This is a genomic window from Pantoea sp. UBA4549, from assembly GCF_002387285.1.
Classification (GTDB): Bacteria; Pseudomonadota; Gammaproteobacteria; order Enterobacterales; family Enterobacteriaceae; genus Pantoea; species Pantoea borealis.
In genome coordinates, this window is sequence record NZ_DGLH01000009.1 from 459874 (window position 1) to 517544 (window position 57671).

The 57671-nt window shown below is 61.3% G+C and carries 45 protein-coding genes (2 of these 45 only partly in view); 17 read left to right on the plus strand and 28 right to left on the minus strand.

Annotated features, from left to right (window positions below; genetic code table 11):
- On the plus strand, positions 1-1314 hold the 3' portion of the coding sequence (locus tag B3041_RS08880) for a glycoside hydrolase family 2 protein (RefSeq protein ID WP_292971503.1). Its footprint begins 891 nt before the window's first position; the window shows 1314 of its 2205 coding nt (coding positions 892-2205); the start codon falls outside the window, past its left edge; the stop codon is at positions 1312-1314.
- Positions 1315-1347: 33 nt separating this feature from the next.
- Here B3041_RS08880 and B3041_RS08885 read toward each other — a convergent pair whose 3' ends face one another.
- The gene (locus B3041_RS08885; RefSeq protein ID WP_065649382.1) at positions 1348-1899 is read right to left on the minus strand and encodes a YbhB/YbcL family Raf kinase inhibitor-like protein; all 552 of its coding nucleotides are present in this window, start codon (positions 1897-1899) and stop codon (positions 1348-1350) included.
- 106 nt (positions 1900-2005) lie between these two features.
- Between B3041_RS08885 and B3041_RS08890 the strand changes: the two genes are divergently transcribed.
- Positions 2006-6415 (plus strand): ATP-dependent helicase, encoded by a 4410-nt coding sequence (locus B3041_RS08890; protein ID WP_292971506.1) that lies wholly within the window; start codon positions 2006-2008, stop codon positions 6413-6415.
- On the opposite strand, the gene B3041_RS08895 is transcribed toward B3041_RS08890, so the two are convergent.
- Together B3041_RS08895 and B3041_RS08900 are read right to left on the minus strand one after the other, a co-directional pair.
- Entirely contained in the window at positions 6397-8508 is a 2112-nt protein-coding gene (locus B3041_RS08895) for an FUSC family protein (protein ID WP_292972441.1), read from the minus strand. The two genes, B3041_RS08890 and B3041_RS08895, sit on opposite strands and share 19 nt — an antisense overlap.
- Before the next feature lie 302 nt (positions 8509-8810).
- Positions 8811-9923, minus strand: a complete 1113-nt coding sequence (locus tag B3041_RS08900; protein ID WP_292971509.1) for a lactonase family protein — start codon at positions 9921-9923, stop codon at positions 8811-8813.
- Between the two features lie 201 nt (positions 9924-10124).
- On the opposite strand from B3041_RS08900, the gene B3041_RS08905 reads away from it, so the two are divergent.
- Together B3041_RS08905 and B3041_RS08910 are read left to right on the plus strand one after the other, a co-directional pair.
- A complete protein-coding gene (locus B3041_RS08905; protein ID WP_292971512.1) occupies positions 10125-11150 on the plus strand; it encodes an NADP-dependent oxidoreductase in 1026 nt (341 codons plus the stop codon).
- Positions 11151-11276: 126 nt separating this feature from the next.
- Positions 11277-12017, plus strand: coding sequence for a nitroreductase family protein (locus B3041_RS08910; protein WP_065649387.1), 741 nt, complete (start codon positions 11277-11279; stop codon positions 12015-12017).
- 40 nt (positions 12018-12057) lie between these two features.
- Here the strand turns inward: B3041_RS08910 and rluF are convergent, their stop codons facing one another.
- Positions 12058-12939: a 23S rRNA pseudouridine(2604) synthase RluF gene (gene rluF, locus B3041_RS08915; protein ID WP_292971517.1), complete on the minus strand. Its 882-nt coding sequence runs from the start codon at positions 12937-12939 to the stop codon at positions 12058-12060.
- Positions 12940-13104: 165 nt separating this feature from the next.
- Here rluF and B3041_RS08920 point away from each other — a divergent pair, with 165 nt between their 5' ends.
- Positions 13105-13830, plus strand: a complete 726-nt coding sequence (locus B3041_RS08920; protein ID WP_292971520.1) for an HPP family protein — start codon at positions 13105-13107, stop codon at positions 13828-13830.
- Positions 13831-13838: 8 nt separating this feature from the next.
- Here B3041_RS08920 and B3041_RS08925 read toward each other — a convergent pair whose 3' ends face one another.
- Positions 13839-14810 (minus strand): sugar-binding transcriptional regulator, encoded by a 972-nt coding sequence (locus B3041_RS08925; protein WP_039384324.1) that lies wholly within the window; start codon positions 14808-14810, stop codon positions 13839-13841.
- A gap of 74 nt (positions 14811-14884) precedes the next feature.
- Positions 14885-15652, minus strand: coding sequence for a triose-phosphate isomerase family protein (locus tag B3041_RS08930; RefSeq protein WP_292971526.1), 768 nt, complete (start codon positions 15650-15652; stop codon positions 14885-14887).
- A gap of 282 nt (positions 15653-15934) precedes the next feature.
- Between B3041_RS08930 and B3041_RS08935 the strand changes: the two genes are divergently transcribed.
- Both B3041_RS08935 and B3041_RS08940 read left to right on the plus strand, forming a co-directional pair.
- Positions 15935-16390 (plus strand): RpiB/LacA/LacB family sugar-phosphate isomerase, encoded by a 456-nt coding sequence (locus B3041_RS08935; RefSeq protein WP_065649391.1) that lies wholly within the window; start codon positions 15935-15937, stop codon positions 16388-16390.
- 139 nt (positions 16391-16529) lie between these two features.
- Positions 16530-17996 (plus strand): catalase, encoded by a 1467-nt coding sequence (locus B3041_RS08940; protein ID WP_065649392.1) that lies wholly within the window; start codon positions 16530-16532, stop codon positions 17994-17996.
- A gap of 64 nt (positions 17997-18060) precedes the next feature.
- On the opposite strand, the gene B3041_RS08945 is transcribed toward B3041_RS08940, so the two are convergent.
- The gene (locus B3041_RS08945; RefSeq protein ID WP_292971531.1) at positions 18061-20415 is read right to left on the minus strand and encodes a membrane-bound PQQ-dependent dehydrogenase, glucose/quinate/shikimate family; all 2355 of its coding nucleotides are present in this window, start codon (positions 20413-20415) and stop codon (positions 18061-18063) included.
- Between the two features lie 615 nt (positions 20416-21030).
- Between B3041_RS08945 and B3041_RS08950 the strand changes: the two genes are divergently transcribed.
- Positions 21031-21999: a GT-D fold domain-containing glycosyltransferase gene (locus B3041_RS08950; protein WP_292971534.1), complete on the plus strand. Its 969-nt coding sequence runs from the start codon at positions 21031-21033 to the stop codon at positions 21997-21999.
- A 186-nt stretch (positions 22000-22185) separates the two neighbouring features.
- Positions 22186-23514, plus strand: coding sequence for an MFS transporter (locus B3041_RS08955; RefSeq protein WP_292971536.1), 1329 nt, complete (start codon positions 22186-22188; stop codon positions 23512-23514).
- 716 nt (positions 23515-24230) lie between these two features.
- On the opposite strand, the gene B3041_RS08960 is transcribed toward B3041_RS08955, so the two are convergent.
- The 14 genes from B3041_RS08960 to B3041_RS09025 all read right to left on the minus strand — a co-directional run bounded on the left by B3041_RS08960 (position 24231) and on the right by B3041_RS09025 (position 37589).
- Positions 24231-25526, minus strand: coding sequence for a PQQ-dependent sugar dehydrogenase (locus tag B3041_RS08960; RefSeq protein ID WP_065649396.1), 1296 nt, complete (start codon positions 25524-25526; stop codon positions 24231-24233).
- On the minus strand, positions 25523-25945 hold the full coding sequence (locus B3041_RS08965; protein ID WP_292971551.1) for a DUF2231 domain-containing protein: 423 nt from the start codon (positions 25943-25945) through the stop codon (positions 25523-25525). Before B3041_RS08965 ends, B3041_RS08960 begins: the two co-directional genes overlap by 4 nt.
- Before the next feature lie 111 nt (positions 25946-26056).
- Positions 26057-26893: an MBL fold metallo-hydrolase gene (locus tag B3041_RS08970; protein ID WP_065649398.1), complete on the minus strand. Its 837-nt coding sequence runs from the start codon at positions 26891-26893 to the stop codon at positions 26057-26059.
- Positions 26894-27149: 256 nt separating this feature from the next.
- Positions 27150-27656: a protein disulfide oxidoreductase gene (locus B3041_RS08975; RefSeq protein ID WP_065649399.1), complete on the minus strand. Its 507-nt coding sequence runs from the start codon at positions 27654-27656 to the stop codon at positions 27150-27152.
- Complete coding sequence (locus B3041_RS08980; RefSeq protein WP_414692380.1) at positions 27653-28372, minus strand: DsbA family protein; 720 nt, start codon at positions 28370-28372, stop codon at positions 27653-27655. Before B3041_RS08980 ends, B3041_RS08975 begins: the two co-directional genes overlap by 4 nt.
- Positions 28372-30375: a protein-disulfide reductase DsbD family protein gene (locus B3041_RS08985; RefSeq protein ID WP_292971557.1), complete on the minus strand. Its 2004-nt coding sequence runs from the start codon at positions 30373-30375 to the stop codon at positions 28372-28374. Before B3041_RS08985 ends, B3041_RS08980 begins: the two co-directional genes overlap by 1 nt.
- 49 nt (positions 30376-30424) lie before the next feature.
- Positions 30425-30784, minus strand: coding sequence for a hypothetical protein (locus B3041_RS08990; RefSeq protein WP_292971559.1), 360 nt, complete (start codon positions 30782-30784; stop codon positions 30425-30427).
- A 110-nt stretch (positions 30785-30894) separates the two neighbouring features.
- Positions 30895-33213 carry a pyrroloquinoline quinone biosynthesis protein PqqF gene (gene pqqF, locus B3041_RS08995; RefSeq protein WP_292971561.1) on the minus strand — a complete coding sequence of 773 codons (2319 nt, stop codon included), beginning with the start codon at positions 33211-33213 and terminating at the stop codon, positions 30895-30897.
- Positions 33213-34352, minus strand: coding sequence for a pyrroloquinoline quinone biosynthesis protein PqqE (gene pqqE, locus B3041_RS09000; protein WP_065649403.1), 1140 nt, complete (start codon positions 34350-34352; stop codon positions 33213-33215). Before pqqE ends, pqqF begins: the two co-directional genes overlap by 1 nt.
- Positions 34339-34617 (minus strand): pyrroloquinoline quinone biosynthesis peptide chaperone PqqD, encoded by a 279-nt coding sequence (gene pqqD, locus B3041_RS09005; RefSeq protein WP_065649404.1) that lies wholly within the window; start codon positions 34615-34617, stop codon positions 34339-34341. The genes pqqE and pqqD overlap by 14 nt, the downstream gene beginning before the upstream one ends.
- 4 nt (positions 34618-34621) lie before the next feature.
- Positions 34622-35377, minus strand: a complete 756-nt coding sequence (gene pqqC / locus B3041_RS09010; protein WP_292972444.1) for a pyrroloquinoline-quinone synthase PqqC — start codon at positions 35375-35377, stop codon at positions 34622-34624.
- Positions 35371-36297 (minus strand): pyrroloquinoline quinone biosynthesis protein PqqB, encoded by a 927-nt coding sequence (gene pqqB, locus B3041_RS09015; protein ID WP_065649406.1) that lies wholly within the window; start codon positions 36295-36297, stop codon positions 35371-35373. The genes pqqC and pqqB overlap by 7 nt, the downstream gene beginning before the upstream one ends.
- A 55-nt stretch (positions 36298-36352) precedes the next feature.
- Positions 36353-36424 (minus strand): pyrroloquinoline quinone precursor peptide PqqA, encoded by a 72-nt coding sequence (gene pqqA, locus B3041_RS09020; RefSeq protein WP_010617686.1) that lies wholly within the window; start codon positions 36422-36424, stop codon positions 36353-36355.
- 139 nt (positions 36425-36563) lie between these two features.
- Positions 36564-37589 carry a dipeptidase gene (locus tag B3041_RS09025; protein ID WP_065649407.1) on the minus strand — a complete coding sequence of 342 codons (1026 nt, stop codon included), beginning with the start codon at positions 37587-37589 and terminating at the stop codon, positions 36564-36566.
- Positions 37590-37739: 150 nt separating this feature from the next.
- On the opposite strand from B3041_RS09025, the gene leuA reads away from it, so the two are divergent.
- Entirely contained in the window at positions 37740-39452 is a 1713-nt protein-coding gene (gene leuA, locus B3041_RS09030; RefSeq protein ID WP_065649408.1) for a 2-isopropylmalate synthase, read from the plus strand.
- Here the strand turns inward: leuA and B3041_RS09035 are convergent.
- Together B3041_RS09035 and B3041_RS09040 are read right to left on the minus strand one after the other, a co-directional pair.
- Positions 39373-40155 carry an AraC family transcriptional regulator gene (locus tag B3041_RS09035; protein ID WP_065649409.1) on the minus strand — a complete coding sequence of 261 codons (783 nt, stop codon included), beginning with the start codon at positions 40153-40155 and terminating at the stop codon, positions 39373-39375. The genes leuA and B3041_RS09035 overlap by 80 nt on opposite strands.
- Positions 40148-41020, minus strand: a complete 873-nt coding sequence (locus B3041_RS09040; protein ID WP_292971565.1) for an NAD(P)-dependent oxidoreductase — start codon at positions 41018-41020, stop codon at positions 40148-40150. Before B3041_RS09040 ends, B3041_RS09035 begins: the two co-directional genes overlap by 8 nt.
- 205 nt (positions 41021-41225) lie before the next feature.
- Between B3041_RS09040 and pqqU the strand changes: the two genes are divergently transcribed.
- Complete coding sequence (gene pqqU, locus B3041_RS09045) at positions 41226-43334, plus strand: TonB-dependent receptor PqqU (protein WP_292971567.1); 2109 nt, start codon at positions 41226-41228, stop codon at positions 43332-43334.
- A gap of 37 nt (positions 43335-43371) precedes the next feature.
- On the opposite strand, the gene B3041_RS09050 is transcribed toward pqqU, so the two are convergent.
- The gene (locus tag B3041_RS09050) at positions 43372-43929 is read right to left on the minus strand and encodes an isochorismatase family protein (RefSeq protein ID WP_065649411.1); all 558 of its coding nucleotides are present in this window, start codon (positions 43927-43929) and stop codon (positions 43372-43374) included.
- Positions 43910-44491 carry a helix-turn-helix domain-containing protein gene (locus B3041_RS09055; protein ID WP_065649412.1) on the minus strand — a complete coding sequence of 194 codons (582 nt, stop codon included), beginning with the start codon at positions 44489-44491 and terminating at the stop codon, positions 43910-43912. Before B3041_RS09055 ends, B3041_RS09050 begins: the two co-directional genes overlap by 20 nt.
- A 95-nt stretch (positions 44492-44586) precedes the next feature.
- On the opposite strand from B3041_RS09055, the gene B3041_RS09060 reads away from it, so the two are divergent.
- From B3041_RS09060 to B3041_RS09075, 4 genes are all read left to right on the plus strand, one after another.
- Complete coding sequence (locus B3041_RS09060) at positions 44587-45765, plus strand: benzoate/H(+) symporter BenE family transporter (RefSeq protein WP_065649413.1); 1179 nt, start codon at positions 44587-44589, stop codon at positions 45763-45765.
- Positions 45766-45915: 150 nt separating this feature from the next.
- Positions 45916-47253 (plus strand): SrfA family protein, encoded by a 1338-nt coding sequence (locus B3041_RS09065; protein WP_292971571.1) that lies wholly within the window; start codon positions 45916-45918, stop codon positions 47251-47253.
- A 2-nt stretch (positions 47254-47255) separates the two neighbouring features.
- A complete protein-coding gene (locus B3041_RS09070; RefSeq protein ID WP_292971574.1) occupies positions 47256-50201 on the plus strand; it encodes a virulence factor SrfB in 2946 nt (981 codons plus the stop codon).
- Entirely contained in the window at positions 50198-52561 is a 2364-nt protein-coding gene (locus tag B3041_RS09075; RefSeq protein ID WP_292971577.1) for a virulence factor SrfC family protein, read from the plus strand. Before B3041_RS09070 ends, B3041_RS09075 begins: the two co-directional genes overlap by 4 nt.
- Here B3041_RS09075 and B3041_RS09080 read toward each other — a convergent pair whose 3' ends face one another.
- The 3 genes from B3041_RS09080 to B3041_RS09090 all read right to left on the minus strand — a co-directional run bounded on the left by B3041_RS09080 (position 52562) and on the right by B3041_RS09090 (position 53731).
- Positions 52562-52831, minus strand: coding sequence for a barstar family protein (locus tag B3041_RS09080; RefSeq protein WP_412159110.1), 270 nt, complete (start codon positions 52829-52831; stop codon positions 52562-52564).
- A 2-nt stretch (positions 52832-52833) separates the two neighbouring features.
- A complete protein-coding gene (locus tag B3041_RS09085; RefSeq protein ID WP_065649417.1) occupies positions 52834-53295 on the minus strand; it encodes a ribonuclease domain-containing protein in 462 nt (153 codons plus the stop codon).
- Positions 53296-53383: 88 nt separating this feature from the next.
- The gene (locus B3041_RS09090) at positions 53384-53731 is read right to left on the minus strand and encodes a helix-turn-helix domain-containing protein (RefSeq protein WP_039384236.1); all 348 of its coding nucleotides are present in this window, start codon (positions 53729-53731) and stop codon (positions 53384-53386) included.
- A 289-nt stretch (positions 53732-54020) separates the two neighbouring features.
- Here B3041_RS09090 and B3041_RS09095 point away from each other — a divergent pair, with 289 nt between their 5' ends.
- Both B3041_RS09095 and B3041_RS09100 read left to right on the plus strand, forming a co-directional pair.
- Positions 54021-55175, plus strand: coding sequence for an efflux RND transporter periplasmic adaptor subunit (locus tag B3041_RS09095; protein ID WP_292971587.1), 1155 nt, complete (start codon positions 54021-54023; stop codon positions 55173-55175).
- 15 nt (positions 55176-55190) lie between these two features.
- Positions 55191-57671 carry the 5' portion of an efflux RND transporter permease subunit gene (locus B3041_RS09100; protein ID WP_292971590.1) on the plus strand. It continues 672 nt past the right edge of the window, so the window shows 2481 of its 3153 coding nt (coding positions 1-2481); its start codon is at positions 55191-55193; its stop codon lies beyond the right edge, outside the window.

Here is a 57671-nt window from a genome sequence, read left to right on the forward strand (position 1 = left end):
GACCGGCGCAGCAGCCGCACCGGTCTGCGCAAGGTGGAGGCGCTGGAAAATAATCAGGGCTGGCGCATCAACGATCGGCGCATCTTTGTTCGCGGTACAAATTACATCGGCTCGCCGTGGCTCAGCAGCATGAATAAAGCGCGCTATCTGCGCGATTTTGCGCTGGTGGAGAAGATGAACGCCAACGCTATCCGCGTGCATGGCCACGTTGCGGGCCGTGCGCTTTATGAGGCGGCTGACGAGCGCGGCCTGCTGATCTGGCAGGATGTGCCGCTGCAGTGGGGCTATAACGACTCTGCCGGATTTGCGGATAACGCGGTGGCGCAGACCCGCGCGATGATCGGGCAGTTTGGCAACTCACCGGCTATCGTGGTCTGGGGCGGCCAGAACGAGCCGCCGTTTAACTCGCCGTGGATGGAAAAGCGTTTTCCCGACTGGCATAAAGATCTCAATCGTACCCTGACCCGGCGGGTAGCCGACGCGCTGGCGGAAGATCGCAGCCGCATCGTGCATCCTTATTCAGCTGTGGAGGAGCACTACTGGGCAGGCTGGTATTTTGGCACGCTGAATAATCTGCTTGAACCGGCAAAAACGGCCACCGTCACGGAGTTTGGTGCACAGGCGCTGCCAGACCTGGCGACGCTGAAAACGATCATTCCGCGCCGCGAATGGTGGCCTGCCTCAACCGAACCTGGTGATCCGCTCTGGACCCGCTGGAAATATCATAATTTCCAGCCGATCCAGACGTTTAAAAATGCAGGCATCAGCCGGGGCAAGAACATTCAGGACTTCATCAAAAACACCCAGCGCTATCAGGCGCAGCTGGTCGCCGTTGCCGCTGAAAGCTACCGGCGTCAGCGCTTTCAGCCGGTGACCGCGCTGTTTCAGTTTATGTTTGTTGAGACCTGGCCTTCAATCAACTGGGGCGTGGTGGATTATCGGCGTCAGCCGAAAGCGGGCTATTACGCGCTGCAGCGCGCCTATCAGCCGCTGCTGCCCTCTATCGATCCCCATACGATGAACTGGCAGGCTGCCCGGCCCGGCGCGCTGTCGCTCTGGGTCATCAACGACCTGCCGCAGACGTTTCCGGCGCTGACGCTGCGCTGGCGGGCCGGCCAGCAGAGTCACCTGCTCGCCAGCGGCGAACGGCAGGTCACGGCAGCCGCTGACACCGGCCTTAAGGTGCTCGATGTCCCGCTCACCCCCATCAGCGCCGCCCCGCTGCGGGTGCAGACCTGGCTTATCGACGCACAGGGAAAAACGCTGGCAGAAAACCAGCTGGAGCTGGAGGTGGCGCCCGCGGACGCCAGGTAACGACCCGCCCGGCAAGGTCGCGGGCGTGGCGGTTTACTCGTCGTTGGTAAAACGGCCGACGCGGGTGGCACCAGCCAGCGCATGGCCTTTAAGCTGAGCGATCAGCGCATCATGCGTCAGCCCGGCAGGCAGCGCGTCTGCCGGCAGATCGGTGGCGATAATCACAAAATTGTAGTGATGCATGCCGCTGCCTGCAGGCGGACAGGGTCCATAGTAGCGCGCCGTGCCGGGGCTGTTGGTGCCGCCGGTATAACCGGCCCCTCTGCTCAGTTCGCCGCGCGCAAACTGCTGCCGTCCGGCCGGAATGTTATACGCCACCATATGCACCACGCCGAGCCCTTTTGCCCCCACCGGATCGGTCATCAGCAGCGCAAAGCTGCGCGTGCCAGGCGGTGCATCATGCCAGCTGAACGCGGGCGACAGGTTCTCGCCGCTGCATGCCGGATTGCCCGGTTTATTACCGGCAAACGCTTTCTGCAGCATACCTCCATCCTGAAAATCAGGCGACTGCAGGGTGAATACCGGTGCGGCCAGCGCGCTGACCGGCAACGCCAGCGCCAGTAACGCCATTTTTACGCTGTTCATCAAAAGCTCCCGTAATAAATCGCTGAGCATCAAGTATATAACCTGTTCAGCCGCGCGCGGACGACTACACTGCTAATCGCGCCCTTTTACCCGCAAGGAGTCCGGGATGTCCGTCCCCCCGCTGTCGCATTTTTTACCCGCCACGCGCAGATGGTTTGCGCAGACGTTCGATCAGGCGACGCCGGTTCAGCAGGCCGCCTGGGACGCCATCGCCCGCGGCAGCCATACGCTGGTGGTGGCGCCGACCGGCTCCGGCAAAACGCTGGCGGCGTTTCTGCACGCCATTGATGCGCTGTTTCGCGAGCGCAGTCGGGAGGCCACCGTCGCGCCCGGTGAAACCACGCGCGTGCTCTATATTTCGCCGGTTAAAGCGCTGGCCGCCGACGTGGCGCGCAACCTGCAGCTGCCGCTGGCGGGCGTCAGTGCCTGTCATCAGCAGCAGGGTGAACCGGCCATCGCGCTCCGCTGCGGGATCCGCAGCGGCGATACGCCGGCGCGCGAGCGTGCAGCGCTGCGACGCCATCCGCCCGATATTTTAATCACGACGCCGGAGTCGCTCTATCTGCTGCTGACCTCGCAGGGGCGCGACACGCTGCGCGGGGTCACCAGCGTCATCGTTGATGAAATTCACGCGCTGGCGGGTAACAAACGCGGCGCGCATCTGGCGCTGTCGCTGGAGCGGCTCGATGCGCTGCTGGCCCGGCCGGCGCAGCGTATCGGATTATCTGCAACGGTCAACCCGCCGGAGACCGTGGCGCGGTTTCTGGCCGGTCGCCGGCAGGTCACTATCGTTAATCCGCCTATGCCGCGTCCGCTGCAGCTCCGCGTGACGGTCCCGGTACCGGATCTGACGGCTCCCCCGCCGCTGCCGGGAAGCGAAAGCGAAGCCGGCACGCTCTGGCCGCATCTGGAGACAGGAATACTGGCTGCGGTGCTGCGCCATCACACCACGCTGGTGTTTACCAATTCGCGCGCGCTGGCAGAAAAGCTGACGGCGCGCCTTAACGCCCGCTGGCAGCAGCAGCAGCGCGACGCCTCCGCAGAGATTGCTCGGGCGCACCACGGCTCCGTTGCCCGGGAGCAGCGCCTGCTGATCGAAAGCGCGCTGAAAAGCGGTGCGCTGCGCTGCGTGGTGGCCACCTCCAGCCTGGAGCTGGGGATCGATATGGGCAGCGTCGGACAGGTGATTCAGGTCGGTGCGCCGCCGTCGGTTGCCAGCGCCCTGCAGCGCACCGGACGCGCCGGACACCGGCCGGGCAGTACGCCGCAGGGCGAGTTCTGGCCCCGTTCGCGCAGCGAGCTGCTGCAGACGGCGGTGATCGTCACGGCCATGCAGACGGGAGAGACGGAGCCGCTGATTGTGCCGGAAAACCCGCTGGATATTCTCGCCCAGCAGACCATCGCCGCCGCCGCCATGGCGCCGCTGGACGCCGGCGGCTGGTTTGAGCAGGTCACGCGCAGCGCGCCCTTTCTGACGCTGTCACGGCACGATTACGATGCGGTGCTGGCGATGCTGACGGGACGTGACCACACTGACGCGTTCGCCCTGCTGCGCCCGCGGCTGATCCATGACCTGCAGACGGATAGCATCACGGCCCGGCCCGGCGCAAAGCTGCTGGCGGTTATGCACGCCGGTGCCATCCCCGATCGCGGCAGCGTCAGCGTCATGCTGCCGGAAGGTGAGGCGCAGGCCGGCGCCCGCCGCGTGGGAGAGCTGGATGAGGAGATGGTTTACGGCTCACGCGTCAATGACATCGTGACGCTGGGGGCCACCACCTGGCGTATTCAGCAGATTACGCGCGACCGGGTGATTGTCACACCGGCGCCGGGACGCACCGCACGGCTGCCCTTCTGGCAGGCAGATACGCCCGGACGTGCCGCAGCGTCTGGCGCAGCACGCGGTCGCTATCTGCGTGACGCCGCGACCGGCACGGTAAACGATCCGGCGCTGGACGCCGGCGCACAGAATAATCTTCAGGCGCTGCTGCGCGAGCAGCAGGCGGCGACCGGGCAGCTGCCGGATGACCGCACGCTGCTGATTGAGCGCTGTGCGGATGAAAACGGCGACTGGCGCCTGATCCTGCACTCGCCGTGGGGCAGACGCGTACACGCGCCCTGGGCGCTGGCGCTGGCCGATCGGCTCGCTGAACAGTACGGCATTACGGCCGATGTGGTCGCCAGTGACGACGGCATTATGACGCGGCTGCCATCGCCGCTTACCTTTACACCCGCTGACTGGCTGCAGTTTGCGGCAGATGACTTACAGCAGCGGGTAAGCCGTGCCGTCAGCGGATCGCCGCTGTTTACCGCGCGCTTTCGCGAATGCGCCGCCCGCGCCCTGCTGCTGCCGGGCCAGCGTGCCGGACAGCGCGCGCCCCTCTGGCAGCAGCGGCTGCGTGCCGCAGAGCTGCTTGACGCCGTGCGTCCGTATCCGGACTTTCCGCTGCTGCGGGAAACCGCGCGTGAATGCCTGCAGGATGTATACGATCTGCCCGCGCTGCAGCAGCTGATGGCGCAGATCCGCCGCGGTGAGGTGCAGCTGCGCGAGGTAACAACTGACGTCCCCTCGCCCTTCGCCGCCGCGCTGCTGACCGGCCATCTGGCTGACGCCGATCGCCGGACGGTGCCGCAGGCCGAGCAGCGGGCCGCACTGCTGACGCTGGATGCATCGCTGCTCAGCGAGCTGCTCGGGCCACTGCCGGCAGCGCAACTGCTGGACGCGAACGTCATTGCGCAGACGGAACAGCTGCTGCAGCGCCTGACGCCTGACCGTCAGGCTGATAGCCAGGAAGCGGTAGCGGATCTGCTGCGCGAACTGGGGCCGCTCAGCGCCGGAGAGATAGCAGAACGCTACCGGGGAACCCCGCCGCTGACCGGGGTGCTGGAAACCCTGCAGCAGGCAGGCCGCATCATACCGGTTACGTCCGGTGCGCAGGCCTGTTTTGCGGTGGCGGAAGATGCCGCCCGCCTGCAGGCGCTCTCCGGTGGCGGCAGCGCAGTCCCGGAGAGCGCGGTTCGTCCGCTGCAGGCGCTGATTGGCCGCTATCTGCGCACGCATACGCTGGTGACAGCCGATGAGGTTGCCCGGCGCTTTGACCTTGACGCCGGCATTGCCGGGAAGCTGCTGGCGGAAACGCCGGGTATTATCAGAAGCGAAGCGGCCTCCGGCGTGGTGCAGTGGATCGCCGCGCCGGTATTCCGCCGCCTGCGGCTGGCATCGCTGCAGGCGGCGCGTGAGGCGACCCGGCCTGCCGAGCCGGCGGCCTGGGTGCAGGCGCTGATGGATCATCATGGTCTCACCGCGCCGCTCAGCGGCGCAGAGGGTCTGCGCCGGGTGATCGCGCAGCTGGCCGGGGTTGCCCTGCCTGCCGGACTGTGGGAGAGCCAGATTTTTCCGGCGCGTGTCGCGGATTATCATCCTGCGCTGCTGGACGGGCTGCTGACGCGTGGCGACGTGCTCTGGCGCGGCAGCCGCGCGCCCGGCACGCGCCAGGAGCGGGTTGAATTCTGCCCGGCTGACGCCGCTGCCGCACTCCTGACACCCCCTGCTGACGCGCAAATCGTGACGTTGTCACCTGTACAGCAGCGGATCGTGGCGTTCCTGCAGCAGCACAGCAGCGCAACGTTCAGGCAGCTGCAGCAGGCAACAGAAAGCGACGCAGACGACAGCACATCGCAGGATACCGCCACGGCGCTGTGGGATCTGGTGTGGCGCGGACGGGTGACGTCCGGCAGCTGGCAGCCGCTGCGGATGCCGCCGCTGCGCAGCAAACCGCGTCCGGCACGCCGTCGCCGCCTGACCGCCCGGTATGCTGGCATGGCACCCGGCGGTGCCGGGCGTCCGGCACTGGCTGCCAGCGCCCAGCTGTCCGGCAGCTGGACGCTGCTGAACATCAGACCGGCAGCTGATACGGTACGCGCGCTGGCGCTGACCCGCGCCCTGCTGGATCGGACCGGCGTGGTGACGCACGGCGCTGCCCGGAGCAGCGCCGTGCCCGGTGGTTTTCCGGCACTGCAGCCGGTGCTGCGCGCGATGGAGGATGCGGGACGCCTGCTGCGCGGGCGGTTTGTCAGCGGCATGGGTGCCGCGCAGTTCGCTGAACCGGCAATGATTGAGCGTATCCGCCAGCTGCAGCGCGCGCCGTCTGCCGTACCGCTGGCACTGGCCACGCTGGATCCGGCCAACCCGTTCGGCACGCTGCTGCCGTGGCCGCTGACCACATCCGGGACGAAACCGCTGCGCCGCAGCGGCAGCTGGGTGGTGCTGTTCCAGGGCTGGCCGCTGCTCTGGCTGCCGCCCGGCGGCAAACAGCTGCATACGTTTACGGCCGGCGCGTCACCGGACACCCTGCAGCAGGCGCTGGGCACGCTGGTCACCGCCCTCCGGCGCGAGCCGCGCCTGCGCTTTACGCTGGAACAGATTGATGGCTGTCCGGCCAGCCAGTCGCCGCTTACCGCCCTGCTGAAGCCGGCAGGCTTTTCGCGCGCGCCGGGTGGCTACAGCTGGGATGGCTGAGCGCGCAGGCGCAGAGCGTGCTGCTGCAGGGCGGCGCGCTGGCCCGCCGTCGCCTCCGGCCACGCCAGCTGCGGGAACAGATAGAGCCGGACGCTGAACAGATGAAACAGCGGTGTAAATAAACGCTCATCGTCCAGCGCCAGCGCTTCCAGCTGCAGCAGCAGCAGATCGAGCGCCTGCTGCAGCTCAGCGTGCGGAACGCTCTGCAGCGATCTCAGCCGCTGTTTCAGAAACCGTCCCAGCTCAAAGAAAAATGTCCCGCTGTCGAGCAGATAATTACCCAGCAGCACCCGATGCCGCGCGTAGTAATCAAAGCTGTTTACGCCAAGCCACACCTCGTTAAGCAGCATACCGGCGCTGCTCATATCTGACTGCGGATCGAGACGCAGGCGCGGCAACACCATGTTGACCTTATCCAGCATCAGGCTGATAAAGCGCTGCCGGGCCGGCAGCGACGATCCGTTGCGCTCTATCTCCTTAATAAAGCGCAGCAGCTCACGCAGGCCGCGTCGTACCGCGCGCCGGGCGCTCCAGGAGGGGCGCTTGTTACGCATAATGGCCGTGGCGATCACCGCAAACAGCACGCCCGTGACCGAGGCGATCGCGTTATTGACCAGCAGCACCAGATCCGGCTTCAGATGGTGACCGAAGCCAATAAACCCCGGGATTTGAATCGCCACGCTCAAGCCAGTCAGGTTGGTTGCCGGCCGGGCGATTGTCAGCGCCAGCGCCACAAGACCCGGCGCCATGCAGATCATCAGCGCCTCAAACGAGGTCGCCTGCGGCAGCAGCAGCGCGACATACACCAGGCTGATGCCAATCGCAATCAGCACGCCGCGCACAAACAGCTTCATTGATGTAAGCGGCGTATCGAGGCTGGCAAAGAATGAGCTCAGGATCGCCGCCATAACCGGAGCAGACGCGCCGTCGCGCCATCCGCTTGCCATCCACAGCAGGCAGCTGCCAAAGGTGGCGCAAAACGCGGTCAGCGCCGAAAGACGGATAAGCCCCCGATCAAAGAAACGGTGGGTACGTTTGCCGCGCGCCAGCGTGGTGTCACCGGACAGATCGCTGACCATGCCGCTGACGCTCTGATACGCCCCGGCAATGCGCACAAAGTCAATCATGCGTTCCAGCAACCCGCTCAGCAGCAGGCAGTGTTCAGTCGGCAGATCGCCGGCGCGCCACGCCGCGTTGACCTGCGCCTGACGATGAGTCAGCTCCAGCTGGATGCCGATCACATCGCCCGGGGCCTCACCGTCGCTGAGCCACTGCAGAAACTGCTGAAATCCCTGCGCCACGTAGTCAGGCAGCAGGATATTGCGCGCGGCCAGACGCTGCAGGCGCAGCTCAATCGCGGTCAGCGTCGGGATAAGATAGGAGAGGTGCTGATACTGTGCGCTGACCAGGCGGATCAGCCGGCGGGCAGCATCTCCCTCATAGACGCAGTGGGTGATCAGAATTTCCACCTGCTGCGGTGCGGTGGCCATCTGCGTCAGAATCGCTTCGCGCTCGGGCGAGACGGCGGTAACCGGCCCGGAGAGCAGATCGTGACAGAGCCGGCGGCCGGTGAGATACCACTGCGTAACGCTCTGCTCCAGCAGGCTGCGCATAGAGACCGGGAACAGCAGACCGTGTATCAGGCTGCTGCAGACAATGCCTAAGGTGATCTCTTCAATACGCGACAGCACCGTGCTGGTGATACCCCACGGCGTATAAACCTCCGGGAAACCCATAATCGCCGCGCTGTAGCCCGCCAGCATAAACACATAGCTTTTTGGCGTCCGGTCATGCAGTGACAGCCAGAGGCAGCCGCTGACCCAGAGCGAAATCACCAGGCTGAACAGCAGCGGATGCGCCACCGTTAGCGGAAAAATCAGAAAGATAAACAGGCCGCCCAGCAGCGTGCCGAGCAGACGAAACAGCGATTTTGAGATGGTGGAAGCGGAATAGAGCTGCGAGGCAACAAATACCGTCGTCAGTGCCCAGGCGGGGCGATCCAGGTTAATTTCCAGCGCCAGCCAGAGCGCCAGAAACGCAGCCAGCGTGGTTTTCACAGCAAAGAACAGAGCGGGTCGGGTAAGCCACGGCATGTTACAGGGACCAGAAGGCACTAAGTGCGGCGTATCCTGCCAGATTGCCGCCTGCGCTCACGCAGATAACTACGACAAATTGTTTCGTCATCAAAATTTATGCTGGATAAGCGGCGCGGTCCGCAGGGTTATTCGTTAACGCAGCTTATCAAAGCTGCCGGTATCGCAGCGGCCAGCGTAGTAACGGTACGGCACCGGAGAGACGGGTCCGGTTAACAGATAAAATGTGTCGGCGATCACATCTCGCTGTTGTGCGGCGGCTCCATAAAATTATTTTGTGCAGACCGCCGCCTGCCATGCCGTCAGTAGTGCACGATCGTCACCCAGTTGGCATCGTTGCCCACCGCCGCTTCACCGGCGCGCGTCAGCGCCCCGCTTTGCGGATCGATCCGGTAACTGCCAATCACCGCGCTCTTCTCGCCGCTGACCACCAGCCCGCGTCCGTCCGGGGTAATGGCAAACCCGCGCGGCTGCTTCTCCACCGGCCAGCTGCCCGCTAACGTCAGCGCCCCGCTCTCTGCGTCTACCCGGTAGCCGCTCAGCGTGCTGCTGGTGCGTTCGCTGACGTAAAGAAAGTGGCCATCCGGCGTGAGATGGATATCGGCGGCCCAGATACGCGGTGTGGGATCGCTGTATCCCGGCGGCCGCTCGCGCCCCTCTGCCAGATGCCAGGAGGCGGCAACGGCGCTGGGGAACTCAGCAACCTTTACCAGCGCCCCGTTCGCTTCGCGCCGGAACTGCGTGATGATCCCGCCCATTTCGCCGATGTTATACAGAAACCGTCCGTCAGCGGACATCACCGAGTGGCGCGGGCCATTGTTTTTTGCGGTAGCGACATAACCGCTGCCGAGCGCGGCCAGAGCGCCGCTGTCGCTCAGCGTCAGCTGCAGCACGCGATCGGTGCCGAGATTGCCGACATATACCGTTTTGCCGGCAGGATCCGCAATCGCCGAATGGGCGGCAGGTCCGGTGGCGTAACGGCTCACCGGCGGTGCATTCAGCTTCCCTCCCGCTGTCAGCCGGTACACGTCAACCACATTGCCATCATAGGAGGCCGCCAGCAGAAAACGCCCCTGCGGCTCGGCGACGATCCAGGGATAGCTGGCGGCGGCGGGCACATGCTGCTTCTGCGTCAGGTCGCCGCTGTGGCGGTCAATGACCCAGCTCGCCAGCTGCAGCGGCTTGCTGCGGATCGCCGCATAAAGATGGGTTTTATCTGTGCTGAGCGCCAGCGGCATCACTTTGCCGTCCGCCGGGGTGTGCCCCAGCAGATGCAGTGCACCGTGCTGATCCAGACTGTAGCGCGCAATGGTGCCGTCGCCGGCTTCTGAAACATAGACGTAGGTCTGCGCCAGCAGCGGCGTGCTGCCTGTCAGCGTTGCCAGCAGCAGCGCGGCGCGTAACGGGTTTATCATAACGATCTCCGGGGTCAGGAAGCGGCGCATGCGGGGCTGCACGGCCAGGGTTAATTCTGACGATGAGTGACTGTTATATAACACCCTTCAGCGGATCACTGACAAAATGTTACAGCAGGCCGTTAACGCAATATGCGTTAACAGCGCCTCTCTTATCCTCAGCTACACTTGCCTCACCCGTTTGTCATAAGAGAGGTAACTATGTCGCAACATGCTGTATCAAACCAGGCCTGGCTGCTGGCGTCCCGTCCTGAGGGCGAACCGGTAAAAGAGAACTTCCGGCTGGTGGAACAACCGGTGCCGGAGATCAAAGAGGGTGAGATGCTGCTGCGCACGGTGTGGCTGTCACTGGATCCCTATATGCGCGGCCGCATGGATGACGGTAAGTCTTATGCTCCTCCGGCGGAACTCGATCAGCCGATGGTCGGCGGCACGGTGTGTCAGGTTGAGGCATCAAAGCACAGCGATTTTAACGCGGGCGACTGGGTGCTGGCCCAGAGCGGCTGGCAGACCTATGCGGTTTCTGATGGCGAAGGTGTGGCAAAGCTCGGCGATCTGGCTCACCCCTCCTGGGCACTGGGTATTCTCGGTATGCCCGGTTTTACCGCCTATATGGGGCTGATGGATATTGGTCAGCCTAAAGCGGGCGAGACGCTGGTCGTGGCGGCGGCAACCGGTCCGGTCGGTGCGACCGTTGGCCAGTTAGGCAAGCTCAAAGGCTGCCGCGTCGTGGGCGTCGCCGGGGGTGAAGAGAAGTGTCGCTACGCGATTGAAAAGCTCGGTTTCTCTGCCTGCATTAACCACCACAGTGATGACTTTGCCGACCAGCTGGCTGCCGCCTGCCCGGACGGTATCGATATCTATTACGAGAACGTAGGCGGTAAAGTGTTTGATGCGGTGTTCCCGCTGCTGAACACCGCTGCCCGCATTCCGGTCTGCGGCCTTGTCTCTGGCTACAGCAGCCGCGACCTGCCGCCGGGGCCCGACCGCACGCCGCTGATCATGGCGGGGATCCTGAAACGCCGCATCCGCATGCAGGGCTTTATTATTTTCCAGGATTACGGCGACCGCTATCCTGAGTTTCTGAAAGCCATGACGCCGCTGGTCGAGCAGGAGAAAGTGCACTACCGCGAGCATGTGATCGAGGGACTGGAGAATGCGCCGCAGGCATTCTTCGATATGCTGAACGGTAAAAACTTCGGTAAAACCGTGGTGAAAGTCAGCTGATAAGCCCCGTCCGGGTGCCGCCACGGCACCCGGTTTTACTTCCATTTTCCTCTGCCTCACGGCAATAACGGTAAAACGTGCCGGTCATCTGCCTGCTACGCTCTCTCTCCCATAACAGGAGGCAGCATGAGTTCCATTATCGATCTTTTCGCTCAGCATAAAAGTGAGCGCAGCTATACCGATCAGCCCGTAGAGGATGCGGTACTTGAGCGAATTATTTCGGCCGCGTACTACGCGCCTACCTCGGTAAACTCCCAGCAGGTATCTGTCGTCGTCACCCGCGACGCCGCGCAGCGCCAGCAGATTGCCACCATCGCCGGCGGCCAGCCGTGGATCGCGAAAGCGCCCGTATTCCTGACTTTTGTGCTGGATATGCATAAGTCGCGGCTGGCGATCGAAGCCAGCGGTCGTGAGCAGATTGCGCAGCAGAGCATTGAAAGCGTGGTATCCGGCGCTACCGATGTGGGCATTGCGCTCGGCTCAGTAATGGCCGCCGCGCGGGCTGAGGGACTGGGTATTGTGCCGATTGGCGGGATCCGCCGCGATCCGGAAGCGATGATCGCCCTGCTGGATCTGCCTGACTATACCTTCCCGGTCGCGGGCGTGGTTATCGGCCATGTCGATCAGCCTGCGCACCAGAAGCCGCGTCTGCCGCTGCCGACTTTCCGCCATGAAGAGCGTTATCAGCAGGCGGATCTGCCGCAGCATATTGCTGATTACAACGCACAGCTGGTACAGCACTGGCAGAACACCGGTCGCAGCGATGGCGAAAGCTGGAGTGACAGCGTCAGCGGCTACTACCAGCACATCTACTTCCCGCATGTGCTGGCGGCGCTGAACAAACAGGGATTTGGTACCGATAAATAGGTCCCAATCCGCCTGCGCGCCGGGCAGATAATACAGGGGCTTAACGCCCCTTTTTTTTGCGGCCAGGCTGGGTAAAGCGTTTGCGGTTCGCGCCCTGCCCCCCCGCTTTGTCACCCTGCTTTGCTCCCGCAGCCGGCGCTTTTTTCGCCGGTGACGCCGTTTTTTTCTTCGCCTGCGCCTGCCGGGTTTTGTTATCTTCTGAGGACGAATCCTCAATCAGCTTAAACAGGTCGATCAGTTCATCATCCGTCAGATCGCGCCACTCGCCGAGCGGAATACCCTTCAGGCTGACATTCATGATGCGCGTACGCTCCAGCTTCGTCACCTCATAGCCAAAGTGTTTGGTCATGCGGCGGATCTGGCGATTGAGTCCCTGTACCAGAATAATGCGGAATACAAACGTTGACTCTTTTTTAACTTTGCACTTCTTCGTTACCGTGCCCAGCATCGGCACGCCGCCCGCCATGCCCGCGATAAATTCATCGGTGATCGGTTTATCAACCGTTACCACATACTCTTTTTCGTGGTTATTACCGGCGCGCAGAATTTTGTTAACCAGGTCACCGTGGTTGGTGAGAAAAATCAGCCCCTGTGAATCCTTGTCCAGCCGGCCGATAGGAAACACGCGCTTGCTGTGGTTAACAAAGTCGCCAATATTGTCGCGCTCACCCTCTTCCATGGTGGTGACAATGCCGGTGGGCTTGTTAAGCGCAATCAGAACCAGATCGTCGGCGTCACGCGGCTCAATCAGCTGACCATTCACCCTGACCTCATCCCCGGCATAAACCTGGGCCCCGACGGCAGCGCGTTTACCGTTAATAAACACGTTGCCCTGTTCGATATAGCGATCGGCATCGCGGCGCGAGCAGATTCCGCTCTCGCTGATGTATTTGTTCAGGCGGGTAGATAAGTCAGGCAGCATGGTTCCTCCGAAAAAAAACGGACTATACCTTAACTGCCGCCGTTGCGTAAGGCTGTCGCCGCGTCAGCGTGCCGCTTCTAATCCCCTGCAGACTGTCGGGTTGTTTAGCATCAGACGCCAGGCGACAATCCGCAGCCACTGTTTCTGGCTTTTCACGGATTTTTTATGACGCAACCACAACCGGCGAGCCGACTGGCCTCGCTGCGCCTGTTTCTGGCCCGCTTCTGGCCACATCCCCTGCCTGTCGCGCGCAGACAGCGCCTGCTGGCCAGCCTCGGAGCCGGGCTGGGTCTGATGCTGACCAGCCTGATCAGCCACTGGATGCTGGGGGCGGTAAACCTGTGGTTTGTGGCGCCGATGGGCGCGTCTGCGGTACTGCTGTTTGGCCTGCCTAATAGCCCGCTGGCACAGCCGTGGTCGATTATTGGCGGTAACCTCGTCGCCGGGGTGATTGGCGTGACCACGGCGCTGCTGATCCCGCAGCCGGCACTGGCATGCGGGGTGGCCGCCTGCCTCGCCATTGCGGTGATGTTTCAGCTGCGCTGTCTGCATCCGCCCAGCGGTGCAGTGGCGCTGACGGCGATTCTCGGCGGCGGCAGCGTGGCGCAGCTCGGCTACCACTTTGTGCTGACGCCGGTGATGCTTAACTCTGTCTGTCTCGCACTGCTGGCGATCGTGTTTAATAACCTCGCCGGCCGCCGCTATCCTCATCCGCTGGCCGCCGCCGAGGCGAAACCACAGCCGGTGGCGATGCCGGTTCCGCTCACGCGCGACGATCTGCATCAGGCGCTGGAGAGCGGACCCCTGCTGGATATTGATGAGGATGATCTGCAGCTGCTGCTGCAGCGCGCCGAAGAGATTGCGATCCGGCGCACCGGTCAGGCGCGCTGAAGCGCGCCTCAGCGCGCCTGCACCAGGCTCAGCACCGTGCGGATATTCTGCGCCGAGGTCGCGATGATATCGATGGCCCCGGTGCGCAGCGCCCCGAGTATCGCCATCGCTTTGGTGTTCTCTGCAGCGATCGCTATTACGCACGGGATCCGGCGCAGCTCATCAATGCTCAGCCCGATTACGCGCTCATTCATGACCGTTTCCACCGCTTCGCCACGGGCGTTGAAAAAGTCATAGCCGGCAATATCACCGGTCACGCCCTGATTAACGCTGGCATCGATAATTTCACGCGGGGTGAACCAGCCCAGCTTTACCATGTAGCTGTTCTCATTCATATCCCCGATCCCCACCAGCGCCACATCCGCTTTACGCGCACGATCCAGCGTCTCTTTTACCGTGCCGTTCTGCATAAAGCTGTCGCGCAGCGCGCGGTTTTCCACGTAGGCGGGGGCATAGAGCGTTTCGCTGCTGCCGCCAAACTTTTTTGCCAGCCGGCGGCTGATGTGATCGGCGTTGATGGCGTCTCCCGGGCGGTGCGTGCCGCCAATACCGCTGATAAACAGGCAGTTTCGATCGGGCACCTGACCCGGATGGTCAGCTACTGCCGCCACGTTCCGTCCCTGTCCGACCGCGACGATGGCGTTATCTTTCAGCGTCTGCGCCAGATGGGCAGACACCAGCGCGGCCACCTGGCGGCGTTGTTCATCACTGTCAGCTGAATCAAGCGCAATCAGCGCCCGCTGCAGACGCGGGAAAGAGCGCTGCAGCTGCTGCTCCAGCCGGGTACTGAAAACCGGATGGTAGCGCACGCTGATTTCAACAATACCCTCTTCACGCGCGCGTTTGAGCAGCCGCCCGACTTTGATACGCGAGATACCAAATTTACGGGCGATCTCCTCCTGCGTGATGGCATCCTGATAGTAGGCGACGGCAATCTCGGTCAGCAGCTCAGCATCCTGACCCGGCGTGGTATTCTCCATCTGTTATCTGTCCTGTGTAACGCGGTCGTAAGCAGCAGCAAGTTATAGCACTGAACGCGCCCGCCCCGCTATGTTCAGCGGCCGGCAAACGCGCTGGCTTCTTCAATAATCTGCGCCAGCGCCTGCGGGTCGTGAGCAAAGCGGCCAAGAAACAGGCCATCCACATCCCGATCCAGCCGCTGGATCAGACCCGGCCCGGCGCTACCGCCATAAATGACTTTCAGCGTAATACCGGCGGGCAGCGTCAGCGTCCGCAGCCCGGCGCAGACGGCACGAATATAGCGGTCAGGGGCCGGCTGCGGTGCACCGATTGCCCATTGTGGTTCATAGGCAAACAGAATCTCGCCCCGCAGGCCCCGTGCCGCCGCCTGCGCCAGCGCGTCGTTAAGCTGTGCGGCACAGAGCGCAATCGCCGCCTCTGGCGTGCTCTGTTCTGACTCGCCAATACAGAGCACCGGTGTCAGTTCATGCTGTAGCGCCATCGCCACTTTGGCGGCAATCTGCGCCGCATCCTCATGAAAGTGACGCCGCCGCTCCGCATGACCGATTTCTGCCAGCGAACAGCCCAGCTCCTGCAGCATGCTGGCGCTGACCTCACCGGTCCAGGCACCGTTTTCCGCCTGGCAAACATCCTGCGCGCCAACGCGTATCGGCGTTCCCGCGAAGATCTCCGTCACCGCGGGGATCGCCGGATAGGCTGGCAGGATAAACAGGCCGACGCTGCCGCTTCTGATAGCCGGATGATCGGCCAGTCTGGCCACCTCGCGACACCACGCCAGCGTTTGCTGATAGCCAAAGTACATTTTCAGACTGACACCAAGCCAGCGTTGTGGCTGAGACATAAGGCAGCTCCCGGGGTTATACCGCGCTCTGACCGTAATGGTCACTTGTTCATATGAACAGTAAATGAATTAATGAACCTGTTTCAATGCGCCACTGATAAATCTGTGACGCAGCGCAACACCCTGTTTCGCAGAAAAACAGGTTATTTTACCTGTTCACCGCGATCCCGCTCACATAATCACCATATTACAAATGAACACGCATTGAACAAATGTTTATCGTTATGGCACGCTGTGTCTCACGCCTGTGTGCAGGCCCTTTTTCTTTACCGGAGAACCTTTATGAAAACGATTGCAATCGGTGCTGATGATGCGGCTGTTGATCTGAAAAATATCATCAAAACGCTGCTGGAAACGCAGGGCTATGCCGTGACAGATTTTACCAATGATGCCGGTAACGCCCGCCCTATGTATCCGGATGTCGCCTGGGCGCTGGCCACCGCCATTCAGCGTCAGGAATTTGAACGCGGCATTCTGCTCTGCGGAACCGGTATTGGCGTGGCTATTGTGGCGAATAAAGTACCCGGCGTGCGGGCAGCGCAGTGCCACGACACCTTCTCTGCTGAGCGGGCGCGTAAAAGCAATAACGCCCAGATCATGACGCTGGGCGCGCGCGTGGTGGGCCCGGAGCTGGCTAAAAATATCGTTAACGCCTGGCTGGCAGCGGAGTTTGAGGGTGGTGGTTCTCTGGCAAAAGTTGAAAAGATAGATTTTTACGAGCATGCGGCACAGCGCTGATCGCCCCTTCTGCCCGGCAGGCAGCTGCTCCGGAGAGGCTGGCAGCGGATCGCCACAGATTGTGTAACTAATCAGGCAAGCGCAGCGCGTGCTGCTACGCTTAAAGGCTGAGATTATCCTTACAAAATCTGGAGATATTATGAGCAGTGACAATCGCAAACCGACCACCACGGATGCGGGCATTCCGGTAGCCAGCGATGAACACTCCCTGTCAGTCGGGCCTGATGGTCCGCTGGTGCTGCACGATCACTATCTGATTGAACAGATGGCCAACTTTAACCGCGAGCGTATTCCGGAGCGCCAGCCGCATGCAAAAGGCAGCGGCGCGTTTGGCCATTTTGAAGTGACAGAAGATGTCAGCCGCTATACCAAAGCCGCTGTTTTCCAGCCCGGTACCCGTACTGATGTGGTGATGCGCTTCTCAACCGTCGCCGGCGAGCGCGGCAGCCCGGACACCTGGCGCGATCCGCGCGGCTTCTCCATCAAGTTTTATACCACCGAAGGCAACTACGACATGGTGGGCAATAACACGCCGGTGTTTTTTATCCGCGACCCGATGAAGTTCCAGCACTTTATTCGCTCGCAGAAGCGTCGTGCGGATAATAACCTGCGCGATAATGATATGCAGTGGGATTTCTGGACGCTGTCACCGGAATCGGCGCACCAGGTCACCTGGCTGATGGGCGATCGCGGTATTCCCAGGAGCTGGCGCCACATGAATGGCTACTCCAGCCATACCTATATGTGGGTCAACGCCGACGGTGAAAAATTCTGGGTGAAATATCACTTTAAAACCGATCAGGGCATTGAGTTTCTGACACAGGAAAACGCCGACACGCTGGCCGGTCAGGATGGCGACTACCACACGCGCGATCTGTTTAACGCGATTAAAGAAGGCCATTTTCCGAGCTGGACGCTCTATATGCAGATCATGCCGTTCGCCGAAGCGGACAGCTATCGCTACAACCCGTTTGATCTGACCAAAGTCTGGCCGCACGACGACTATCCGCTGATTAAAGTCGGAAAGCTGACGCTGGATCGCAACCCTACCGATAACCATGCCCAGATTGAACAGGCGGCATTTGAGCCGAATAACCTGGTCCCCGGTATCGGTCTGAGCCCGGATAAGATGCTGATGGGCCGTATTTTCGCCTATGCGGATGCGCACCGTGCGCGCCTTGGCGTTAACTACAAGCAGATCCCGGTAAACGCTCCGCAGGCGCCGGTCAACAGCTACAGTAAAGATGGTGCAATGCGTATGAATCCGGTTTCCGATCCGGTCTATGCACCTAACTCCAAAGGGGGTCCGGTGGCAGATGGCGAGCGCTATCCTACTGATTCCACCTGGCAGTCGCAGGGCGATATGGTGCGTTCACCTTATACGCTGCGCAAAGATGATGACGATTTCGGTCAGGCGAATCAGCTGATCAATAAAGTGATGGATGATGCTGCACGCGATCGCCTGGTAAACAACGTGGCCGGTCACCTGCTTAACGGTGTGGAAGAGCCGGTGCTCTCTCGTGCTTTCACCTACTGGCGTAATATCGACAAAACTATCGGCGACCGTATTGCACAGAAAGTGCAGAGCGAACGCGCGAAAGCGTAATGCCTGATGCAGCGTCCCGCCGGGCGGCGGGACGCTGCTGAACTATGTTGTAATAAGCCTCTCTTTACTTCAGACGGAACGCCACCACGCTGTCACCCGCTTTGGTGCCGAGCGATCCGTGCCCCCCCGCCGCAATGACGACATACTGTTTGCCATCTTTGCCCATATAGGTTGACGGCGTAGCCTGTGCGCCAGCGCTGAGTTCGGTCTGCCATAACAGCTCACCGGTAGTGCTGTCGTAGGCGCGGAAAAAGTTGTCTGCCGTCGCACCGTGGAACACCAGATCGCCTGCGGTCAGCAGCGGCCCGCCGTGTGCCACCATTCCCATCGGGAATCCCAGCGGGAAACGGCCTGGCAGGAAAGTGGTTTTCAGGTTCTTCGTGGTGCCGATGCGGCGCAGCCATTGCGTTTTTCCGGTTTTCAGATCAACCCCCACCAGGCGGCCCCACGGCGGCGCAATGCAGGGAATGCCCAGACCGGACGCAAGCTGCTGGATGTGGATAGCATAGTCACCGTGAAAGTTTTCATTCCAGTAAGGCTGGCCATCTTTGGTGAACAGACGTTCAGTTGCCGTCTGCGGCGTGCGCTTGATCAGATTATATTTATACGCCAGGCGTACCGGCGCGGCGATCAGCATCTGACGCTCCGGATCAACAGCGACTGAGCCCCAGTTAAAGACGCCAATATTGCCCGGGAACACCAGCGTGCCCGCCTCGGTGGCCGGCGTCCACGGATTACCATCATAGCGCAGACGATGGAAATCGATCCGGCAGGCAATCTGGTCAAACGGCGTGATACCCCACATCGACTTTTCCGTCAGCGCCTGCGGAATAAAGTTCAGGCTGGAGACGGGCTGCGTGGCGGCAAATTTTTCGCCGGGAACGCCGCCTTCAGTAGAGACCTTCACCTCGTTAACCGGGTAAACCGGCTGGCCGGTCAGACGATTCAGCACAAACAGGTTGCCGGTTTTGGTCGGCAGGATCACCACCGGCTGCTTCTGGCCCTGATAATCGATATCCAGCAGCGAAGGCTGTGACGGGTTATCGCGATCCCACAGGTCGTGATGCGAACTCTGATAGCGCCACTTAAACGCACCGGTCTGCAGATCCAGCGCCACCAGCGTGTCGCGGAACTTCTCAGTGTTGCTGTTAGCGTCGCGTTCAATCCCCACTTCATCAGGTGACGCGTTGCCAAACGGTACGTAGACCAGGCCATTTTTAACATCGGCACTCAGCGTGGCCCAGGCGACCGGCGTATCCTGCGGATAGCGCTTATCGGCGGCAATCGGCGTGGTCGCATCCGGCGTGGCCGGGTCGAAATTCCACACCAGACGGCCGCTCTGCGCGTCATAAGCACGGATGACGCCGGAAGGATTGCCTTTCTCAAAGCCATTATCCATGACCGATCCGCCCACGATCACCAGATTACCGGCCACCAGCGGAGCAGAGGTCTGCATCAGCGCGTGCGGGCGAACCTCACCCATGTTTGCATGCAGATCCACCACGCCATCCCGGCCAAAATCAGGGCAGCGTTTGCCGGTGTCGGCATCCAGCGCGATCAGACGCGCGTCAGTGGTAGCGTTGAAGATACGCTTACGGCAAAGCGCAGGCGCATCGCTGCTGGCTGGCGCAGCCGGTGCGGCATAGTAACTGACGCCGCGGCAGGTCTGATGCTGCTGAAGATAAGAGCGGTTTTTCTCCGGGGTATATTTCCATTTCACCGCCCCGCTTTCAGGATCGAGCGCGTGTACCTCATTATGCGGCGTGCAGAGATAGAGCATATCGTTGGCTTTCAGCGGCGTCGCCTCAAACGTATACTCGGTGGCATCACTATCCTGACGCATATCGCCGGTATGATACTCCCAGGCGACTTCAAGGTTACTGACGTTCGCGTTGCTGATTTGCTTCAGCGCTGAGAAGCGCTGGCCCGCTGGCGTACCGCCATAGGCGACCCAGTCGTTTTCTGCACCTGGCTGGCTCACCGGCTCGCGCGAGTTAGTGATGGTGCCTGCCTGCGGCAGCGGATCGTAAAAGCAGAGGCCAATCACCATCAGCACCATAATAACCACGGTGCCGCCCAGCAGCGGATGAAAACGGCGTTCGCCACGGCTAAGTGGTTTGACAATCCACGGCATCGCCAGCCACAGGCCAATTACGCCAAACAGGTCGCCCCGCGGGATCCACTGCCACTTATCCAGCCCTGCTTCCCAAATGATCCACGCCAGCGTGATCCACATCAGTACCGCATAGAGCGTCAGCGCGCTGCGCTGTTTGCGGAACAGTAAAACAGCCGTCAGCAGCAATCCCGCGCCCATTGCGGCGTAAAACGCGCTGCCGCCATTGAGTAACAGCTGACCACCCATATAGAGCAGCGCTATCGCCAGAATCGCCATCACGATACTGGTGAGTTTTGTTATCATGCCAATCCCTCAGTTTTGTTCATTAATTTATGCCGTTACGACATCGCAGCAATTCCAACAAAATATTAACTTATGTAAGCGCTATGTAAAAACCCGTGAGTTTATGTGTTGTCAGATCCGCTAATGAATCAAGCGCAGCTTAAGACTCTCCCCCAGCCTCAGGCTCATCATGTGACTGAAATCACGTTTAATTTTGATGGATTTAATTAATCATTGCCGCAGCGATTGCGCACCTTTTGCTAAGTCACTGGCGTAACAGATGGCGCGAACGCTCGTGCGGCAGCCGATTCAGCGTCATAAAAAAGATTACTGTCAGGTACATCGCATGGCGAAAATAACGTGCATCAGTGCCCGTCCCACGCTTTGATGAAATAGATTAACGGGTCAGCATAGCCTGTGTGAGAATTATCCTGGTGCAAAGCGTCCGGAGTCATTTAATTTGCCGCTACGCCTGACAATTCCGGCCATAATCTTTATGTTGAGCTGCAGTTTAATGATTAAATATCGCAGCGTAATTTCAGTTTGGGAATTTCCTCAGCCTCTGTTTTTTCAGGAAGAGTGATATAAATCATCTGACTGCTCTGTAGCAGATCCGCAGATAAAAAGAAGGTTATTATGATCAGCGCAGATTCCCTTTATCGGAAAATACGGTTTCCGTTTAAATTTACTCACGCAGCATTAAAATTCCCGATTGCCCATGCACATGCACGGCAATATCAGGTTATGTCGCCTGAACAGACAATCGATTTACTGCTCAGTAACGACAGGTTATCCGTATGCCGGTATGGGGATGGAGAACTGGAAATGACACTGTTTAAAAATATTGGTTTTCAGTCATTTGATGAGCGTCTTTCTATCAGACTGAAAGAGATCATGCGGCGCGGTACGCGTGAAGATAACCCTTGTCTGGTTTGCATGCCAGATGCCTTTCGCTCAACCCGCAATATGCGTTTAGGTTCGGCCCTGTTCTGGTTTTTTCATAAAGCCTTTTTCTTTCGCCGCTACGAGCCTTTATTAAAAAAAACGTATCAGTATGGAAATACGTCGGTGACACGCCCTTATCATGATTATATTGATAAACAGCAGGCGACCCGCGTATTTGCAAAATTTAAGCAGCTTTTTTACGATAAAAAAATATTAATTGTTGAAGGCAGCGGCACCCGGCTGGGTATCGGCAACGACTTAATGGATGGCGCACGCGAAATTAAGCGCATTACTACGCTTAACCGTAATGCCTTTTCAGTCTATAACCAGCTCTATGCTAATGTGCTGGCGCATGCCCGCGAATATGACCTGGTGCTGATTTCTCTGGGTCCGACGGCGACCGTGCTGGCTTACGACCTCAGTCAGCAGGGGATCCGCTGTATCGACACCGGGCATATCGATATTGAATATGAGTGGATGCGCAGCGCAGCGCGTACTAAAACGGAAATTGCGGGTAAGAATGTGAATGAAGCGGGCGTGTTGCTCAATGACGAACAGCACGATACCGATGAGCACTATCGCAATCAGATTTTACTGCATGTCGGATTACCTCAGGAGCCGATGGTGAATGGTGTGATCCTGCAGCAGCCGGTTGTGTAATCCTGCACCCTCAACGCACGCTTAAGCATCCAGTCTGGTGCAGGACAGTAACCTTTACGTTTCCCGAAGCATAAAGCCCTTGCTGCCCTGCCCGGATCTCTTACCCTCACGCTGATATGGCGCATTTTATAGATTCTGGCATTACCTTTGCTTACTCATTCCTGTGTTCTTCACAGGAGTTATGCCATGAAAGCCTCTGCTGTCCGCTATCGCATCTTTTCGTTATTGTTTCTTATCGCGCTGATTAACTACGTTGACCGCGGTGCTCTCTCCTTCGCCGCGCAGGCCATTTCGCAGCAGTTCCATTTCAGCAAGGTCGAACTGGGTGCCGTACTGGGCTACTTTGGTTTTGGCTATCTGTTTGGCTCGCTCTGCGGTGGCTTTCTCGCCGATCGGTTCGGCACGCGCAAAGTGTGGCTGATGGCTGGCGTGCTCTGGTCGCTGCTGGAGATCGCCACGGCCTGGGCAGGTGAAATTGGCGTGGCGCTGTTTGGCGGCTCCGCCATCATGGGATTCGCCGCGCTGCGCGTGCTGTTTGGCTTTGCCGAGGGGCCTGCCTACGCGCTGATGAACAAGACAATTGCGCACTGGGCACCGGATAATGAGCGCGGCATGGCGCTGGGTATCGGCCTGCTGAGTACGCAGGTCGGCTCGCTACTGACCGCGCCTATCGCGGTCGGCCTGCTGCTGCTGACTAACGACTGGCGCATGATGTTTATCCTGCTTGGCGTGTTTTCGCTGCTGGCGATGCTGCTGTTTGCCCGCTACTTCGCCGATACGCCGCAGCGGCATCCGGCGGCGAACGACGCTGAACGCGCGCTGATCGTGCAGGGACAGCGTGCCGAAGCGCATGATGAGCGTCCGTTACCCTGGTGGCGCTTTTTCACCAGCCGCACGCTGGTATGTAATGCGCTGGGCTACTTCAGTTTTCTCTATATCACCTTTACGCTGGTCACCTGGCTGCCAAAATATCTGCAGGATAATTTTCATTATGACCTGCACTCGCTCTGGTATATCGCCATGATCCCGTGGAGCGGCGCCTGTCTGACGGTGCTGCTTGGCGGACGCCTGGCCGATCGCCTGCTGGCGCGGACCGGTAATCTGCGGCTGGCCCGCAATGGCTTTGCGGCGATAACGCTCTGCGCCACCGCCTGCTGCTTTATGGCCATCCCGTTTGCCGGTTCGGCGGCCGCAATCATCGCCCTGATGACGCTGGGCAACGCGCTCAACGCGCTGGTCAATAATGTTTACTGGTCGGTGGTGATAGACGTTACGCCAAAGGCGTCGGTGGGTGCTTTCAGCGGCATGACGCTGGCAATCGCGAATCTGGCTGCGATTATCTCACCCATGCTGTGCGGCTGGCTGGCGGAGTATTATGGCTATAACGCCATGTTCACCGTGACTGCCGTTATCGCCTTTGTCAGCATGCTGGCCATGACATTGCTGCAGCCAGAGAAACGCCTGCAGCCAGCCAGCACGGTTGCGCCAGCGCCGGAAGCCAGGATCATGTTGTAGGGGCGTCATTTATGGCGCCCTGGCCCGGAATAGACATCTGCCTCCACGGGCCGAATGAATGCGGCCCCTGCGGAGATGCATTTACCGTTCTCTATGTCATTCCGCAGGGGCGCCATTTATGGCGCTCTGGTTGCATGTAAAATCCGGTGTTAAATGGATACGCCAGGGCCGCATGCAGACAGCCTGAGCGGCCACGAAAAAAGGCGGAGGGGTGAGCTCCGCCTTGTTTCAAGTTCCGGTCAGTGCGCCTGACCGGTCAGTTGCAAAAGGGCAACGATGATTTGCAGGATAATCCGGACAATGTCCAGGAGCAATCGCACAAGTTCCATCACTTTCCTTCTCCTCTGACAGGAGCGCGCGCCATTCAGCGGCCGGGACCCTGACCCTACCCGCCGGCCGCCTGAGCACATCTGTGAGGAGCGCTGAGCGGCACTCATTGCTAAAGCCACAGGCCAGCACCACCTGAAACCTGCCGGGATTTGACTATCCGCGCCCCTGAGAGTCATCAGAAAGCAACGATACTCCGCCCGCACTCAACACTGTATAACCATACAGTAATTTCCTGAAACTTGAAATATTTCCCGTCACATTTTATGATTCGCTGTGTGAGGAGTGCTGAGCACCCCGTTCGCCGCGCGGTTACCCGCCGCTTAAGCGAACCAAAAAAAAGGATTTGGCTGACCAGCCAAATCCTTTTCTATTTTTACCGGTAAAAACTACTGCGCCGCGCTGATGCGCCAGATCGCATCGCCTGCATCATCCGCGATCAGTACCCCGCCCTGATTATCCGTTGCCAGCCCCACCGGCAAACCGCGCACGTTTTTCTGATCGTCCGTGAGGAATCCGGTGACCACCGGCTGTGGTTCACCCACCGGCATGCCGTTTTCAAATTTAACCCACACCACTTTGTAGCCATTAAGCGGCGTCCGGTTCCAGCTGCCGTGCTCGCTGATAAACGCGCCACCGCGATATTGCGGCATATTGTCTGCGCCGTAGAACAGCAATCCGAGCGGTGCAACATGCGAACTCAGGGCGTAGTCCGGCTTGATCGCTTTCGCTACCAGATCAGGCCGCTGCGGGCGGACCCGATCATCCACGTGCTGGCCAAAATAGCTCCAGGGCCAGCCGTAGAAGCCGTTGTCCTGCACTGAGGTCAGATAGTCAGGAACCAGATCGGAACCAATTTCATCGCGCTCATTTGCAATGGCCCACAGCTTACCGCTCTGCGGCTCCCACTGCAGCCCGGTGGGATTGCGGATGCCGCTGGCGTAGATGCGGCTCGCGCCGCTGGCTGCATCCACTTCCCAGACCGCCGCACGCTGATACTCGGCACCCAGTCCATTTTCGGTGATATTGCTGTTAGAGCCGACACCGACATAGAGTTTACTGCCGTCCTGGCTGGCAAGCAGTGCTTTGGTCCAGTGGTGGTTGAGCTCACCCCCCGGCAGCGCCGTTACCTCTTCCGGCGCGGTGCGGATTTCCGTTTGCCCGGTCTGATAAGGGAACTTCACCAGGCTGTCGGCATTAGCCACGTAAAGCGTGTTGCCAATCAGCTGCATACCAAAAGGCGCGTTCAGGTTTTCGATAAAGAGATGCTGCTCCCATTTACCGTTGACGTTACGCAGCAGCGAGATACGGTTGCCGCCCGGCGCACCTTTGCCTGAGGATTTCTGCACAATGCCCATGATGAGCTGCTTCGGGGCCGTTACCGGATTTTTCACCCCGTTGGCCTCAGCCACCAGCACATCGCCGTTTGGCAAAACATAGAGCTGGCGCGGGTGCATCAGCTTCGCCGGGATCCGCTCTATCTTCAGACCGTCCGCCACTTTTGGCGTTTCACCGGTTTTCCACGGCGTCCCCTCCGGCACCTGCATAGGCGGCATGAAAAAATTCTGCGCTTTTGGCAGCTCGGGATTCGGTCCGATCTGTTTTTGCGGATCGAGAGAGGATCCGCTGTCGCAGGCGCTCAGCAGCGCAGCAAGACTGACAGCACTCAGAATGCGCAGTTTCATGGACGACCTCCCGGGATACGACGCGCGCGCAGCGCCAGCTGTACGTTGGCGATCAGCAGCAGCGCCACCACTATGGTCGACAGCGTAACGCCCACAGGTACCACCGCATACGCATCACGGCTATGAATAAAGGCATTAACAATGGCCACCAGCATGGCCAGCAGCGAGAGCCAGAAGTGGGTTTTCTCACCGGCGGTGACGCCGCGGAACAGATGAATCAGGCTGATAATTCGCGGCAGAATAGCCAGCAGCAGACCAAACACAATCAGCCAGCTGGCGGCTTTGGTCCACATCACCACGAAGGTCTGCAGATAGAGGATATCAAACAGCCAGGCGGCAAAAAAAAAGCCCAGCGGCAGTGGCTCCAGCAAGGCATACAGCGTAATGCCGAACGCCGACTTTCCCGAGGTATGAAACATGGCACGCTCCCTTTAGAGTTTTCAGACGGCGGCGAGCCGACAGGCTTCGCCACGCCGCCAGAGAAATATTAGTAAAGATAAAGGGTAATGCGCAGAAAACCGGCAAAAAAGCTAGCAGTGCGGCCGGTAGTGGGCCAGTTCGCGCGCATCGTGGCTGCAAAACAGCGCAACACCGCTCTGGGGCTGCAGCGAAAGTTCACGCAGCCGCTGCTGATTGATGCGCCACGCCTCGCGATCGCTGCACATGAGGCGCTGATAAGCGCGCAGACCCGGCGTGCAGTGGCGTCGGGTGTGATGCATCTCTCCACGATAGAACCAGGCATCGCCGCCATGCAGCAGCCAGCCATCGCCGTGGCGGATCGCCACGCCTGCGTGTCCGGCGGTGTGTCCCGGCAGCGGCACCAGCAGGATCTCATCGCTGAGATCGTCTATGGCTCTGACCGCATCAAACCCGAACCAGCGTTCACCCTCACTGGCGTAGCCGCGCCAGCCATCGTGCGCGGTCCACTGCTGTGGCCGGAAGCGCTGACGCGCCAGCCAGCTCTGCTCACGTCCACTGCGTACCGTATCAAGCTCGCGCTGCAGGAGATGGATCCGCGCCGCCGGAAAATCACTGATGCCGCCTGCATGATCAAAATCGAGATGGGTCAGAATAATATGCCGGACATCTTCGGCCTGAAAACCCAGCAGCTGAATTTGTCTCAGTGCACTCATCCGTTCACTGTAATGAATATTATTCAGCAGACGAAAAAAACCGGAAAGCCGGCGTTCCGGATAGCGCATATCATTAATTCCCAGTCCGGTATCCACCAGAATCAGGCCATGCCGATCGCTTTCAATTAACAGACAATGACACACCAGTTCAGCAAAGGGGCCACGGCTGAAGCCATCAAACAGCGCCCCGCCCAGCGGGCACATGCAACCACAGTTCAGATGATGAATACGCATCCTCTCTCTCCCTGCGGCGAATAAAAATATTCCGCCGCTATAATCAGAAATTAGTTTGTTATTCAGGTATGCATCAGTTGCGGCATTATTGCAAAAAAAATTAATGACTGAATTAAATAAGCCAGTTGCAAATAAAAAAATAACCGCAGCGCGTAGTGAGTTTGCCGGATAATTATAAATGACTTCTTTTGGAGATTATTAAACAAGTAAAATTGAGCCACGTATTATTAAAAAAGGCGCCCGCAGGCGCCCGTTATTATCCGCTGAACTGTGCAGCCCACCATAAACGCAGCATCAGTCCCCAGCGGCTGCTCCAGCCGCTGGTGGTACTGGTCACCCGGCCCTGATAAAGCACGATAAAGGTTGGCGTAGCCGCAATGTGCCAGCGCTGCCCCAGCTCACCGCGCGCGTCATTAACGGCTATGCCCTGCAGCCCTTTTTTTGCCAGCTGTTGTGTCACCTGCGCATCTGAACCCGATCGCAGCGCCACGCTTACCACCGGCACGCCCTGCTGGCTGAGTCTCGCCACAACCGGCGTGGTCAGTTTGCAAACGCCGCACCAGCTGGCCCAGACGTAAACCAGCACCGGTTTTGATGCGCTCAGCCCGGCCAGGCTCTGCTCACCCTGCAGCGTGGTGAGCGGCTGCTGTGCCAGATCGGCAGGCAGCTGCGGCGCGCGCAGCCAGTCAGCCGCCAGCATAATCAGCACGCCTGCCAGCAGCAGCCAGAGCGCTTCACGCAGCCAGCGCTTCAGCCGGCTCACGGTGCCGCCTTCAGCGCATCTTTCACCGCCGCCTCCAGCTGTGCATACGGCACCGCACCGCTGATCAGCTGATTACCCACCAGCGTGGCCGGGGTACCCTGTACGCCCAGCTGCTGCGCCAGGGTGAGGTTGTGATTAATGGTATCCAGGCTCGCTTTATCCGGTGCCGCCAGGGTAATACCGGTTTTTTTCAGCGCGGCGCTGATGCTGGCCTCATCGTGATTGCCTTTTTTGGTCATCAGCATTTCATGCAGCTTCAGGAAGTTTTTCGGCTGCTGATTCCAGACCGTCAGCGCCAGTCGCGCTGAACTCAGCGAGCTTTCGGCACGATAAGGCAGCGGTTTAATCACCACCGCCACCTGCGGATACGCTTTCAGCAGCGTCGTTATATCGGCCTCAAATTTTTTGCAAAATACGCAGTTGTAATCGGTGAAATAGACCAGCGTCAGCGCCGGCTTTTCAGCGCCGATACGCGGCGATCCGGCATCGCTGAACAGCATATCACGATTTTTTTCAACCATTTGCGCCACCACATTCTGCTGCTGTCGCGCAGCTTCCTTATCAAAGGCATCGGCGGCCTCAGCCAGTATGGCGGGGGTTTGTACCAGCGTTTCGCGGATCAGCACTTTGATACGCGCCTCCTGCTCCGGCGTAAAAGGGGCAGCAGCCAGTACCGGTGCGCTCAGCAGCAGCACAGCAAACAGGATATTTTTCATCATTTTTTTGCCTTATTCAGTGTGGAGAGCACCGCGTCACGGTTAAGCAGCGGTGACAAAATCTGACCCTGCGGCAGCGCCGGGCCATAAATCTGATTAAACGGAATGGCCGCCCGATCGCGCTGGCGCAGGAAGTCGCCAATGGCGGGATCCGGCTGTGTCCAGTCGCCGCGCAGCAGCACGACGTCCTCTGCACTCAGCGCGGCGCGAACGTCAGGCTGATTCAGCACCCGGGACTTATTAACCTTGCAGGTAATGCACCAGTCAGCGGTGATATCGACAAACACACGCCGGTTCTGCTGCAGCGCCGCGGCGATGGCGTGCTCTGACAGCGGCTGCCAGCGGAGTTCACCGGCATCCTCTGCCGGACGCGTCAGCAGGAACAGTGCCCCTGCTACCATCAGCACGATAGCCACCGCACCCGCCTGCTGCAGCGCGCGACGGCGCAGCAGCCAGATCAGCAGCATCAGCAGCAGCGCGGCGGCCAGCAGGCCTGCTGCGCGACTGCCCCAGTGCGGGATCAGCAGCGTAACCAGCCAGAGCGCTGCCAGCAGCATCAGTATGCCCAGCAGCGTGCGCAGATGAACCATCCAGCGTCCCGGACGCGGCAGCCAGCGCGCAACGCCCGGCAGCGCGGCCACCAGCAGCCACGGCACGCTCATGCCGATACCGAGCGCCGTAAACAGCAGCCAGAGCTGGGGCAGCGGCGCGGTCAGCGCATAGGCCACCGCCGTGCCGAGAAACGGCGCGCTGCACGGCGTTGCCAGCAGTGTGGCAAACGCGCCCTGCGCAAAGTGTCCCGCCAGTCCGTTCCCCTGATGCGTGGCCAGCCGGGTGTTAAAGGCTGAGGGCAGACGGAAATGCAGCAGATCAAACAGACTGGCGCTGAACAGAAACATGACGCCGGTCATCAGCAGCAGGAATCCGCTGTTCTGGAACTGTATGCCCCAGCCCAGCGCCTGACCGCTCAGGCGCAGCACGCTCATCAGGAGGGCCAGCAGCAGAAAGGAGAAGAGGATCCCGGCGCTGGATGCCAGAAACTGCAGGCGCGTCTGGTGACGGGTCTGTGCCTGCTGCTGCACCAGACCGCTCAGCTTGAGCGCCATAACCGGCAGCACACAGGGCATCAGATTCAGCACCAGACCGCCAAGCAGCGCCAGCAGCAGCACCGACCATAGCGTACTGCGCGCCTCGCTGCTCAGCAGCGGCTCCGCCTCAATCGTCACCTGGCTCTGCTGCGCCAGCCCGTTATCGCTGATCACCAGCGACAGCTGGCGGCCGCGCAGGTCGGGTGCCGCATCGCCCCATTCATCGGTCACGGCCACGCGTGCGCTGAGCGTGTTGCCCTGCACGCTGATCGCCGGTGCTGCCAGCATGCTGCCCGCCGGATAGTCAAAGAAGAGTTCAGGCGTGCGCCAGCCCGCCTGGCGTACCGCGCGGATCTGCAGCTCACCGTTCACAAAGCTGGCGTTCAGCTCATCAGTCAGCCCGGCACCGGGCGGAACCAGCCCCATCGCACGGGCAAAATCGCGATCAAATTCCGCCGCTGGCGGCCGGGCCAGATCGAGGCTGAACGGAAAATCCGTCAGGATACAGACGTCGCTGCACGTAGACAGCGTCAGCGTGCCGGTAAGTGTACCGCTGCCCGGCTGACGCTGCAGTGCGATCGGCAGCGTGACATTTCCCTTATAGCCCTGCGTGGTCAGCCCGCTGACATCAAAGCGTGCCGGTACAGGCCAGAACCACTGAGCGCTGATGCCGGGCGTCTGCCAGGCGATGGCCGGTGCCACGCCGCCTTCTCCCGGCGTGCGCCAGTAGGTTTTCCAGCCTGGCTGCAGATGAATATCAAGCAGCAGCCGGGTGTCGCCCGCCTGCTGCGCGGCGCGCAGGCGCACCTCAGCGTGGCTGTTTTGCGCGTTGCGCAGCCAGCCGGTATCCGCAGCCTGCGCACTCAGTACGCAGCCTGCCAGCAGGAGCAGCAGGCTCCTGAGTAAAACAGTCATGATAAATTCTCCGGTAAATAACAGGGGATACGCGAAACAGCGCGAAGTGTTATTCCCGGAAGACGCAGAGCGTAAGATGTCGCCGTCGCAGCGGCGGACGATGCGTTTTATGACGCCAGAAGAAACAGAGACGTTGCGGGGCAGCAAGCGCTGATAGCAGTGCCATAACAAGCATCAGCAGCGGCAGCACGGCATCAAACACCGGTGTATTGCCGCTGAGGGATTTAGCGCTCAGTGCACAGGGTTTATCACTGCTGGCGGACGTATCGTGCGCGCCAATCTCAGCGAAAACAGCAGAGGCGGTCACCGGCTGGGCGGGCAAATTGAAGCTGCGCTGTACAAGGCAAAACGCCAGCACCAGACAAGCGAGTGCCAGGATCCACGTTGCGCGTTGGGGCGATATCATCATGCCGCAGCCTCAGAGAAAAGTGCGGGCATTTTATGTAACGCCGCCGCAAACGCCAAGTTTTGCCGTGTAAACTTTTGTCGGGTGAGTCAGCGGCGCACGTTTGTGCCGGTTCAGGGCCGGTTAATCAGCACCCGCCAGCGCCGCCGCTGGCGCACCAGCTGCCGGAAAAGCTGCAGCATATGCGGCAGCGTCAGGGCGGCGACCGCCTCAGGCGTCAGACACGGCCCGCCCGCTTCGCGCCGCAGCAGATCCTGCGCCACCTGCCGGTTAGCGTGCGGCTGGCAGCGTTCCTGCAGCGTCTCCTGCCACGCGCGCAGCGTTTCGTCGTTACTCTGGCTCAGCACCGTCTGCATATCCAGCAGAAAGCGCCGGCAGTGGATCAGCAGGCGCACCCAGGAAATATCCGGCGACTGCAGCGCAAACAGCAGCCCGTCCACATCGGCGCAGCGCTCATAGCGGGCCGTGACCACGTAGCCTGTCTGTTGCTCCACGCGCAGCCGCTGAAAAAAGCGCGGTGCCAGAAACAGCCCCAGCGCCTGCAGCGCCGCCAGGCTGATGTCATCCGGTGCCGTCAGGGGAATAAACAGCAGCAGCGCCTGGTCGCGGCCCTGACAGGCAACGGGCGTAATGCCACGCCGCAGCGGAGGCGATGCAGCCGGCGTAGTCTGCCGCCTGAGCCTCGCCAGGCTCTGCGCGGCGTAGTGATTCAGATGCCGGTCATGCCCGCACCACGCCGCCTGCCAGCGCCGGGCTGACGCCGGATACAGCAGCTGAGACGGCAGCGTCTGCAGCAGCTGGCGGATAACAATGGCTGCGGGCTCAGGCGGGTCGCCCGCCTCATCCGCTGCGCTCAGCTGCGCCGTGATGGCCGGCAGCAGCTGCCAGGCCACGGCGGCGTCTGCCGGAATATCCAGCAGCAGCTGCCAGATCCCCTGCTGCTGCTGCCAGACGCCACGGCCACCCAGATGGCGCAGCTCTGCCAGCAGCGGCCGCAGACGCCGCTGGTACGCCATGCCGGCGCGGTCGGCAAGCGGCTGATAACACGCCGGGCGCAGCAGCAGCGTCTCAGCTGGTTCAACCGGCAGCGCCTGAGGTAATGCGGCAGCGGTGCCGCCGGAGCCTGTGGCATCAGCCCGTATCGCACGCGGCGGAAACTGCCAGCGGACAGCTGCCGCCGGTACGTCTGCGGAAAACGCCCCGCGGCTGCAGCGCAGCGTAAATCCCTGCGTGATGCAGGTCAGGGCGTTGCTCAGCGGCTGCCGGGTCAGCAGGCGCATCCGCCCGGCCTGCGTCAGCTGCAGGATAGCCGATGCAAGGTCCGATGGCAGATGCGCTGCAGGCGCCTCTGCCGCTGCCCGCAGCCGCAGCTGACGCAGCGGCGTCTCCGCGCGGAAGTCGCGCTGCGCCAGCTGCAGGTAGTGCTGCTGCTGGCGCAGCGTAGTGTGCTGCACAGCCTGCAGGTGCTGCCAGACACGCTGCTCTATACGCCAGGCCTGCGCGGATGAGATCGCCGGCGCGCTGAAGCGCAGCGCAAGTAATGCGTGCCGGGTATCCTGCCACAGCCAGCTGACCTGCAGGGTGTCACACAGCTCCTCGCATCGCAGCTGATGCAGCAGACCGCCTTCGGCTTCATCCAGCCAGTAGCTGCGCAGCAGAGTGACACTGTCACTAAAATTGTAGGAGTAAGGCGTCAGCAGCGTCAGCCAGAAAGCGTTGTCACCCGGCAGCTCCAGCAGCGTGATCGCATCGTCGTCGGGCTGCTGTGGCACAACCGGCAGCGCCAGAACGCTGTCGCCCGGCAGGCCGCTGAACGCTGCGGCCAGGCTCTCCAGTTCGTCCAGCGACTGCGGTCCGGAAAGCCAGAGCTGCATTGCAGGTGCCGTAAAGCGGGTCTGGTGAAACCGGCGCAGCGCGCGCTGCAAATCAGTGACGTTGTCACCAAAAGCCGCCCTGCTGCCGACGCGGAAACGCCTGAAGCGTTCTCCCAGCGGATGCAGCAGCGCCGCCTCGCTCAGCGCTTCGCTGTGGCTCTGCAGCAGCTGATACTCCGCATCGATAACGGCGCACTCCTGGCGAATGGCGTCAGGCGTGAGCTTCGGAGCGAGCAGCATGTCCGCCAGCCGCGTGACGCCGCCTTCCAGCGCCGGGGCCGGCAGCTGAAAAAACCACGCGCTGCGGCTGAGCCGGGTGGTGGCGTTGACCTCGCCGCCCTGCTGCTGTACCCACGGCATCAGACGCTGGCTGCCACTGAAGCGCGCACTGTCGCAGAACAGCAGATGCTCGAGCAGATGCGCCAGTCCCGGCCAGCGATCGGGCTCATGCAGGCTGCCGGCCCCGACCTGCATCAGCGCCGCAGCTTCGCGGGCGTCAGGCTGGTGATACAGGTGGCAGCGCAGGCCGCTGGCCAGCGTCAGGGTACGCTGCATCATCAGAGACGCTGTTTGACAATCAGCGTGGAGTTAGCCCGGTTACGGAACTGCAGCTGGGCAATTTTGATATCGCTGCAGTTTGCCTCGCGCCGCGCCTCCAGGATCTGCCCGTGATGCGGTGACTTACTGCAGACCGGATCGGTATTGTCAGCATTACCGGTCAGCATATATGCCTGACAGCGGCAGCCGCCAAAATCTTTCTCTTTTTCATCACAGGAGCGGCACGGCTCCGGCATCCAGTCAAAGCCGCGATAGCGGTTAAAACCAAAGGAGTCATACCAGATTGACTGCAGGCTCTGCGTCAGCACAGAAGGAAATTCAACCGGCAGCTGGCGCGCGCTGTGACAGGGTAACGCGGTGCCTTCCGGGGTTACGCTGAGGAAGATGGAGCCCCACCCACCCATACAGGGTTTAGGACGCTCTTCATAATAATCTGGCGTCACAAACAGCAGATTGGTCAGGTTGCCGCTCTCGCTCATGCGAGCCCGGTAGCGTGCCACCGTCTCTTCAGCGCGGGCGATCTGCTCCCGCGTGGGCAGCAGCCCCTCGCGGTTCAGGTGTGCCCAGCCGTAAAACTGGCAGGTTGCCAGCTCAACATCATCGGCATCCAGCTCAATGCAGAGATCGATAATTTTATCGATCTGATCGATGTTGTGGCGATGCAGCACAAAGTTCAGCACCATCGGGTAGCCATGCTTTTTCACTGCCCGCGCCATCTCAAGCTTTTGCTGAAACGCTTTTTGCGAGCCCGCCAGCGCGGCGTTGAGCGTCTCATCGCTGGCCTGAAAGCTGATCTGGATATGGTCCAGACCGGCGTCCGCAAAGGCGTCGAGCTTTTTCCCGGTCAGGCCAATGCCGGAGGTGATCAGGTTGGTGTAAAAGCCGAGATCGCGCGCAGCGCGGATCAGCTCAGGCAGATCTTTGCGTACCAGCGGCTCGCCGCCGGAGAAGCCGAGCTGTACGCTACCCATAGCGCGCGCCTGCCGGAAGACCTCAATCCATTGTTCGGTGGTCAGCTCTTTCTCCTGCTGCGCAAAATCGAGCGGATTAGAGCAGTACGGGCACTGCAGCGGGCAGCGATAGGTCAGCTCAGCCAGCAGCCAGAGCGGCGCATTAACGGCGGGTTTATTCGGGTTCACGACACTGGATCCATTTCTGTTCAACGGCTGACTGCAGGAAATCTTTCACGTCGTCACCGACGCCGCCGGCTTCGGGAAAACGGGCGTCAAGCGTGCGGACGATCGCTGCCACGTCCTGCTTACCGGTCACCAGCTCCAGAATGGCCGCTGCTGTTTCATTCAGTTTCGCCATGCCTTCCGGGTAGAGCACGACGTGACTCTCCTGCGCGGCTTCCCACTGCAGACGATAGCCGCGCCGGAACGCGGGGATCAGGGTATCTTTCATGCGCTTACACCAGTCTTGTTGTATGCCAGGCCGCCCGATCGGTGACCGTATGATAAGGCGGACGCTGCAGCACGTAAGCCATTGTCATGGCGTCCAGCATTGTCCAGAGAATGTCGAGTTTAAACTGCAGGATCTCCAGCATGCGGTTCTGCTGTTCCGCGGTGGTAAAGACCTCCAGCGCCAGCGCCAGCCCGTGCTCAACGTCGCGGTTTGCCTGGCTCAGTCGGCTGCGGAAGTAAAAGTACCCTTCCTCTTTGATCCACGGATAGTGCTGCGGCCAGCTGTCGAGGCGTGACTGATGGATCTGCGGCGCAAACAGCTCGGTCAGCGAACTGCACGCCGCTTCCTGCCAGTTAGCGCGGCGGGCAAAATTGACATAGGCGTCAACGGCAAACCGCACGCCGGGCAGCACGTGCCGTTCCGACAGCAGCGCCTCGCGCGTCAGGCCCACCGCCTCACCCAGCTGCAGCCAGGCTTCAATGCCGCCCTCGAGATCGTGGCTGCCGTCATGATCGAGAATACGCTGCACCCACTTGCGCCGCGTGGCCGGATCGGGGCAGTTGGCCATGATCGCGGCATCTTTCAGCGGAATGGTGGCCTGGTAATAGAAACGGTTCGCGACCCAGCCCTGGATCTGCTCGCGCGTTGCCTCACCGTTATGCATCGCTTTATGGTAAGGGTGATGAATATGGTAGTAAGCGCCTTTGGCGCGCAGCGCCTGTTCAAACGCCTCGGGGGTCAGAGCGTCGGTGATCACGATGCGGACTCCTGCAGATGGATCGCCATCCCGTCCTGGCTCACTTCAATGCCCTGCTGCGTCAGAAACTGGCGCTGCGGCGAGTGTTCGTCAAGGATCGGATTGGTGTTATTAATATGAATAAGGATTTTGCGCTTTGCCGGCAGCGCGGCCAGCAGCGCCATCAGACCCTGCTCTTCGGCCAGCGCCAGATGGCCCATCGCCCGTCCGGTATTTTTGCCAACGCCGGTGGTCAGCAGTTCATCATCCTGCCAGACGGTGCCGTCAATCAGCAGGCAGTCCGCTTTCTGCAGCCACGGCATGATCACCGCATCCGGCTCGCCCAGACCCGGCGCGTAGAGCAGCGTCTGTCCGCTGGCGCGATTTTCAATAAACAGCGCCACGTTGTGCCCCGGCAGTGGCCGGTCGCGGTACGGGGAATAAGGGGGAGCGTTGCTGAGGATCGGGATCGCGGTAAACTGCAGATCGGGACACACCGCTACGCTGAACGGCTCAAGCGGCGTCACTCCGTGATGCGTCAGGCCGCCGTTCCAGTGCTGCAGCATCGTAAAAACAGGAAAACCGCTGGTGAGATCGGCATGAACTTCAGGCGTGCACCAGACCTGATGCGGGCAGCCTTCACGCAGGCTGAGTAGCCCGGTGGTGTGGTCAATCTGGCTGTCCGTCAGAATAATACTGCCGATAGCGGTGCCGCGCAGCACCCCTTTTTTCACCAGCTCAGGTGTCTGCGCAATCTGCTGGCTGATGTCGGGAGAGGCGTTGCATAGCACCCACTCTTCCCCGTCATCACTGACAATAATAGAGGACTGGGTGCGCGCCTGCGCCTGGATTGTGCCGTTACGCAGGCCGCTGCAGTTGGCGCAGTTACAGTTCCACTGCGGAAAGCCACCGCCTGCCGCTGAACCGAGAACTTTAATAAACATGTGAAAGACCGAAGCAGAAAAAGAGAATGCCCGCACGAGCGGCGGGCAGAGAGTCTTAGCGGTTGGAGATGTACAGAGTCACTTCCAGGCCCAGACGCAGGTCAACAAACTCAGGTTTTTTCCACATAGTGTTCTTCCTCATCGATGAAAACGCAGAGCAGGCTCTGCCATAAATGCCGCTGGCGACTGCGGGCAGTACACCAGGCGCGGCGATGTTGCGCCAATGTCGCGCGGAGATCAACCCTGATTCATCAGGGAAACGCGGTTCAGGCCTGCCAGATCTGGCGCAGCACGCGCTGCCAGTTGCCCCACGCGAGCTGTTCAGTCAATGCCTGATCATAGCCGAGACTTTGCAATAGCGCATAGAGCCGCGGTAATCCGGTGACATCTTTTAACGCCGCCGGTACGCTGATGCCGTCAAAATCCGATCCCAGCGCCACATGATCGCGGCCCATAATAGCGATCAGATGCGCGGCGTGTTTAACAATTTCCGTCAGAGCCGTGCTGTCATCGCGCTTTCCGTCACCGCGCAGGAAGGCGTTACCGAAATTTATCCCCACCACGCCGCCGCTGTCGCGAATGGCGCGCAGCTGATCGTCGGTCAGATTACGCGGCTGCGCACAGAGCGCGTGCGCGTTAGAGTGCGTGGCCACCAGCGGCAGCGTGCTGAGCCGCGCCGTCTGCCAGAACGCTTTTTCATTCATGTGCGAGACATCAATGACCATGCGCTGCTCACAGGCCAGCGCAATCAGCTGCCGGCCCTCTTCCGTCAGTCCGTCGCCGCTGTCGGGCGAACCGGGAAACGCGCCGGTAACGCCGTGACCAAAGCGGTTAGCGAGGTTCCAGAATGGCCCGATGCTGCGCACGCCGGCCTGATAAAACGCCTGCAGATCCGCTCCGGCGCCGTCGAAACCGTCGGCCCCTTCGATGTGAGCTACCAGCGCCAGCACGCCGTCGCGACGGCAGGCGGCGATCTCCTCCGCGTTCAGGCAGAGCCGGGCGCGCCCGGCGGATTCCGCCGCCAGCGTTTTCAGGATCGCAAGCTGCTGCCAGAGAATGGTGAGCGGCGGAAGCTGTTCCCGCGCACGCTCAGGTGCCACCTCGCTGAGATAGCCTGCCGGCGGCACAAACAGCGCAAACAGCCCGCCGCCAAAGCCGCCCTGCTGCATGCGCGGAAAGTCGAGATGCCCGGTTTCTGTACCGGAAAAAAACGCGCGCGCCGGATCGTCGCGATGGTGCAGCCAGAGCCGCAGTAACAGGTCGTTGTGACCGTCGAACGTAAGAAATGACATAGTCTGCCTGAACCGGAAAGTGTGGCGCTATGCTACGCGTCCGTACCGCTTTCGCCAACCTGTCCGTTTCGCACCCGTGGTTGTCCGCTACGCGCAGGCAGACGGCCGTTTGCCTGCGCCACACTACAGGCTCTGCCAAAGGAGACGACTATGCTGACTTACCCTGCTGATAAATATTACCCTGCCGCCGTGCTGCCGCTGGCCGATCGCCAGTGGCCGTCGCGCCAGCTCACTCACGCGCCGCGCTGGCTCTCAACGGACCTGCGCGACGGCAATCAGGCGCTGGCGGTGCCGATGGACAGTGCCCGCAAGCTGGCGTTCTGGCAGCTGCTGCTGCGCTGCGGCTTCAGTGAAATTGAAGTGGCCTTTCCCGCTGCGTCGCAGACCGACTATGCGTTTGTGCGGGAGCTGATCGAGGAAGATCGCATTCCGCCCCACGTCACCATTCAGGTGCTCACCCAGGCGCGCAGCGATCTGATCGATCGCACGTTTGAGGCGCTGACGGGGGTCCGGCAGGCGATTGTTCATCTTTACAACGCCACCGCCCCGCTGTTTCGCGAGCGCGTGTTCTGTCAGAGCAAAGCGGAAATTGTCGCCCTGGCGTGCAGCGCCGCCCGCCAGATCCGCGATCGCTGTGCCGCGCAGCCTGACACGGCGTGGACATTTCAGTATTCGCCGGAAACGTTCTGCTTTACCGAGCCGGACTTTGCGCTGGAAATCTGCGAAGCGGTGGCGGCGATCTGGCAGCCTGGCCCGCAGCGACCGATGATCATCAATCTGCCTGCCACGGTGGAGGTCAATACCCCCAACGTCTATGCCGATCAGATTGAATACTTCTGTCGCCACTTCAGCCAGCGTGCAGCGGTGACGATCAGCGTACATCCGCACAACGACCGTGGCACCGGCACCGCCTGCGCCGAGCTGGCGCTGCTGGCGGGCGCCGATCGCGTCGAGGGCTGCCTGTTTGGCAACGGCGAACGCACCGGCAACGTTGACCTGGTGACGCTGGCGCTGAATCTCTATACCCAGGGCGTGGCGCCGGGGCTTGATTTCAGCGACATGCAGCAGGTAGTGGAGACGGTAACCACCTGCAATCAGCTGCCGCTGCATCCGCGTCATCCTTATGCCGGTGAGCTGGTTTTCACCGCTTTTTCAGGCTCCCATCAGGACGCCATCCGCAAAGGCTTTGCCGAACGCACGGCGCGACAGGAAACCCGCTGGCAGATCCCCTACCTGCCGCTCGATCCGCGCGACATCGGCTGCAGCTATGAGGCGGTGATCCGGGTCAACAGCCAGTCGGGTAAAGGCGGCAGCGCCTGGCTGCTGGAGCAGAATCACGGGCTGCAGCTGCCGCGCGCGCTGCAGCAGAATTTCAGTCAGCGGGTGCAGCAGCAGACCGATACGCAAGGCGGCGAGATGACGCATCACGCGCTCTGGCAGCTGTTTTGCCACCACTACGGCCTGACGCAGCCGGCGCGCCAGCTTGAAACGGCAGAGAGCCAGAGCGATGAACGGGCAACGCGTCTCCGCCTGCAGTTTACGACAGCATCAGGTACACGCACGCTGAATGGCAGCGGCAACGGCCTGCTTTCGGCCGCCGTCAGCGCGCTGCAGCAGCACTACGGACGCGCGCTCGCCATTGAGGATTACCACGAACACACGCTGGGCAAACGCAGCGACAGCCGCTCGGTCGCCTATATCTGCTGTACCGACGCAAACGGCGGACGCGCCTGGGGTGTGGGAATCGACAGCGACGTGACGCGCGCCTCGCTGCAGGCGCTGCTCAATGCGGCGGACGCCTTTCTGCCGGCGGAAAGTAGCCCGCCGGTGAGACGCCCAGCACGCGACGAAACATCGCGCTGAACGCGCCCGGACTCTCATAGCCGAGGTCAAGCGCCACCCGCAATACGCTTTCGCCCTGCGCCAGCCGCATCAGCGCCTGGCTCAGCCGGGCGCGCCGCAGCCAGTCGCCAAAGCGCAGTCCGGTTTCGCGGCTGAAATGACGCGAGAGCGTGCGTTCCGCCACGCAGAGTTCGGCCGCCGCCTGCGCCAGCGTCCACGGCTCTCCTGCGCTCTGCCGGATGCGGGTACAGAGCGCCAGCAGGCGCGGACTTTGCGGCATCGGCAGGTCAAACGGCAGCACATTCATTACCCTGATCTCATCAAGGATCAGCTCATAAATGCGTTCGCTGCGGCTGCCGGGGGAGTAGTCGTCCGGCAACGACAGCGCGCTTACGATAAGCTCACGCAGCAGCGCGGAGATCTGCACCACCTGACAGCTGGCCGGCAGGTCAGCGCGCGCCAGCGGATCGATAAACAGCGTGCGTGCAGCGACCTGACCGCCCGTCTGCAGCGCGTGCTGCGTGCCGGCGGGCAGCCAGACCCCGCGGCTGGGCGGCACCATCCAGCTGCCGTGCGCCGTCTCAACCCGTATCACGCCGCTCAGGGTGTGGATCAGCTGCGCACAGGTGTGATGGTGCCACGGCTCGCGGGCGCCGTGTGCGTAATCGTGCGCAAACGGTATCAGCGGGCGCCGGGAAAAATCGAAGCTTATCTGTTTACTCATCCCCGCGTTTCAGCCAGGCGTAGACAGATGCCAGATCCTGCTCGCCGTAGCCCTCCTCCACCGCCTGCTGCCAGAGCTGCGCAATGTTCTCCAGCGCCGGCAGCCGGGTCTCTCCCGCCGCCTCCAGCGCCAGTTTTGCATCCTTCAGCGCCCAGGTAAGCTGCATCTGCGGGGTGTAGTCCTCGCTGGCAATGGCACCAAGCTTGACCTTAGCGTAAGGCGCCGCCAGCGGACCGCCCTCCAGCACCTGCCACAGATCGTCCGTGCTGAAACCAAACTGCTCTGCCAGTCGCGTGCTCTCTGCCAGGCTCTGCATCAGGCCAATCAGCCAGCTGTTCACCACCAGCTTCATGCGCGAGCTGGCACCCGCCTCGCCCAGCCACTGCGTGCCTTTGCCGATTGCGGCAAAGACCTGTTCGGCGTTCTCAGCCCGCGCGCGGTCGCCACTGGCCAGCACCAGAATCTGGGCGTTTTCTGCCGGCGCTTTGGTGCCGGAGACCGGCGCATCGATAACGTTGATATCGGGACGCGCCGCGGCGATCTGTGCGATCAGCGCATCGGTCGCGGCCACGCCGATGGTGCCCATCTGTACCAGACTGGCATGCTGTTTCAGCACCGGCGCGATGCGCGCTGCCACGTCGCGGGTGGTATCCCCATCGGCCAGCATGGTAATGACCACATCCGCCTGCGCTGCGGCGTCTTCCGCGCTGTCGCTCAGCTGCAGGCCCGCCGCCTCCAGATCTTCTCCCTTAGACCGGGTGCGATTCCAGCCCTGCACGCGAAACCCTTTTTTCAGTAAGCTGGCGGCGAACGCATGGCCCATCGCTCCCAGACCCAGTACGGCTACAACCGGTTGCTGACGCATTTTCTCTCCTGATGATGTAAGCACTTCTCTTTACAGTGACAGAAAGCGTAGTACGCAGCCAGAGGTGCGTGGCGCAACGATAACGTTTTCATCATACCGGCCACGATCCGCACGGTTTTTTACGCTTTTCAATCAAATGACATAACCGGTAACATACCGCTCACTGAGCTTTTCTGATTTCTCTCTTTTTCTGACGGTTTTGATTATGAATATTGCTTTACTGCGCCGGGCACTGCTGCTGCCGGCGCTGCTGCCCCTGCCGCTGCTCGCCGCAGATAACGCGGAGCGTACGCTGGTGGTCAGCGCGGCACCCGCGGCCAGCGGCCTCTCTGAACTCGATACGCCCGCTGCGGTAAGCGTTGTCAGCGGCGAAGCTATGCGCCATGCCGCCCCGCGCGTCAACCTGTCGGAGAATCTTGCCGGCGTGCCTGGCCTGCAGATACTCAACCGGCAGAACTACGCCCAGGATCTGCAGCTCTCTGTACGCGGCTTTGGCTCGCGCTCAACGTTTGGCGTACGCGGTGTGCGCCTTTACGTCGACGGTATTCCCGCCACCATGCCCGACGGCCAGGGGCAGACATCCAATATCGATATCGGCTCGGTGGCGCACGTTGACGTCCTGCGCGGCCCTTTCTCGGCGCTGTATGGCAATGCATCAGGCGGCGTGATTAACGTTGAAACCGCCAGCGGTGAACAGCCTCCCGTACTGGAGGCGGGCAGCTGGTACGGCAGCTTTGGCAGCTGGCGCAACAGTGTAAAAGCCAGCGGCGCAACGGGCGACGGCACGCAGCCGGGCGATGTCAGCTACACCCTTTCCGCCTCGCGGTTTACCACCCACGGTTATCGCGACCACAGCGCCGCACAGAAAAATCTCGGTAACGCAAAGCTCGGCGTGCGCATTGATGAGGTGAGCACCCTGACGCTGCTGTTTAACAGCGTGCATCTGGAGGCGCAGGATCCGGGCGGCCTGACGGCCGCGCAGTGGCGCGATAATCCGCGTCAGGTCGCCAGCAACGTCTCTCTCTATAACGCCCGTAAAAGCGTGGATCAGACCCAGGCGGGCGTGCGCTATCAGCGCGAAATGGGCGAGCATGACGATCTGAGTCTGATGCTCTGGGCCGGCGAGCGTGAAACCACGCAGTATCAGTCCATTCCGGTTGTGGCGCAGAACAGAGCCGGCCATCCCGGCGGCGTGATTGCGCTGACGCGCCACTATCAGGGCATCGATACGCGCTGGACCCATCGCGACGCGTTGTTCAGCGTGCCGGTGACGCTGACCGGCGGTCTCGACTACGAGACCATGACGGAAAAACGCAAGGGCTACCGCAACTTTACCCCGGACGGCACGCTGGGCGTGCAGGGTGAGCGGCGCCGTGATGAACGCAACCGGATCTGGAACCTCGATCCCTATCTGCAGAGCGCCTGGCAGCTGACGGACGCGTGGTCGCTGGATGCGGGCGTGCGCTTCAGCACGGTGAACTTTACCTCGGACGATCGCTACGTTACCGCCAGCGATCCGGACGACAGCGGCAGCCGTCGCTATCATCGCTGGCTGCCGGCCGCCGCGCTGAATTACGCTATCGATCCGGGCTGGAACGCTTACCTCTCCGCCGGCCGCGGCTTCGAGACCCCCACGCTGAATGAGCTTTCTTACCGCACCCGCGGCACCAGCGGCCTGAACCTGGGTCTGCAGCCCGCCACCAGCGAGACGCTGGAACTCGGCACGAAAAAGCGCCTCGGCAACGGCCTGCTCAGCGCCGCGCTGTTTCAGACTGACACCCGCAATGAGATTGTTTCAGCCGGCAGCTATGAAGGACGCTCAACCTATAAAAACGCCGGTGAGACGCGCCGCCGCGGCCTGGAGCTGGCGTTCGACCAGCAGATTGGCTATGACTGGCAGCTGAAAGCGGCATGGACGCTGCTAGACGCCCGTTACCGCACTAACGCCTGCGGTGACGAGAGCTGTCGCGGCCATCGTATTCCGGGGATTGCGCGTAACATGGCCTATGCGGGCGTGGCGTATGCGCCGGAACAGGGCTTTTACGCCGGCGCCGATGTGCGGTATCTGAGCGATATTGCGGCCAATGACGAGAACAGCGTGCGGGCGCCCGCTTACACGCTGGCGGGCCTGAACAGCGGTTACAAGTGGCAGATCAGCAACTGGACGCTGGATCTGTTTGGCCGCGTGGATAACCTGCTGGATCGCCACTATATTGGTTCGGTGATTGTGAACGAAAGTAACGGCCGCTACTACGAACCGGCGCCGGGTCGTAACTACAGCGCCGGCCTTAACGTGAGCTACGCCTTTAACTGACCGTCCGGTGCCTGACCCAATCAGGCACCGGCAGGCCTTACTGCGCCAGCAGCGCCAGCACCTCCGCGGTGCTGCCGGTTTCACCCAGCCGCGGGAAAATGCGCGCGACGCTGTTTTCATGCGTGTGCGCATCAAGGCAGGTCATGGCGTCGGTGGCCAGCGTCACGTTATAGCCGAGCGCATACGCCTCGCGCGCGGTCGACTCCACGCCAATACTGGTAGCAATGCCGCACACCACGACCTGCGTGACGCCGCGCTGCTGCAGCTGAGCGTGCAGATCGGTCTGATGAAATGCACCCCAGGTTTTTTTCGTAATGCAGATATCATCCGTTTCCGGCTGCATCTCCGGCACCAGATCTGCCCAGTCAGCGGGCAGTTCACCGTCGTGGCGCGGCATCTCATTGCGCCCCGGCGCACCGCCCGCGACGTTAACCCGTACGACCGGCAGATGGCGCGCGTGAAATGCGGTGACCAGTTCGCTGGCGCGCGCAATCACGTCGTCAGCGCTCAGCGGTGCCACCGGCAGACGGACAATGCCGTGCTGCAGGTCAATGACGATCAGGGCGGTGTGTGCATCAAGCGTGGTTAGTGCCATGGGGACTCCTCATAAATTCGTTAGCAGAGAGATAGTGTATCAGACTGTGGAAACGCAGCGGCGTGGCGAGCGGATTGCAGTAACTGTGCGGTTTATCGGCGGCAAACTGATACGCCTCGCCCGCCCGCAGCCGCTGCGCGCCCTGCTCCAGACCCAGCAGCAGCTCGCCCTCCAGCACCACCACCTGTTCAATGACCCCTGCCTCATGGGCAGAGGAGTGGCTCCGGGCGCCGCCGGCGAGCGTTACCTCAAGCAGATCAACACCCACCCGGGTATCAAACGGCAGCAGCGGGCGGACCTGCATCTGCGCGCTGGCCTCGCTGAATACCGTGGTGCTGGCTGAATGGGGCACGCTGCCGTGGATAAAGCGGGAGAAAGGCACGTTAAAGCCGGTCACGATCTTCCACAGCGTAGCCACCGTAGGGCTCGATTCACCGCGCTCAATCTGTCCCAGCATCGCTTTACTGACGCCGGTACGGGCGGCCGCCAGCGTCAGGCTCCAGCCGCGCTCCTGACGCAGCTGCTTCAGCGTCTGGCCTAACTCGTGTTGCAGATTATCCATATCGTCTCCTGAAAGCGTACCCTCCAGTGTATCACTTGTCGCAGCGGGACACGCGTGCCACAATGTGCGTTATAACGCACAACAGGACGTTTTCTATGCATCCGGCCGACACCCGCTCTCTCCCGTTTATTCCGCTGCTGGTCGCAGGATTTGTCGCCGTTCTGGTCGGCTACAGCAGCAGCGCCGCCATTATCTGGCAGGCGGCACAGGCGGCGGGAGCCACACCGGCGCAGATCGGCGGCTGGTTTACCATGCTGGGGCTGGCGATGGGGGTGGCCACGCTGACGCTGTCGCTGCGTACCCGCCTGCCGGTGATTGCGGCCTGGTCAACGCCGGGCGCAGCGCTGCTGGCGACCAGCGTGGAGGGGCTGAGTCTGAATGAGGTCACGGGCGTGTTTGTGGCGGTTAACCTGCTGATCCTGCTGAGCGGCGTGACCGGGGTGTTTGCCCGGCTGATGCGCTTTATTCCGCCCTCGCTCGCGGCAGCGATGCTGGCGGGCATTTTACTGCGCTACGGTATCGGCACGTTTACCGGTCTGGAGGGCAACGCCGCACTGTGCGGCACCATGTGCCTGGTCTGGCTGCTCTGTCGCCGCTGGCTGCCGCGCTACGCCATCATTCTGGCGCTGAGCGCCGGGACAGGCGTGACGCTGCTTCAGCAGAGCGTGACCCTGCCGCCGGACGCCTTCAGCTTCACCCTGCCGGCATTTGTGATGCCGCACTTTACGCTTGCCGCCCTGACCGGCGTGGCGCTGCCCTGTTTTCTCATTACCATGGCCTCGCAGAATGCGCCCGGTATTGCCACGCTGCAGGCGCACGGCTATCAGCCGCCGGTCTCGATGCTGACCAGCTGGACCGGTGCCATCGCGCTGCTCTGCTCGCCGTTTGGCGGCTTTTCGGTCTGCGTGGGCGCGATCTCAGCGGCTATCTGTATGAGCGATGAAGCTGACCCGGATCCGGCGCGTCGCTGGATCGCCGCCGTCTGTGCCGGGGGGTTCTACCTGCTGGCCGGGCTGTGCGGCGCGCTGATTGCGGCGCTGCTCGGCGCGCTGCCCGCCGTACTGATTGCGACGCTGGCGGGGCTTGCGCTGCTCACTACCCTCGCCGGCAGTTTGCAGCGCGCGCTGCAGGAGCCGGACCAGCGCGACAGCGCCATCATCACCGTGATGATCACCGCCAGCGGTATCTCCCTGGCCGGTATCGGCTCCGCCTTCTGGGGCATGGCGGGCGGCGTGCTGGCCCATCTCCTGCTGACCGCCCGTCGCCACGGTTAATTAGTAACCACTTTGTACAGGAGCCGGGGAAAAACAGCCCGTTTACCCCCTCTTTTCGCGCCTTTGATTTTCCGTATTTGGCTTAAGATCACTTTTACGCCATTAATACACGATATTTTGCACGTGACCTCCATCGATAAGGGCCAACGAGTGGCAAAAACTTTTCTGCGCAGCGGCAAGCTGGATTCGGTACTGGCTCTGGGTGAGAGCGGCCAGCCGGTGTGGATCTCCGCGCTGCAAATTCGCGAAACGCTGCGGCTGCGTCGTCAGGATGCGCTCGCCAGCTGTCTCGCTATTCCGCAAGCCAGCGACAGCGGCGATCGCCTTGACTGGTACGCCCCGCACGCGGGTAAAGTCAAATCCTGGCTCGCCGCCAGCGACAGCGAGCGCCGCCGGGCGCTGGAGCTGCTGACGCAGTATCAGCAGGCGCTGCAGGCGCTGAGCGAACGCGCGCGCGCGGCGGACAAGCCGGCGCTGCGCCTGTTTGGTGCGCTGCTGAGCAAAAGCTTTCAGTTTCCCGATCAGCAATATGTCTATCTGGTTGACGCTAAACCGGTGATCACCTTCTGGGGCTTTGTTGATCCGCAGGCGCGCACGCGCGATGACGCGCTTGCCTGCCTGCGCGACACGCTGGAGCTGACGCTGCCGGCGCTGGTCGCGGAACCTGAACTGCCCGTCACGCCGCCGCCGGCGGCTGAACCGGTTGCTGAGCCTGAGCCCGAGCCCGACACTAAACCTGAACCTGAAGCCGTTGCGGCGTCTGAGCCGGTATCGCCTGAAGCACCGCCGGCGGCAGAACCGGCAGCGGCTGTCCCGGCCCGCCGCCCGTCACGGCTGCGTCCGCTCGCCCTGCTGCTGCCGGCTGCAGCGGTGGCAGCCGGGGTAACGCTGTGGATGCAGCGCAGCGAAACGCCTGCGCCCGCGGCTGACCTGACTGCAGCCGTAGCCCCTGCGCCGGTTAGCGCACCGGTTCTGCCCGGCGTGCTGGTCAAAGCCGCGACGCTCTCCGCGACGCTGCCACAGCACGCCGCTGCGGCCATACCGGCACCAGCACCGGCGAACGCCGCTCCGCCTGAGATTGTGGCGGAACATACTGAAGCGGCAAAGGCGGACGACCTGATCATGACCACGGACGATGCCCGCCTCGGATCGGTGAAATTTATCGACGGCACCTGGCGCGTGACGCTGCGCCAGACCAACCTGCCCACCGGCAAACCACCCAGCCTGCGTTATAAAATCCGCAACGGCAAAGGCACCGCCTGGATCAGCCAGGGCGATAATATTCGCTGTAAAGCTGACATCACCGCCGCGATGACCAGCGCCGGAACCATGGTGGTGCGCAGCCGCTATACGGCCAGCTGCAGCGATAAGTCGCGCTATCGTATGCCGGAGCTGATATGTAAAGCGGGCGACGGCATTGCCAGCTGTAATGCACAGTATGGGGCCGAACAGGCCTTTCCGTTGACGATTAAGCGTGAGAGTAAGTAACCATGTTGGCTCCTCTGATTGATGACAAACAGAAAATCACGCTGATTGAAGCGAGCGGCGTACAGTTTCTCGACTTTGGCCTGCGTCTGCCCTCTGCACAGGCACGGCGCCAGTTTGTGCGCCAGACCGCTAATGGCCCGCTGCTGCGTCTGCACGTGGACGGCAATAACGGTAAATTCCTGCTCTACCCGGAAGAGGGAGGCGCGGCTGAAGTGGTGCGCCCGGAATCGGATGTCGCCCTCGCCGACTCCCTTGCCCTGCTGGCTAACCAGTGGCTGCCGCTGCCGGTACTGCGCTGCACCAGCGGCCGTCGCTTTATCGGCGGCCCCGACAACTGGGCGCGCGTCTGCCTCGCGCCGCTCAGCGAGCCGGATGCGGCTGGCCATACGCACCGTATTACCCTGGCTTTTGACACCCGACTGGTGCCGGACGCTGAAGGTGGTGAACAGCTCGGACTGAGCGCGGCCGATGCGCAGAACGGCGTGAGTTTTGCACTGGCGTGGCACAACTATGAGCTGGGCGAGTTCCTCGACCTTACCTGGGTTGATGGCTGGCTGCGTGAAACTTTTGTGCAGCAGGCGATCGCGCTGGAGTCACGCGGGGAGCTGGCACTGACGCAGGCGCTGCGTGAATTTGAGTATCAGGCGCACTACCTCAATCTGCTGGAGCTGCTGGGTGAGCAGCTCGATCTGGCCGAGATCGCTATTCAGGCGGTGTCGCTGCAAACCCCGGCGGTGAATGTCGATATCATTCTCGACGTCGGCAACTCGCATACCTGCGGCATTCTGGTGGAAGATCACCCGGAAGAGAGCAACGGTCTGCGTCAGACCTATGAGATGCAGCTGCGCGATTTATCACAGCCGCACCGCGTTTATAATGAGCTGTTCGACAGCCGGCTGGAGTTCGCTGAGGCGCGCTTTGGTAAAGCGAGTTTCTCACTGCAGAGCGGACGCGATAACGCATTTATGTGGCCCTCGCTGACCCGCGTGGGGCGCGAGGCGAGTCGTCTGGCGCTGCAGCGCGCCGGCACGGAAGGCAGCACCGGTATCTCCAGCCCGCGTCGCTATCTGTGGGATGAGGCGCGCTATCAGCCAGGCTGGCGCTTTAACGCGGGCGGTCAGAGCGAAGAGGCGCAGGCTATTGCGCTGCCCTTTACGCTGCTGATCAACGATGAGGGAGAGCCGCTGCAGTCGCTGCCGGAAGAGGATCGCCTGCCGGTGTTTTCTGCCAGCTACAGCCGCAGCGCGCTGATGACCTTTATGCTTTGCGAGCTGCTGGCGCAGGCGATGATGCAGATGAACAGCGTCGCACAGCGCCAGCGCATGCCGCAGAGCCAGGCGCCGCGCCAGCTGCGGCATGTGATCCTGACGCTGCCTTCTGCCATGCCAAAGCCGGAGCGGGAAATTTTCCGCCGCCGCATGCAGGAAGCGATCGCCCTGGTATGGCAGGCAGAGGGCTGGCATGCCGCCGCGCCCGCGCCGCGCCCGCTGCCGGATGTGCAGATGGAGTGGGACGAAGCCACCTGCGGCCAGATGGTGTGGCTGTTCAATGAAACGCAGGTGAATTTTGCCGGACGCGCAGAAGATTTCTTTAGCAGTATGGCGCGCCCCGATCGCCCGCGTGAGAGCGATGAACTGCCGGGCAAAAGCCTGCGCATCGCCTCGATCGATATCGGCGGCGGCACCACCGACCTCGCGATTACCCAGTACCGGCTGGATGATGGCCAGGGCAATAATGTGAAAATTACGCCGCGCCTGCTGTTTCGCGAAGGCTTTAAGGTTGCCGGCGATGACATTCTGCTGGATGTGATCCAGCTCTGGATCCTGCCGGCGCTGCAGCAGAGCCTGCAGAAAGCAGGCGTCATCCTGCCCGAACCGCTGATGCAGAAACTGTTTGGCCACGACAGCCGGATGGATGGACAGGCGACGCTGCGCCAGCAGGTCACGCTGCAGCTGTTTATCCCGCTGGCGCAGGCGGTGCTGGAGCGGTATGAAAACTGGGATCCGCTCGACAGCCACAGCGAAATCAACGCGCTGTTTGGCGAACTGGTGCCGCAGCAGCCGGCAGGCCCGGTGCTGGCGTTCGTCAATGGCGAAATTCAGCGCACGCTGGGCAGCGACAGCCGGTTTGATCTGCTGCAGGTGCCGCTGGTTGTCAGTATGGCGCAGCTGCACGGCGAATTTCTGCAGCACCGTATGGCTATCATTCCGGCGCTGCGCGCCATGTGCGAAGTGGTGTCACTCTATCAGTGTGATGTGCTGCTGCTTACCGGCCGGCCGTCGCGTTTCCCCGGCATTCAGGCGCTGGTGCGTCATCTGCAGCCGCTGCCGGGCAGTCGTATTCTGTCGCTGGAGGGGTATCACACCAGCGACTGGTATCCGTTTAATAAACAGGGCCGCATCGATAATCCGAAATCAACCGCGGCGGTGGGCGCGATGCTCTGCCTGCTGGCGCTCGATCTGCGTCTCAGCAGCTTCTGGTTCCGCGCCGGTGATTTTGAGCCCTATTCCACCATTCGCTATCTTGGCGTACTGGATGAAAATGCGACGCTCACCGATGATAATCTCTGTTACAGCGATATCGATCTCGATAGCAGCAGTTTTGCACTGGATCGCAAAAGCAGCTTTCGCATTCGCGGCAACGTCTGTCTGGGTTTTCGTCAGCTGGAGAACGACCGCTGGCCGGCGTCGCCGCTCTATAGCCTGAGCATCACCGACCCGCAGCTGGCGCGCAAAGTCGCGGGTGAAAGCGTGCTGCGTATCAAGCTGGCGGTACAGCCGGGACCGGACAATAACGGGCCGGAGCGGCTGATCCTCAGCGACGCGCGGCTGGATGATGGCACGCGGGTGCCGCCGGAGCAGCTGAGCCTGAAACTCAATACCCTTTCCGGCAGCGGCAATGCCAACGCGCAATACTGGATCGACAGCGGGAGCGTCTGTAAACGATGAGAACCACCAGAAAAACCACCGCCACCCCGGCTAAGCGCCTGAGCCTGCTGCGGGAAACGCTGGACAGCGCGCTCGGCTGGATCGATACCCATCAGCCGCATTCGCCGCGTCTTGCGCTGGAAGCCGATACGCTGCGCCTGCAGCTGCGCCGCGCGCGCGCTGAGAGCCACGCGCTGGCGCTGCAGCTGGCGCGCCCGGTTACGCTGGCGCTGTTTGGTCAGTCACAGGCGGGTAAAGCCTGGCTGCTGAGTGAAATGGTGGGCGACGCGCAGGGTCAGCTGATGACCCGGCTCAGCGACAAAGTGCTCAACTATTTTCAGCATATCAATCCCGGCAATCTCGATTTCGCTGCGGCCACGCGCTTCAGTCACCAGCGCGAAGCGCCCTCCGGCGCGTGGCCGGTAGAACTGACGCTGCTGAATGAAGCGGAGCTGATCCGCCTGCTGCTCGCCAGCGCCCGCATTGACAGTGATGCCGCGGATACCCGCGTCATTGAGACCACGCTGCAGCGCCTGCAGCGTCACCGGCAGAGCGAGCCACAGCCTGGCGCAGAGAGTGACGCGCTCATCACCCTGTGGGGGTGGAGCCGCCGTCATCATCGTCACGCGGAAGCGCTGGATCGCCATTTCTGGCCCCAGGCGGCCGAGCTGGCACCCTGGCTGAACGTCGATGACCGCGTGCAGCTTTATGCCCTGCTCTGGCCCAATCAGCCTGCCCTTAGCGACACGCTGCGTCCGCTGCTGCACCTGCTTCAGCAGCTGCGCCACGCGCCACGCGTGCTGGCTCCGCTTTCGCTGCTGGTGGATGATGCGCAGCTGCCAGCCGAAAAGCTCATCAGTCACGACGCCGATCTGCAGGAGATGATTGAGGTGTGCCCGGTCGTGGCCAACCGCAGCGGTAAGCCACAGCGGGTCGCGCTTGGTGAACTGGCGCTGCTGACGCTGGAGCTGACCATACCGCTGAGCTCCACGCCGCGTCAGGCGCTCTATGATGAGGCGGATATGCTGGATCTGCCTGCTCCCGGTACGCTCCCCGATCGCCAGCTGCAGGAGGAGCAGGCGCAACTGCGTCTGCGCAACCCGCTGCGTGCGCAACTGCTGGAGCAGAAGCGCGCCCTGCTGCCCGGTTTTTACGCCACGCGCCAGGGTATTGACCTGATGCTGATCTGTACCGCCGCCAGCCAGCGGCACGATGCGAATCCCGCGGCCAGCGCGCTGCGTGAATGGCAGATGCAGCAGAGCGTCACAGGCGGCAGTGAGAAGCCGCGCCTGATCTGGGCCATAACCCCTTATGACGCGCGCTATCAGGCGCAGCAAATCAATGTCGACGAGGCGGTACAGCGTCAGATCGGCCAGCCGGGTCAGAGCTGGGGTTCCATGCTGGCGCAGGATCGCGCCGGCGTCGATCGCATGAGCAGCTGGCTGCAGGAAGAGATGCAGCCCGAGGCGCGTCGCGACCGTCTGGCGCTGCAGACCGGGGCGCTGCAGCAGAAAGTTGCGGCCCGGCTACAGCCGTGGACAGAAGCCAGCGCCTCGCCCGAGCAGGCGCTGCGTAAACAGACCATCGCCGATACCCTGCTGAAATGTCTGCAGCACCGCACGGGTCTGCACGGCGAGCTGCTGGAGCGGCTGCAGCCGTCGCGCGATGCCGTGCGCCAGCTCTGGCTGAGTCAGAGCAGCGGCGCGGTAACGGCGCACAGCGGCAAACCCGCTGCAGAGCAAAGTTATTTCGGTATTGGCTTTGAATTTGATCTGTTCAGCGACGAGCCCGCGCCCGCCGGCGAACCGCAGCATACCAGCGTCCGCAGCGATCAGCAGTTCCCGCAGCAGGTCCTGACGCTGTGGCTGGCGCATCTGCGCCAGCTGCCCGAGAACCGCAGTCTGCTGACGCTGCTGAACGTCGACAAACCCGCTATGGAGCTGCTGACCGAGGAGCTGATTGTGGCCAGTTTCCGTCTTAAGCTGCTGACAAGGCTGCAGGCGGCGCTGAATGAGCCGGACAGCAGCACCCATGAAGCACGCACCGATCGTCAGGTTTCACGCGCCATGACGGTGCTGGGTGATTTTGTCGCCTGGCTCGGTTTTTTACAGCGCCCGGAGAGCGAGCGGCCTGAGAGTCGCGTGAATCGTGGCCAGACGATTTTTTCCCGCCCGCCTGCGCCAAGCGTCAGCTTCTCGCCAGGCCAGCGCCTGACGCGCCTGACGGCTGCGCCCGCTAACCATACGGCGTTCTATATCTATGACTGGCTGGTCGGACTTAACCAGCTGATTGTGGAGAATAACGGCTACACGGGCGGCAGCGATCTGCCCTCCGGCGCGCGGCAGACGCTGTCGGTGCTGCTGCTGCCGCTGCACGCCTGATCAGCGCCAGACCAGACGCAGCTCGCCATCCAGCAGCTGCGCCGCCTCCTCCAGCAGCGCCAGCACCGGCGCAAACTCCGCCTGCTGTGCAGCCTGCTCTGCATGCAACAGACAGAGCGTAGCCGGCAGCGCCATGCCGCCGGTCAGCCAGTCCCACAGCGCATCCAGGTTGGTGCCCGCGGCTGCGGGCGCACCGCTCTGCGCATTCAGCGCCTGATAAAACGCTGCGCGATCGCGCAGCGTGGCGAAATCGATATGCATAGTCAGCACGTTCAGTGCACCTTACTGAAACTGCGATAGTGATCGCGGGTGAGATAGATCAGTCCGTCGGATGAGTAGATCAGACGGTCAGCGCCGCGCCGCCCGCAGCGGTAATTGACGTCCGCCTCATACCACTGCCGTCCTGCCTGGCGCGGCAGCTGCTGTTCACGATTGCTGAAGCGGTCACCGCCGATGGCGTGCCCCGGCAGAACCTCGCACAGATTGCCTTTATCCGGTACCCAGCCCTGACGGCGCGCGGCCGCTTTGGTCAGGTAAAAATCAGGCAGACGCTGATGCTGCACCAGCCAGTCCGCAACGCGTTCGGCCTGCGTCAGTGCATCAATGGTGGCAGAGGAGGAAGGCGTGGAGTGGCCCGTCGTGGGACTGGCAGGGGGAGCGCTGAAGTGTGGCCGCAGCCCGGTCCAGCAAAAAATAACGATCAGCAGCAGGCCGATCCAGCGTAATGTTGCCATAGCGACGTTCCTGAAAAAAAGGAGGTCAGCATAGCAGATTCAGGCGGGAAATTGACGCGGGCCAGCGTGGCTGGCCCTGGCGGAAAACTTACTGCATGGCACCGGGTGCATGTGAAGCGTGACGACGCCACGCGCCAGGCGCTACGCCATACTGGCGCTTAAAGCTGCGGTTAAATGACTGCTGTGAATCAAACCCCAGCGAAATCGCTACGTTCAGGATAGGCTCATTGGTCGTGGTCAGCCGGTCCGCTGATTTTTTCAGCTTTTTGGCCCGGATATACTCACCCAGCGGATAACCGGTGTGCTCTTTAAACATACGCTGCAGGTGCCACTTAGAGTAGCCCGCCCGGTCAGCCACGGTATCCAGATCCAGCCGTGCTTCGATATTGTTATCGATCCAGTCAATCAGATCGTGCATAAACGCGTCGCTCATCATCCCATTCTCTCCCGTCGCCGTTACGAACAGTATCAGTATCAGTTGCAGTTACACTTTAAGGGTGACTGACTATCGCACTTAATGCAAGTTTTATTATTACATTAAATGCCGCACTCACAGCAGGGTTTTTCTGTCTGCGCTGAGGCCCCCGCCAGACCGCACATAAAGTGTATCAGATATTCTTGCAGATGCACTTCGCTGAGACCTACACTCCTCCCGATTAATGCAATCGACAAAGTTGCATATTTTTACGTCGTCTTTCGTTCTTCATTAACGTGGAATAACAATAATGCCCAAAAAAAATAACAGGGTTCGTCAGGCTATTGGCCTGGCTGGCGCGGCGCTGCTGGCAAGTCTGCTGGCGGGCTGCGATCGCGGCGTGGCGCAAAACGCCCCGCCGCCACCGCCGGAGGTAAGTGCCGCACAGGTGATCCGGCAGCAGGTCAGCGAGTGGGATACCTTTAATGGCCGGATCGAAGCGGTTGAAAGCGTTCAGCTGCGCCCGCGCGTCTCCGGCTATATTGACCAGGTAAACTATCGCGAAGGCGATGAAGTTAAAAAAGGTCAGGTGCTGTTTACCATTGATGACCGCAGCTACCGTGCCGCACTGGCGCAGGCTGAGGCGCAGCTCGCCGGTGCACGCACGCAGGCGGCGCTGGCGCGCAGTGAATCGGATCGTACCGATAAGCTGGTTAACAGCCAGGTGGTGTCCCGCGAGATCTGGCAGCAGCGCCGTTCCGCTACGCAGCAGGCGCAGGCGAGCGTGCTGGCCGCGCAGGCGGCGGTTGATATGGCCCGCCTCAACCTGAGTTTTACCCGCGTGACCGCTCCGATTGATGGCCGTGCCAGCCGCGCGCTGATCACCGCCGGTAATCTGGTCACCGCAGGCGACAGCGCCAGCGTGCTGACCACGCTGGTTTCTCAGGATCGGATGTACGTCTGGTTTGATGTCGACGAAGCGACCTTCCTGCACTATCAGCAGCTGGCACGCCAGGGCGAACAGCGCGGCGCCCTGCCGCTGCAGGTTGCCCTGACCGGCGAGCACGGCTACCCGCATCAAGGCACGGTAGATTTTCTGGATAACCAGCTCACTGCCAGTACCGGCACCATCCGCATGCGCGCACGGCTTGATAATTCACAGCGCGAGCTGACGCCGGGGCTGTTTGCCCGCGTCCGGCTGCCGGGTCGCGCTGATTTCACCGCGCTGCTGATTGATGACAAGGCAATTCTTACCGATCAGGATCGCCGTTATGTCTACATTGTTGACGCAGAAGGAAAAGCGCAGCGGCGGGATATCCGGCCCGGCGATCTCTCCGGCGGACTGCGTATTGTTCAGCAGGGTCTGCAGCCTGGCGATCGCGTGATCGTTAACGGCCTGCAAAAAGTCTTTATGCCCGGCATGCCGGTACAGGCTCAGTCAGTCGCAATGCGCCCCGCCCCTTAACCGAGACCCTATTCTATGGATTTCTCTCGCTTTTTCATCGATCGGCCCATTTTCGCGGCGGTGCTGTCGATACTGATTTTTGCCACCGGGTTAATTGCCATTCCGCTGCTGCCGATCAGCGAATACCCGGATGTGGTGCCGCCCAGCGTACAGGTGCGTGCCGAATATCCCGGCGCTAACCCAAAAGCGATCGCGGATTCTGTCGCCACGCCGCTGGAAGAGGCGATCAACGGCGTTGAAAATATGATGTATATGAAGTCGGTGGCCGGCTCCGATGGCGTACTGGTCACCACCGTGACTTTCCGCCCCGGCACCGATCCCGACCAGGCGCAGGTTCAGGTGCAGAACCGCGTGGCGCAGGCTGAAGCACGCCTGCCGGAAGCGGTGCGCCAGCTGGGGCTGACCACCCAGAAAATGTCGCCCACGCTGACGCTGGTTGTGCATCTTTTTTCACCCCACGGCAAGTATGATTCGCTCTACCTGCGCAACTACGCCACCCTGAAGGTAAAAGATGAGCTGGCACGCCTGCCCGGCGTCGGCCAGATTCAGATCTTCGGCGCCGGCGAATATGCGATGCGCGTCTGGCTCGATCCCGGCAAAGTCGCCGCGCGCGGCATGACGGCCGCAGAGGTGATTACCGCCATGCGCGAACAGAATGTGCAGGTCTCCGCCGGCCAGCTCGGCGCGGAACCCACCCGCAAAGCCAGCGATTTCCTGCTCTCTATCAACACCCAGGGGCGGCTGGAGAGCGAGGAGCAGTTTGGCGCTATCATCCTGAAAAGCACGGCTGACGGTTCTCTGGTGCGGCTGCGCGACGTGGCGCGCATTGAAATGGGCTCCGGCAGCTACGCCCTGCGTTCGCAGCTGAATAACAAGGATGCGGTCGGCATCGGTATTTTCCAGGCGCCGGGGGCAAACGCAATTGATCTCTCCGACGCGGTGCGGGCAAAGATGAACGAGCTGGCAACCCGTTTCCCGGAGGATGTGCAGTGGGCAGCGCCTTATGATCCTACGGTGTTTGTCCGCGACTCTATCCACGCCGTGGTGCAGACGCTGTTTGAGGCGATTGTGCTGGTTGTGCTGGTTGTGATCCTGTTTCTCCAGACCTGGCGCGCCTCCATTATTCCGCTGCTGGCGGTACCGGTGTCCGTGGTCGGTACCTTTAGCGTGCTCTGGCTGCTGGGTTTCTCACTCAATACCCTCAGCCTCTTCGGGCTGGTGCTGGCTATCGGCATTGTGGTGGATGACGCCATCGTGGTAGTGGAGAACGTTGAGCGCAATATCGAACAGGGTCTGACGCCGGTGGCTGCCGCACACCAGGCGATGCGCGAAGTATCAGGGCCGATTATCGCCATCGCGCTGGTGCTCTGCGCAGTGTTTGTGCCGATGGCGTTTCTCTCCGGCGTGACCGGGCAGTTCTATAAGCAGTTTGCCGTGACCATCGCCATCTCGACGGTGATCTCCGCCATTAACTCGCTGACGCTCTCGCCGGCGCTGGCGGCCAAGCTGCTGAAAGGCCATCACGCGCCGAAAGATCTGCCCGGCCGGCTGATTGACCGTCTGTTTGGCTGGCTGTTCCGTCCGTTTAACCGTTTCTTCCAGCGCAGCGCAACGGGCTATGAATCCCTGGTCGGCAGCACGCTGCGCCGGCGCGGCGCGGTGTTTGCGGTCTATCTGCTGCTGCTTGCCGGTGCAGGCTTTATGTTCCACAGCGTGCCAGGCGGGTTTATTCCCACACAGGATAAACTTTATCTGATCGGCGGCGTAAAAATGCCGGAGGGGGCTTCGCTGGCGCGCACCGATGCGGTGATCCGCGAGATGAGCGAGATTGGCATGCATACTGACGGCGTCGCCTATGCGGTTGCGTTTCCTGGACTGAACGCGCTGCAGTTTACCAATACGCCGAATGCCGGCACGGTATTCTTTGGCCTGAAACCCTTCAGCGAACGCACGCGCAGCGCGGCAGAAATCAATGCTGAGCTGAATGCCAAAATCGCGAAAATTCAGCAGGGTTTTGGCTTTTCGATTATGCCCCCGCCGATCCTGGGTCTGGGCCAGGGGTCAGGTTACTCGCTTTATGTGCAGGATCGCGGCGGTCTCGGCTATGGCGCACTGCAGGAGGCTATTAATACTCTCTCCGGTGCCGTGATGCAGACGCCGGGCATGATGTTTCCGATCTCCTCCTATCAGGCCAACGTCCCGCAGCTTGATGTGCAGGTCGATCGCGATAAAGCCCGCGCGCAGGGCGTGGCGTTGCCCGATCTCTTCACCACGCTGCAGGTTTATCTGGGTTCGGCCTACGTTAACGATTTCAACAAATTTGGCCGTACCTGGCGCGTGATGGCGCAGGCAGACGGGGATTTCCGGGACAGCGTTGAAGATATTACCTCGCTGCGTACCCGTAATGACCGGGGCGAAATGGTGCCCATCGGCAGCATGGTGCATGTCACCACCACCTACGGGCCCGATCCGGTGATCCGCTACAACGGCTATCCC

Excerpts from the sequence above, each read along its gene's own strand:
- B3041_RS09090 (WP_039384236.1), bottom strand. The coding sequence starts at position 53,731 with ATGATGAGCGACGCGTTTATGCACGATCTGATTGACTGGATCGATAAC.
- B3041_RS08985 (WP_292971557.1), bottom strand. The coding sequence starts at position 30,375 with ATGACTGTTTTACTCAGGAGCCTGCTGCTCCTGCTGGCAGGCTGCGTA.
- leuA (WP_065649408.1), top strand. The coding sequence starts at position 37,740 with ATGCTGACTTACCCTGCTGATAAATATTACCCTGCCGCCGTGCTGCCG.
- B3041_RS08910 (WP_065649387.1), top strand. The coding sequence starts at position 11,277 with ATGAGTTCCATTATCGATCTTTTCGCTCAGCATAAAAGTGAGCGCAGC.
- B3041_RS08965 (WP_292971551.1), bottom strand. The coding sequence starts at position 25,945 with ATGTTTCATACCTCGGGAAAGTCGGCGTTCGGCATTACGCTGTATGCC.
- B3041_RS09070 (WP_292971574.1), top strand. The coding sequence starts at position 47,256 with ATGTTGGCTCCTCTGATTGATGACAAACAGAAAATCACGCTGATTGAA.
- B3041_RS08990 (WP_292971559.1), bottom strand. The coding sequence starts at position 30,784 with ATGATGATATCGCCCCAACGCGCAACGTGGATCCTGGCACTCGCTTGT.
- B3041_RS09025 (WP_065649407.1), bottom strand. The coding sequence starts at position 37,589 with ATGTCATTTCTTACGTTCGACGGTCACAACGACCTGTTACTGCGGCTC.
- B3041_RS09085 (WP_065649417.1), bottom strand. The coding sequence starts at position 53,295 with ATGGCAACATTACGCTGGATCGGCCTGCTGCTGATCGTTATTTTTTGC.
- B3041_RS09060 (WP_065649413.1), top strand. The coding sequence starts at position 44,587 with ATGCATCCGGCCGACACCCGCTCTCTCCCGTTTATTCCGCTGCTGGTC.
- B3041_RS08925 (WP_039384324.1), bottom strand. The coding sequence starts at position 14,810 with ATGGAGAATACCACGCCGGGTCAGGATGCTGAGCTGCTGACCGAGATT.
- B3041_RS09050 (WP_065649411.1), bottom strand. The coding sequence starts at position 43,929 with ATGGCACTAACCACGCTTGATGCACACACCGCCCTGATCGTCATTGAC.
- B3041_RS08885 (WP_065649382.1), bottom strand. The coding sequence starts at position 1,899 with ATGAACAGCGTAAAAATGGCGTTACTGGCGCTGGCGTTGCCGGTCAGC.
- B3041_RS08890 (WP_292971506.1), top strand. The coding sequence starts at position 2,006 with ATGTCCGTCCCCCCGCTGTCGCATTTTTTACCCGCCACGCGCAGATGG.
- B3041_RS08980 (WP_414692380.1), bottom strand. The coding sequence starts at position 28,372 with ATGAAAAATATCCTGTTTGCTGTGCTGCTGCTGAGCGCACCGGTACTG.
- B3041_RS08905 (WP_292971512.1), top strand. The coding sequence starts at position 10,125 with ATGTCGCAACATGCTGTATCAAACCAGGCCTGGCTGCTGGCGTCCCGT.
- B3041_RS08895 (WP_292972441.1), bottom strand. The coding sequence starts at position 8,508 with ATGCCGTGGCTTACCCGACCCGCTCTGTTCTTTGCTGTGAAAACCACG.
- B3041_RS08935 (WP_065649391.1), top strand. The coding sequence starts at position 15,935 with ATGAAAACGATTGCAATCGGTGCTGATGATGCGGCTGTTGATCTGAAA.
- B3041_RS08945 (WP_292971531.1), bottom strand. The coding sequence starts at position 20,415 with ATGATAACAAAACTCACCAGTATCGTGATGGCGATTCTGGCGATAGCG.
- B3041_RS08920 (WP_292971520.1), top strand. The coding sequence starts at position 13,105 with ATGACGCAACCACAACCGGCGAGCCGACTGGCCTCGCTGCGCCTGTTT.
- B3041_RS09035 (WP_065649409.1), bottom strand. The coding sequence starts at position 40,155 with ATGAGTAAACAGATAAGCTTCGATTTTTCCCGGCGCCCGCTGATACCG.
- pqqF (WP_292971561.1), bottom strand. The coding sequence starts at position 33,213 with ATGATGCAGCGTACCCTGACGCTGGCCAGCGGCCTGCGCTGCCACCTG.
- B3041_RS08960 (WP_065649396.1), bottom strand. The coding sequence starts at position 25,526 with ATGAAACTGCGCATTCTGAGTGCTGTCAGTCTTGCTGCGCTGCTGAGC.
- B3041_RS09075 (WP_292971577.1), top strand. The coding sequence starts at position 50,198 with ATGAGAACCACCAGAAAAACCACCGCCACCCCGGCTAAGCGCCTGAGC.
- pqqU (WP_292971567.1), top strand. The coding sequence starts at position 41,226 with ATGAATATTGCTTTACTGCGCCGGGCACTGCTGCTGCCGGCGCTGCTG.
- pqqB (WP_065649406.1), bottom strand. The coding sequence starts at position 36,297 with ATGTTTATTAAAGTTCTCGGTTCAGCGGCAGGCGGTGGCTTTCCGCAG.
- B3041_RS08930 (WP_292971526.1), bottom strand. The coding sequence starts at position 15,652 with ATGTCTCAGCCACAACGCTGGCTTGGTGTCAGTCTGAAAATGTACTTT.
- B3041_RS09095 (WP_292971587.1), top strand. The coding sequence starts at position 54,021 with ATGCCCAAAAAAAATAACAGGGTTCGTCAGGCTATTGGCCTGGCTGGC.
- B3041_RS08900 (WP_292971509.1), bottom strand. The coding sequence starts at position 9,923 with ATGATAAACCCGTTACGCGCCGCGCTGCTGCTGGCAACGCTGACAGGC.
- pqqD (WP_065649404.1), bottom strand. The coding sequence starts at position 34,617 with ATGAAAGATACCCTGATCCCCGCGTTCCGGCGCGGCTATCGTCTGCAG.
- rluF (WP_292971517.1), bottom strand. The coding sequence starts at position 12,939 with ATGCTGCCTGACTTATCTACCCGCCTGAACAAATACATCAGCGAGAGC.
- B3041_RS09055 (WP_065649412.1), bottom strand. The coding sequence starts at position 44,491 with ATGGATAATCTGCAACACGAGTTAGGCCAGACGCTGAAGCAGCTGCGT.
- B3041_RS08955 (WP_292971536.1), top strand. The coding sequence starts at position 22,186 with ATGAAAGCCTCTGCTGTCCGCTATCGCATCTTTTCGTTATTGTTTCTT.
- B3041_RS08950 (WP_292971534.1), top strand. The coding sequence starts at position 21,031 with ATGATCAGCGCAGATTCCCTTTATCGGAAAATACGGTTTCCGTTTAAA.
- B3041_RS08940 (WP_065649392.1), top strand. The coding sequence starts at position 16,530 with ATGAGCAGTGACAATCGCAAACCGACCACCACGGATGCGGGCATTCCG.
- B3041_RS09040 (WP_292971565.1), bottom strand. The coding sequence starts at position 41,020 with ATGCGTCAGCAACCGGTTGTAGCCGTACTGGGTCTGGGAGCGATGGGC.
- B3041_RS08970 (WP_065649398.1), bottom strand. The coding sequence starts at position 26,893 with ATGCGTATTCATCATCTGAACTGTGGTTGCATGTGCCCGCTGGGCGGG.